The sequence below is a fragment of the Massilia sp. SYSU DXS3249 genome, from assembly GCF_053668055.1.
The window spans coordinates 1-53,907 of sequence record NZ_JBSIPX010000015.1 but is presented as its reverse complement, the minus strand read 5'-3'; the positions used below and the strand labels follow the sequence as shown (position 1 = coordinate 53,907).

Genomic DNA, 53,907 nt, shown 5'->3' with positions numbered 1-53,907 from the left:
ATGCCGAGGTAGCCGCAGCTGAGGGTGGCGGCCATGGCCAGGTAAGGATTGACGTCCACGCCCGGGACCCGGTTTTCGACGCGCCGGTTCTCGGGCGAGGAATTCGGGATGCGGATGCCGCAGGTACGATTGTCGTAGCCCCAGCGCACATTCGTCGGCGCCGACTGGAAGCGCGACAGGCGCCGGTAGGAATTCACGTGGGGCGCGAACATCAATAAGGCCGGCGGCACGTATTTCTCCAGCCCGCCGATGAAATGGAAGAACAGTTCGCTCGGCCCGCCATCGGCCCCCGTAAAAATGTTGCGGCCGGTCGCGGCGTCCACCACGCTCTGGTGCACGTGCATGGCGCTGCCCGGTTCGGTTTCCATCGGCTTGGCCATAAAAGTGGCGAAGATGCCGTGGCGCAGCGCCGTCTCGCGCACGGCGCGTTTAAAAAGGAAGACGCGGTCGGCCAGCTCGAGCGCGGCGCCGTGGGCGAAATTGATTTCCATCTGGCCGGCGCCGGCTTCATGGATCAGGGTCTCCACGCCCAGCTCGTGGGTCTGGCAAAAGCTCGACAGCTCCAGGAAAAAGGGGTCGAAATCGTTGACCGCGTCGATCGAGTAGGACTGCCGCCCCAGTTCCGTCATGCCGGTGCGGCCCAGCGGGGGCATCAGGGGCACGTGCGGATCGACATTGCGGGCCACCAGGTAAAACTCCATTTCCGGCGCCACCACCGGCTTCCAGCCGCGCCCGGCATACAGCTCGAGCACGCGCCGCAGCACGGCGCGCGGGGCCAGCTCGACCGGGCTGCCGTCGAAATTCTGGCAATCGTGGATGACCAGCGCCACGGATTCGGAAGCCCAGGGCACGACGCGGATCGTCGCCGGGTCGGGCACGCAGACCATGTCGGGGTCGGTCGCGCCGACATACGGCAGGTTGTCCGGCTGCTCGCCATTCACGGTATTCAGGAGCACGCTCTTCGGCAGGCGCATGTGCCCGCCGCCGAGGAACAGGTCTTTCGGCAGGATCTTGCCGCGCGCGATACCGGTCATGTCGGTGATGACGCACTCGACTTCGTGGATGTTGTGGTCGCGCAGAAAGTCGCGCATCGCATCGTTCATGCCGCTCTCCCGTCGGGACGGACCGGTCAATGTAGCACGTCGGCCATGCGGGGTGCGCGACCCTCAGCGCGACACCAAGTGCGACACTAAGCCACCTGGATCCAGGTCGTCTTCAGCTCCGTATATTTGTCGAAAGCATGCAGCGACTTGTCGCGGCCGTTGCCCGACTGTTTATAGCCGCCGAAGGGCACCGTGATGTCGTCGTTGTCGTACTGGTTCACGTGCACGGTGCCGGCGCGCAACGCGCGCGAAGTGCGGATGGCTTTACCGACGTCGGCCGTCCAGACGGCCGCCGCCAGACCGTAGGGGGTGGCGTTGGCCTGGCGCACGGCCTCGTCGAGGCTGATGAAGGAGAGCACCGACAGCACCGGCCCGAAGATTTCCTCGCGCGCGATGCGCATCGAAGCGTCAACGCCGTCGAACAGGGTCGGTTCGATGAACAGGCCGCCCGACTCGACGCGCGCCGCCGCGCCGCCCGCCAGCAGGCGTGCGCCCTCTTCCTTGCCCGACTCGATGTAGCCGAGCACGGTCTTCATCTGGACCGGGTCGACGATGGCGCCCATCACCGTGGCTTCATCGAGTGGATCGCCCGGCGCGAACTGCGGGATCATCTGTAAAGCCTTGTCGAGGAAGGCGTCCTTGATCGAGGCTTCCACGAACAGGCGAGACGGCGCGTTGCAGCTCTCGCCCTGGTTGAAGTAAATGGAGCCGATGGCTGCGGAGACTGCCGCATCCAGGTTGGGACAGTCGGCGCAGACGATGTTGGCCGACTTGCCGCCCAGCTCGGTCCAGGCGCGTTTCAGGTTCGATTGCCCGGCCATCTGCACGATCTGCTTGCCGGTGCGGGTCGAGCCCGTAAAGGCGATGCAGTCGACGTCCATGTGCAGCCCGAGCGCGCGCCCGGCTTCCTCGCCGAAACCGGGCACGACATTGAACACGCCCGGCGGCACGCCCGCTTCCAGTGCCAGCTCCGCGAGGCGCAGCGCGCTCAAGGGCGCTTTTTCCGACGGCTTCAGTACCAGGCTGTTGCCGGCGGCGAGCGCCGGGCCGATCTTCCAGGCCGCCATCAGCATCGGATAATTCCAGGGGATGATGGCCGCCACCACGCCGACCGGCTCGCGCGTGACCAGGGCCAGGCTGTCGTCGCCGGTGGGCGCCACCTGGTCATAAAGCTTGTCGATCGCCTCGCCGTACCAGCGGATGCAGTTCTGGGCCAGCCGTACGTCGACGCTGAGGCTATAGCGGATCGGCTTGCCCATGTCGAGCGTTTCCAGCAGCGCCAGCTCGTCGCGATGCTGCAACATCAGGTCGGCGAAGCGGACCAGGATTTTCTTGCGCTCGGCGGGCGGCTTGCCGGCCCAGCGCCGGTCTTCGAAGGCCGCGCGGGCGCTCTTCACCGCGGCGTCGACGTCCAGCGCGTCGCAGCGCGCGACCTCGGCCAGCTTGCGCCCGTCGAGCGGCGAGAGGCAGTCGAAGCGCGTCCCGGCGCGCGCGTCGATGCGCTCGCCATCGATGAAAGCGCGCCCGTCCATGGACAGTTCGGCAGCACGTTTGTGCCAGGTTGTTGTCGGCATGCCAGCGTTCCTCCTAAAGTAAAGAAAAACCCCACGAAAAACGGCGCAGACTGCATCTCAGGGCGAACTTCTGCCGCTATAATCGCCGATTTTCCGCCCGATAATTATTGCCCTGGAGCCGCCGCCACCATGAACACCACACTGATCACTTGCGTCGTGCTTTATCTGCTGGGCACGCTGGCGCTGGGCGTCTGGGCGGGCTCGCGCATCAAGAATACCAGCGACTTCGCTGTGGCAGGACGCAGCCTGCCGCTGGTCATGGTCATTACCACCACGTTTGCGACCTGGTTCGGCGCCGAGACCGTGATGGGCGTGCCCGCCAAGTTCGTGCAGGGCGGCCTGAACGCCGTCATCGAAGACCCCTTTGGCGCCGGCACCTGCCTGATCCTGGTCGGCCTGTTCTTCGCCAGCAAACTCTATAAACTGAACCTGCTCACCATCGGCGACTACTACCGCCAGCGCTACGGCAAGGGCATCGAAATCTTCTGCTCGGTCGCCATCATCCTCAGCTACCTCGGCTGGGTCGCGGCCCAGATCACGGCCCTCGGCCTCGTATTCTCGGTGCTGACCGGCGGCGCGATGCCGCTGGCCATGGGCATGGTAATCGGCACCCTGGCCGTGCTGATCTACGTGGTGGTCGGCGGCTTCCTGGCCGTCGCCCTGACCGACTTCATCCAGATGATCGTGCTGGTGATCGGCATGTCGATCATCGCCTTCTTCGCGGCGGACCTCGCAGGCGGCGCCGGCCGCGTGCTCGACATGGCGCAGAGCGCCGACCTGTGGCGCGTCTGGCCGGAGCCGACCTTCACCGACATCGCCTTCTTCATCGGCGCGGCCATCACCATGATGTTCGGCAGCATTCCGCAGCAGGACGTGTTCCAGCGCGTGATGTCGGCCAAGGACGCACCGACCGCGCGCACTGGCGCCGTGATCGGCGGCGCCAGCTACATCCTGTTCGCCTTCGTACCGATGTTCATCGTCGCCGCCGCCGTCGTCGTGATGGGAGAAAACGCCATGAACATCGCGCGCAACGACTACCAGCAACTGCTGCCGACCTTCGTGATGACGAAAATGCCTCTCGTCATGCAGATCCTGTTCTTCGGCGCCCTGCTCTCGGCCATCAAGAGCACCTCCTCGGCCACCCTGCTGGCGCCGTCCACCAGTTTTACGGAAAACATCCTGAAGAACCTGGTTCCGGGCCTGAGCGACAAGCAGCAGTTGCTCGCCATGCGCGTGACCATCGTCATCTTCGCCGTGCTGGTGCTGGCGTACGCGATCGCCATGCAGGGCACCTCGATCTACGAACTCGTGTCCTCCGCTTACCAGGTGACCCTGGTGGCCGCCTTCGTGCCGCTGGTGATGGGCCTGTACTGGCAGCGCGCCACCACCCAGGGCGCGATCGTCTCGATCGCCGCCGGCCTGTTCGTGTGGATCCTGTTCTTCCCGCAAATCTCCGATCTCGGCGAAGCCTTCCCGGGCCAGCTGGCCGGGCTGCTGGCGGCGTTTGCCGGCATGTTCGTCGGTTCGCTGGCGCCGCAGGTGCTCAAGAACCGGACCGAGCCGTCGAAGACGATTCCGGCGAGCGCTTGAGGTAGACAGCCTGCACCAGACGTAGGGTGGTCGGCTCCACCCGAACGTTTGCCGATCGGCGGCCTCAATGCCGCCCACGCGTTCAACCAGCAGAAGCGCAGTCGCGATTGTTCAGATGACGGTTGAACGCGTGGACGGCAAAGCCGTCCACCCTACGTTTCATCGCTTAGATCCACCCGCGCGCGTACAAATCTACCAGCGTCAAATCCAGGCAATCCCAGATCCGCTCGGCCATCTCGTCGATCTCGGCCTTGCTCATGACCAGCGGCGGCGCCACGATCATGCGGTCGCCCACCGCGCGCATGATGACGCCCTGCTCGAACATGTGCCCGCGGCACAGCATGCCGACCTGCAGCGCGCGATCGAAGGGAACGCAGTCGTGCGCGCTCGGCCCTTTTACTTTGACCAGGTTCAGCCCCGCCACCATGCCGCAGCTCTCGGCGTGCCCGACCAGCGGATGCGTGGCCAGGTCGTCGAAGACCGCCTTCAGGTGGGGCCCGGTTTCCAGCGCCACCTTTTCCACCAGCCGCTCCTCGCGCAGGATGCGCAGGTTTTCCAGCGCCGCCGCACAGGCGACCGGATGGCCGGAATAGGTGAAACCGTGGTTGAAGTCGCCGCCCTGCTCGACCAGCGCCTGCGCGACGCGCTTGCCGATCAGGACGCCGCCGAGCGGCACATAGCCCGAGGTGACGCCCTTGGCAAAGCTGATCAGGTCGGGTTTAAAGCCCATCAGCTCCGAGCCGAACCAGGTGCCGAGGCGCCCGAAGCCGCAGATGACCTCATCGGCCACCAGCAGGACGCCGTACTTGTCGCAGATGCGCTGCACTTCCGGCCAGTAGGTGCTCGGGGGGATGATCACGCCGCCCGCGCCCTGCACCGGTTCGCCGATGAAGGCGGCCACCTTGTCCGGCCCCACTGCCAGGATTTCCTCTTCCAGCCAGCCGGCCGCGACCAGCCCGAAGGCGCTCTCGCTCATGCCCTGCCCGGCCTCGGCATAGTTCGGCTGGCCGATGTGGCGGATGCCGGGGATCGGCAGTCCTCCCTGGGCATGCATGCCCGCCATGCCGCCCAGCGAGGCCCCGGCCATGGTGCTGCCGTGGTAAGCGTTGCGCCGGCTGATGATGACTTGCCGCTCGGGCTGGCCGAGGATGTCCCAGTAGCGCCGCACCATGCGCACCACGGTGTCGTTCGCTTCCGAGCCGGAACCGGTGAAGAACACGTGGCTGAAATTCGGCGGCGCCAGCGCCACCAGCTCGGCGGCCAGGCGCAGGGCCGGCACGTTGGTGGTGTTGAAGAAGCTGTTATAGAAAGGCAGCGTCTCCATCTGCCGGTACACGGCGTCCGACATCGACGTGCGCCCGTAGCCGACGTTGACGCACCACAGCCCCGACATGCCGTCGATGATCTGGTGGCCGTCCGAATCCCACAGGTAGACGCCCTGCCCGCGCACGATCACGCGCGCGCCCTTGTCGCGCAGCGCGGCGTGGTCGGTGAAGGGATGCAGGAAGTGGGCGGAATCGAGTTGTTGCAGGGCGCGCGTGTCGAACGTCTCCACGTTCGGAGCACGCGCGGAAGCCAGGCTGGCGGCAATCACCGCCGTATCGTCGGTTGCCATGATGGCACCTCGTTATCGTTGAAAACCCTAGTTTTAGTTGTGAAACTCGCTGCTGCTTGATGCTGCTTGATGCTTACACGTGCAATAAAAGGTGCTCGCGTTCCCACGGGCTGATCACGGTCATGAATTCCTGGTGCTCGAGTTCCTTGATCGCGGAATACACATCGATGAAACGGTCGCCCAGTACTTCGCGCAGGCGCGCTTCCCCGCGCAGGTGGTGCAGCGCTTCGGGCAGGCCCTGCGGCAGCGCGACCGGCATCTTGTAGGCGCTGCCCTCGACGATCGGGGTCGGCTCCAGCGCATCGACCATGCCCAGGTAGCCGCAGGCCAGCGTCACAGCCAGCGCCAGGTAAGGATTGGCGTCGGCACCGATGATGCGGTTCTCGATGCGGCGGTCCTGGGCGCCCGACACCGGCACGCGGAAGCCGACGGTGCGGTTGTCGATGCCCCATTGCAGGTTGATCGGGGCAGCCGACTGGCGCACGATGCGGCGGTAGGAATTCACGTAAGGGGCGACGATCGCCATCGCCGAGGGCATGTAGCGCTGCAGGCCGCCGATGTACTGGTGGAACAGGGCCGACTCCCCGCCTTCCCCGTTGCTGAAGATGTTGCGACCGGTCTCGGCATCGACCACGCTCTGGTGCACGTGCATCGCCGAGCCCGGCTCGCCCGCCATCGGCTTGGCCATGAAGGTGGCGTACATGTCGTGCTTGAGCGCCGCTTCGCGCAGGGTGCGCTTGAAATAGAAGACCTTGTCGGCCAGCCCCAGCGGGTCGCCGTGCTGGAAGTTGATTTCCATCTGGCCGGCGCCGATCTCGTGGATCAGGGTGTCGACGTCGAGGTTCATCATGTCGCAGTAATCGTAGATGTCCTCGAACAGCGGGTCGAACTCGTTGACGGCGTCGATGCTGTACACCTGGCGGCTGGTTTCGGCGCGGCCGCTGCGGCCGATCGGGGCGGCCAGCGGCAGGTCGGGGTCGATGTTCTTGGCTGTCAGGTAGAACTCGAGTTCGGGCGCGACCAGCGGCTTCCAGCCCTTGTCGGCGTACAGTTTCAGCACGCGGCGCAACACCGAGCGCGGGGCGAAGTCGACCAGGGTGCCGTCGGCAAAATAACAGTCGTGGATCACCTGCGCAGTCGGGTCGACCGCCCACGGCACCATCGTGATGGTGGTCGGGTCGGCCTTCAGGATCATGTCGCGGTCGGTGCTGGAAATGGCCTTGTCATAGGCCTCGTCGCCGATCGGCGAGTTGCCGGTGACGGTCATGCCGAGCACGGCTTCCGGCAGGCGCATGCCGCGCTCTTCGGTAAATTTCACGCGCGGCAGGATCTTGCCGCGGGCGACGCCGGTCAGGTCGGGGACCAGGCATTCGATTTCGGTGACGCGCTTGGCATTGAGCCACTCGTCCATGTCGGTGTAAGAAAAATTCTCGCGGATTGCCATGATTGCCTCAGTCAATGTTCATCTTAGCAAGGGCGCAACGCGGCGCCCTGCACGCATACAGGGGAGAACGAGGGAGGCAGCTACGGAACGGCGCCTGCCGCACCGTAGCGAACGAGGTGCTTGCAGGTGTTCATGTCAGTCCCAGTTTCTTGGCACGGTAGTCGCGGCAGGCCTGGCCGAAGGCGCCGAACATCTTCATCGAGTACGGGTTCTGCGTGATGCGCCACTCCGGATGCCATTGCAGCGCGAGCGTGAAACCGGGCGCCGCGCCGACCGAAAACGCCTCGACCAGGCCGTCTTCGGCAACCGCCTCGACCACCAGGCCGGGGGCCAGTTCGTTGACGCCCTGGCCGTGCAGGGAATTGACCGGTATCTCGTCGGCGCCGACGATTCCGTGCAGCATGCCGCCCGGGGTCAGCCTGATCTTGTGGGCGTCGCCGTATTGCTCGTCCATGCCGAGCTCGGGATTTTCGCGGTGGTCGAACTTGCCTTCCACCATCTGCACCGCCTGGTGCAGGCTGCCTCCCAGTGCCACGTTCATCTCCTGGAAACCGCGGCAGATCGCGATGATCGGAATGCCCCGCCCGACTGCCGCCCGGATCAGGGGCAAGGTCGTCTCGTCGCGCGCGGGGTCTTGCGGCAGCGAGGGGTCGAGCACTTCTTCGGAATAATAGCTGGGGTGGACGTTCGATGCCGAGCCGGTGAGCATGATCCCGTCGCACAGCTGCAGCATCGTCTCCAGGTCGAGGTCCTTGCCGAGCGAGGGCAGGATCATGGGCGCGCAGTCGGCGCCAAGGACGATGGCGTCGACATACTTGTGCTGGGCCGCGTGATACGGGTGTTCGCCAAAATCACGCGTGCATGCCGGGACGATTACGATGGGGCGCATGTTCATTACCTTGTCGTGAGCGCACTGAAGACCATCATACGAGCAATCTGGTCCGAGCGCGAGGGGCCATTAATCCAGATCAAACAACGCGCGGGTAACGCGCATGCCATGCGTCGATCTGCTAGCAAATCTGCGATTTCATAGCAAAAGCTTAATAGCAACTGCGGAAGGATGCCAACACGAATACGGCCGGCAACGGCCGAGGTGGTGGCAGCCGGGGCCACCCACCCGTCTCACGGCGCCGGAAACAGGAGCAGGAAGGTGTTGCTGCCGGGTTCGGAGCGCACTTCGGCCCGCCCTCCGTGCAGTTGCATGATTGCACTCACGATCGACAGGCCCAGGCCGGTAGACCGGGCGCCCTCACTGCGCGCCGTGTCGGCACGGTAGAAGCGCTCGAACAGGTGCGGCAGGTCGCGCTCGCCGATCGCCTCCCCCGTGTTCGTGACCGCCAGGGCGATCCAGCCCTCCCGCGCCGTTGCCGCCAGCCTGACCACGCTGCCGGGCGAGGCGTGCCGGATCGCATTCGATACGAGGTTGGCCAATGCCCTGCGCAGCAACTGGGCGTCGGCCTGGACTTCGCCCGCCCCCGCATGCGCCAAGCGCAGTCCGCGCTCTTCGGCCATGCCTTCGAAAAACTCCACCATGCGCGCAAATTCAGCCTCGACCGACAGGCGGGTGCGCTTGGGCACCACATCTTCCTGCTGGGCGCGCGCAAGGAAGAGCATGCTGTCGACCATGCCGGACAGGCGTTCCAGCTCCTCCACGTTCGACCCGAGCAAGTCCTGATACTCGCGCGGGCTGCGCGGATGCGCCAGCGCCACCTGCGTCTGCCCCAGCAGGTTGTTGAGCGGCGTGCGCAACTCGTGCGCCAGGTCGGCGGAAAAACCCGACAGCCGCGTGTAGCCGTCGTGCAGGCGCGCCAGCATGGCGTTCAGCGCTGCAACCAGGCCCTGCAATTCGGACGGCACGTCCCTGTCGTCGATTTGCCTGTCGAGCCTGCCTGGACGCACCAGCGCGGCATGCGCAGCGATCGTGCGCAGGGGACGCAGACCGCGGGCCAGCATCAGCGCTGCCAGCAGGCCGGCCAGCAGCGCGCCGACGCTGCACGCCAGCACAATCTGGCGGCGGTAGCGGTCGAACATGGCGGTGCGGTCGGCATACACCCGCGCCACCGTGATCTGCACCGGGCGCTCGCCCCCCAGGCGCACGCTGCCGGAAACGGCTTGCGCAGGATAGCCGGCACTGCTGGTCCATGCGGCGATGTCCGCGCGCGCGGGCGCCGGCGCGGCGGGCGGTACCGGATAACGCTCACCGAGCGCGTTAATGTCGAGCAATACCTGGCCGTCGGCATAGGCAATGCGGACCAGGGAATTTTCCTGGCCGCTCATGGTGTCGCGAAAGTATTGTGGACGCTGATGGACGAGCTGGGCGGCGCCAGGGTTGCCCAGCAACTGCTGCACCTGGCGCAGCTTCCCGAGCAGCGCAATGTCGTCGCGGCGCACGATCTCATCCACGAAGGAACGGTACAGATACCAGCCCAGGCCGGCGGCGCTGAGCGCCACGATCAGCACGAAAGCCAGGCTGACGCGCAGGGTCAGCGAATTCCTCATCCCCTGTCTTCCTGCGGCGAGGCTTCGCACACATAGCCCATGCCGCGCCGGGTATGGATCAGCTTTTGCTCGAAGGGATCGTCGAGTTTGCGGCGCAGGCGGCGGACGGCGGCGTCGATGACGTTGGTGTCGCTGTCGAAATTCATGTCCCACACCTGCGATGCGATCAACGAACGGGACAGCACCTGTCCCTCGCGCCGCGCCAGCAGGTGCAGCAGGTTGAACTCCTGCGCCGTCAACACGACCTGCCGCCCCTGGCGCCGCACCTTGCGGCCGATGACGTCGATCTCCATGTCGCCGATGCGCAGCAGCTCGTCTTCGCGCACGCGGCCACGCCGCAGCAGGGTACGAATCCGCGCCACCAGTTCGACAAAGGCGAAGGGCTTGACCAGGTAATCGTCGGCGCCCAGTTCGAGCCCCTTGACGCGGTCCTGGACGGCGTCGCGCGCGGTCAGGAACAGCACCGGCAGCTGGGCCGTGCCGGTGCGCGCGCGCAAGGCTTCCAGCACCTCCCACCCGTCCATGCGCGGCAGCATGACGTCGAGCACGACGAGGTCGACTTCTTCTTCGCTGGCGATGTGCAGCCCATCGCGGCCGTTGCGCGCCAGGCTGGCGGTGAAGCCGCACTCGCGCAAGCCACGCTGCAGATAGTCGCCGGTCTTCGGCTCGTCTTCGATGATGAGGATGTGCATGGCGCCCATTCTAAGCCGCGGGCATGCCCGCCAACATGACGGAATTGTCATCTGCGCGTCAGGCTGGCGTCGGGGCCGGCGGTGCAGACTAGGCGCCTCACTGTTACCGAAGGAAGACCATGCCCCGCAGCATCCTAGCCCTGTGCGCCCTCCTGCTGGCGCAACCGGCCCTGGCGGCCCTGCCGCGCAGCGACGGTCTGTCGCTCGACACTGCCAACAGCCTGGCAGGCGCCGCGATCGCAGCCTGCCGCGCCGAGGGCCGCGCCATCGTCGTCTCCATCGTCGACCGGGGCGGCAACCTGGTGGCCGTCCAGCGCGCCGACGGCGTAGGCCCGCACAACATCGAGGCCAGCCGGCGCAAGGCCTACACGGCGCTGTCGACCCGCAGCTCCACGCTCGAGCTGGCACGCCAGGCGGCCGCCACGCCCGACGCCCGCAACCTGGCCACGCTGCCGGAACTGCTGCTGCTCGGCGGCGGCGTGCCGCTGCGCGTCCAGGACGAGGTCGTCGGCGCCATCGGTGTTGCCGGCGGTGGCGGCGCGGCCAACGACCATGCCTGCGCCATCGCGGCACAAACCGCCCTTTCCGCATCTGCGCAAGCGCGCATCCACTGATCCATCAAGGAGCATTTTATGAACAGCATGACCCGTCCCCTCCTCGCACTGGCCCTGGCCGGCGCCTGCCTGCATGCCGCCGCCGCCGACAATCCGCTGAGCGTCCACATCCTCGACCTGCAAAGCGGCCAGCCCACCCCGGGCGTCGCCGTGACGCTCGAGCAGCGCGAGGGTCCGCAATGGCGCGAACTCGGCAGCGCCGTCACCGATGCGCAAGGCCGCGTGCGAGCGCTCTACCCGGCCGGCAAGCCGCTAGCCGCCGGCGCCTACCGGATCGTCTTCAAGACCGGCGAACACTATGCGAAGCTGCGCCAGCCGACCTTCTTCGACCGGATTCCCGTCGAATTCAAGGTCGAGAACACGGCCCAGCACTACCACATTCCCCTGCTGCTGAGCCCATTCGGCTACTCGACCTATCGGGGCAACTGATCCCATACAGACAGGGCGCAGCGGGGCTGCGAAAAAGGCTACCATGACGCCAGGCGCCAGCCCGGAGCCTTTCTGCTTCGCCCGTCGCGCAGGCACCCCATATGGAGAAATGTCATGGCCCGCGATCCGCTGCCGCATGTCGAGGACGCACCGCTGTTCATCGTGCCGCGCGTGCTCGAGCGCTTGCGGGCTTACCAGGCGGCGCCGAAGATAGAAGGTTTGCCGGCCGCAGACATCGACGGCCTGCTGGAACGGCTGCTGGGGGGAATCGAGCGCCATCCGACCAAGTTCTGGGTGATGAAGCAGTTCCAGCAGACGCTGGACGCGGTCGGGAGCGATGACGTGGTGGGGTGCAGGCAGGTGCGTGCCGAACTCGAGAAGCTGATGGATATGCTCGGGATCGCCAGTTCGGATGGCGTCCTGGGCGCCGAGTTCAGGTAGGGTGGACGGCTCTGCCGTCCACGCGTCGATAGTTGAAGTTCGCACAGTCGTATCCGGCGACACGGCGATTCAGTTGACGCTGTTCCTGGGACCAGGTGGCAAGATCAGCGAGCCGCATGACATATGGGTTCGCTATCGACGCGTGGACGGCGAAGCCGTCCACCCTACGGGTATGCCAATGAATATGGCCCTTGTTTCAGGCGTCCTCGTACTCGTAATACTTGCGCGCATCGCCGCGCACTTTGTCGGCCGGGTACTTGGCGCGGTTGAGCACCATCTTTTCCTCGACCGCCGCCATCAGGTCGACGTCGAGCTTGTCGGCCAGGCGCACCAGATAGACCAGCACGTCGGCCATCTCGTGGCGCACCTGCTCCAGTTTATCGGCGCCCAGCTCCTCGGCGCGGCCGGTCTGGAGCCACTGGAAGTGCTCCAGCAATTCGGCCGCCTCGACCGACAGCGCCGACGACAAATTCTTCGGCGTGTGGAACTGGTCCCAGTCGCGTTCGTCCACGAACTGGCGGACGATGGCGCGCAGCAGCGCCAGGTCGCCGTCTTCGTTCACTGCGCGGCGCCCTTGTCGCCGTAGCCGTCGAGCACGACCGCGAGCTTCGGCGCGATTTCCTCGAAGCTGCTGACCGTGATGCCGAGGTCGCGCAGGCGGCCGTCGTGCACCCCGTAGACCCAGCTGTGGATGGTCAGCGGCTGGCCGCGGTCCCAGGCGTCGCGCACGATCGTCGTGTGGGCGACATTGATGACCTGCTCGGCCACGTTGAGTTCCACCAGGCGGTTGGTGGCGGCCTGTCCCGCCACGTTGCCGAGGTATTTGCCGTGCTTGTCGCGCACGTCGCGCACGTGGCCCAGCCAGTTGTCGGCCAGTCCGACGCGGGCATTGGTCAGCGCCGCGTGCACGCCGCCGCAGCCATAATGGCCGCAGATGATGATGTGCTTGACCTTCAGGACATCGACCGCGAACTGCAACACGGAAAGGCAGTTCAGGTCCGAGTGCACGACCACGTTGGCGATATTGCGGTGAACAAACAGCTCGCCCGGCGCCATACCGACCAGTTCGTTGGCGGGCACGCGGCTGTCCGAGCAGCCGATCCACAGGTATTCCGGAGCTTGCTGGGAAGCGAGGTCTTTGAAGAAATTAGGATCCTCTTCGACCATGGAAGCCGCCCAGTCGCGGTTGCGTTCGAACAGGTCGGCGGCCGTCAGGCCGGTAGGGGTTTTCGCCATTTGATTCTCCTGCTGGGAAAGGCCAGTTACGCCTTTCGGTGGTTTTCTGTGAGGATTGCATATTGTAAACGCAACACCGCCTGCGATACGCGAAAAAAAACCGCCGGGGGCACATGCCACCCGGCGGTTCCTTAAAGACTTTTATTCGAAGAAGTCCTTGACCTTGTCCATCCAGCCCTTGCTCTGCGGGCTGTGCTTGGCGCCGCCTTCGCTGGTCGAACGCTCGAACTCGCGCAGCAGGTCCTTCTGCTTGTCGGTCAGCTTGACCGGCGTCTCGACATTCACGTGGCAGAACAGGTCGCCCGCATAACCGGAGCGCACGCCCTTGATGCCTTTGCCCTTCAGGCGGAAGGTTTTACCGGTCTGCGTGCCTTCCGGCACCGTGAACGAGACCTTGCCGGTGAGCGTAGGCACTTCGATCTCGCCGCCGAGGGCCGCCTTCGAGAACGAGATCGGCATTTCGCAATGCAGGTCGTCGCCTTCGCGCTGGAACACCTGGTGCGGCTTGATGTGGATTTCCACGTACAGGTCGCCCGACGGGCCGCCATTCGTGCCCGGCTCGCCGTTTCCGGTCGAGCGGATGCGCATGCCGTTGTCGATACCGGCCGGAATCTTGACTTCCAGCGTCTTGTTGCGCTTGATGCGTCCGGCGCCGCTGCAGGCTGCGCAGGGTTCCGGGATCATCTTGCCGCTGCCGTGGCACTTCGGGCAGGTCTGCTGGATGCTGAAGAAGCCCTGCTGCATACGCACCTGGCCGTGGCCGGCGCAGGTGGTGCAGGTGACCGGCTGGGTGCCCGGCTTGGCGCCGCTGCCGTGGCAGGTGTCGCACTTGTCCCAGCTCGGCACGCGGATGGTCGTGTCGAAGCCGTTGGCGGCCTGTTCCAGCGTGATCTCGAGGTTGTAGCGCAGGTCGGCGCCGCGGTACACCTGCGGTCCACCGCCGCGTCCGCCACGTCCGCCGCCGAAGATGTCGCCAAAGATGTCGCCGAAGGCGTCGCCGAAACCGCCGGCGCCGCCGCCGAAGCCGCCACCGCCCATGTTCGGGTCGACGCCGGCGTGACCGTAACGGTCATAGGCCTCGCGCTTCTCCGGATTGGTCAGCATCTCGTAGGCTTCCTTGACCTCCTTGAACTTCTCTTCCGCTTCCTTGTTGTCCGGGTTGCGGTCAGGGTGGTACTTCATCGCCAGTTTGCGATACGACTTCTTGATCTCTTCTTCCGAAGCACCCTTCGCGACCCCAAGGATCTCGTAAAAATCACGCTTTGCCATTTGGCACCTTGCTGTTATTTACTATACAAACTGTCTGAGCAAAAAAACCGAGCCGCGCAGTAAAGATTGCGTCGGCTCGGTTGTTCTACGGAGCGAAAATTACTTCGCGTCCTTCACTTCCTTGAAGTCGGCATCGACGACGTCGTCAGCCTGGGCCGACGCATCCGCGCCGCCGGCTTGCTGGCCGCCTTCGGCGCCCGGACCGCCAGCCTGCTGCGCCTGCATGTCGGCGTACATCTTCTCGCCCAGCTTTTGCGCAGCGGTCGACAGGGCGGCCGTCTTGTTGTCGATGTCGGCCTTGTCGCCCGACTTGATCGAGCCTTCGAGGTCGGTAATGGCCGTCTCGATCTTCTCTTTCTCGCCGGCTTCCAGCTTGTCGCCGTACTCGGTCAGCGACTTGCGGGTCGAGTGCACCAGAGCGTCTGCCTGGTTCCGCGCTTCCGCCAGTTCCTTGACCTTCTTGTCTTCCTCGGCGTTCAGCTCGGCGTCCTTCACCATCTTCTGGATTTCGTCCTCGGTCAGGCCCGAGTTCGCCTTGATGGTGATCTTGTTTTCCTTGCCGGTGGCCTTGTCTTTCGCGCCGACGTGCAGGATGCCGTTGGCGTCGATGTCGAAGGTCACTTCGATCTGCGGGGTGCCGCGTGGTGCCGGCGGGATGCCCTCGAGGTTGAATTCGCCCAGGCCCTTGTTGCCCGCTGCGATTTCACGCTCGCCCTGGTAGACCTTGATGGTCACGGCCGGCTGGTTGTCGTCGGCGGTCGAGAACACCTGCGAGAACTTGGTCGGGATCGTGGTGTTCTTGTGGATCATCTTGGTCATCACGCCGCCCAGGGTTTCGATACCCAGCGACAGCGGGGTCACGTCCAGCAGCAGCAAGTCCTTGCGCTCGCCCGACAGGACCGAGCCCTGGATCGCGGCGCCGACGGCGACGGCTTCGTCCGGGTTCACGTCCTTGCGTGGATCCTTGCCGAAGAACTCCTTGACCTTCTCCTGCACCTTCGGCATGCGGGTCATGCCGCCGACCAGGATGATGTCGTCGATGTCCGAGACCTTGACGCCGGCATCCTTGATGGCGATGCGGCATGGCTCGATCGTCTTGGCGATCAGTTCCTCGACCAGCGACTCCAGCTTGGCGCGGGTGATTTTCAGGTTCAGGTGGACCGGCGCGCCGTTCGCCATGGCGATGTACGGCTCGTTGATTTCGGTCTGCTGCGACGACGACAGTTCGATCTTCGCGCGCTCGGCCGAAGCCTTGATGCGCTGCAGGGCGATCGCGTCTTTCGACAGGTCGAGGCCGTTAATCTTCTTGAACTCGTCGATGATGTAGTCGATCACGCGCTGGTCGAAGTCTTCGCCGCCCAGGAAGGTGTCGCCGTTGGTCGACAGCACTTCGAACTGCTTCTCGCCATCGACGTCCGCGATCTCGATGATCGACACGTCGAAGGTGCCGCCGCCGAGGTCATACACGGCGATCTTGCGGTCGCCCTTGTCGGTCTTGTCCAGGCCGAAAGCCAGCGCGGCCGCGGTCGGCTCGTTGATGATGCGCTTGACGTCCAGGCCAGCGATGCGGCCGGCGTCCTTGGTTGCCTGGCGCTGCGAGTCGTTGAAGTAGGCCGGCACGGTGATGACCGCTTCCGTCACTTCTTCGCCGAGGTAGTCTTCGGCGGTCTTCTTCATCTTGCGCAGGATTTCAGCCGACACCTGCTGCGCGGCCAGCTTCTTGTCGCGCACGCCGATCCAGGCGTCGCCGTTGTCGGCCTTGACGATCTGGTACGGCATCAGGCCGATGTCCTTCTGGACTTCCTTCTCGTCGTACTTGCGGCCGATGAGGCGCTTGACGGCGAACAAGGTGTTCTTCGGGTTGGTGACGGCCTGGCGCTTGGCCGGCGCGCCAACCAGGATCTCGCCATCTTCCTGGTAAGCGATGATCGAAGGCGTGGTACGCGCGCCTTCCGCGTTTTCGATGACCTTAGGCTGGCCATTTTCCATGATCGCGACGCACGAGTTGGTGGTGCCCAGGTCGATACCGATGATTCTGCCCATGATTTTTTCCTTTAAATTGCTAAGTTTCGGATGTTTTGTAATATTGGGAAAAACTGCGTGCTTTCAAGGGTCTTTGCCGATCAGCACAGAATGTTTTTCTTATTTCGGCGCTGCTGCGGTGACGATGGCCGGACGCAGCAGGCGGTCGGCGATCATGTAACCCTTTTGCAGCACGCTCACCACGGTATTGGCTTCCTGGTCGGCCGGGACCACGGCCACGGCCTGGTGCTTGTTCGGGTCGAGCTTGTCGCCGGCTTGCGGCATCACTTCGACCAGGCGGTTCTTTTCGAAGGCGGAGGTCAATTGCTTGAGCGTCATTTCGACGCCTTCCTTGATCGACTCGACCGTCGGCGCCTCGACCTTCAGGGCCATTTCCAGGCTGTCGCGTACCGGCACCATAGCCTCGGCGAAGCTTTCGATGGCAAATTTATGCGCCTTGCTGACGTCTTCCTGGGCGCGGCGGCGGATGTTTTCGGCGTCGGCCTTGGCCCGCATGAAGGCATCGTGCATCTCAGCCAGCTTGGCTTCGGTCGCGCTCAGCTGTTCTTCGAGGCTCGGCTCGCCGGTCGCAGGTGCGGCCTGGGCGGCTTCGCCTTCTGGCTGGGGAATCACCTCTGGATTTTCTTGGTCTTGCATCGAAAAACTCCTGAAATCAAGTACTTGGCTGAATGATTGGACGGATACTGCTTGTCGTACAGCGCCCCATATGGGGTGATCTCCTACAACTTCAAGGGGTATTACCGTTCTGTCAGCGGAAAGTTTGACAACATTTGTTACAACACTTACCGATGAGGTGGTTCTTTCCGGAACGCGAAGTTTTATCCTGCTCCCAGGACGCGTGAAGTCGTCCGTAGAACAACATCCGAACCAGGGAGCATTACCATGAAATTACAATTGATCAGCAGCGCCGTCGTGGTCTACACCGCGCTGGCAACGGTTTGTATCTGTTACGCAGGGGTGTGATCGGGGTCGCCAAAACGTCGCATTTTAGCAGGTCGGGTGAGCTCGCCAAGGATGGGCCATAGCGTGCTGTTGACAGACTTGGTGCGCGCAGACCGGTTGAACGCGTGGGCGGGAGACCCGCCCACCCTACGGGTCAGATCATACCGGTAGGGTGGGCGGATTCCCCGCCCACGCGTCGATAGTTGGAATCAGCTACACCCTGGCGGTGCTGGCGATTCCGAGCAGATGGACCTCAGGCCCCCAGCCGCAGCGCATGCTCGCGCCCCAACTCCGCATCGCGCCGCTCGGCTTCGCGCTGCGACGGGCTCATGATGGTCGGCCAGCCGATCAAATGCTGTTCGGCGATTTCCGCCATGCCGACGATCCAGGTCGGCGACTCGTTCAGGCAGGGAATGTAATGGAATTCCTTGCCACCGGCCGCTTCGAAATCGTGCTTCACTTCCATCGAGATTTCTTCCAGGGTTTCCAGGCAGTCGCTGGTAAAGCCCGGGCAGATCACGTCGACCCGGCTGACGCCCTCGCGCGCGAGCTGCTGCACGGTCGGCGCCGTGTAGGGCTGCAGCCACTCGGCCTTGCCGAAACGCGACTGGAAGGTCACCACGTATTCGTCCGGCGACAGGCGCAGGCGCGCGGCCAGCAGGCGCGCTGTCTTCTGGCATTCGCAGTAATACGGGTCGCCCAGCATCAGGGTGCGCTTGGGCACGCCGTGGAAACTCATCACCAGTTTCTGGCCGCGGCCGTGCGCGTCCCAGTGCGCCAGCACGATGTCGTGCAGGGCGTCGATATAGCCCTCGTGGTCGTGGTAGTGCTTCACCAGGCGCAGCTCGGGCACGTTGCGCACGTTTTTATAGTGGGCGAAGACGGCGTCCCAGATCGAGGCGGTGGTGGTGCCGGAATATTGCGGATAGGCCGGCAGGATCGCGATGCGGTCGCAGTTGGCCGCCTTCAGTTCGTCCAGCACTTCGGGCAGCGAGGGCGAACCATAACGCATCGCCATGCGCACCTGCACGCCTTCGTGGCCGCGCTCTTCCAGCGCTTCGGCCAGCAGGCTGGCCTGCTTCTGGGTATGCACCTTCAGCGGCGAGCCCTCGCGGGTCCAGATCGTCTGGTATTTCTTTGCCGAGGCGCCCGAACGGAAGGGCAGGATGAAGAATTTCAGGATGAACCACCACACCAGGCGCGGGATCTCCACCACGCGCGGATCGGACAGGAATTGCTTCAGGTAACGCTTGACCGCCGCCCGGGTCGGCGCATCCGGCGTGCCGAGGTTGACGAGGACGATGGCGCTCTGGGCAATGCTACCGTGGGTGTGGGCTGGTTCTTTTCTAAAAGGCATGGGCAAACAGGAGGCGGCAAGGGCCTCCATTATATGTGTGCCGGATACGCCCTTGATCCGATATTTGCGATCGGCGAACTAAGCTGGCCGTTCGGCAATGCCCGCAGCGCGCTGGAACACGGCCGGTGTCGCGCGGCCGCCACGCCGGCCGCGCTGGCGAGCCTTCAACCCTGCATCAGGTCGTCACTTTCAGGCGCACGTCGATGTTGTTGCGGGTCGCATTCGAATACGGGCAGACGATGTGGGCCTTGTCGACCAGCTCCTGCAACTGCTGCTGTTCCATGCCCGGGCCGTGGATGGTCAGGTCGACTTCGATGCCGAAGCCGGTCGGGATCTGGCCGATACCGACCTCGCCGGTCACCGTCAGGTCTTCCGGCAGCTTGGCCTTCTGCTGGCCGGCGACGAATTTCAGCGCGCCCAAGAAGCAGGCCGAATAGCCGGCCGCGAACAGTTGTTCGGGATTGGTGCCGGTCGCGCCATTGCCGCCGAGCTCCTTCGGGGTGGTCAGTTTGACGTCCAGCACGCCGTTGTCGCTGCGCGAACTGCCTTCGCGGCCGCCTTGCGAGGTGGCTTTGGCGCGGTACAGGACTTTTTCGATGCTCATGCGAACCTCCTTGTGTTGGTGGATGCCGATTGTGGCAGATGCACAGGCGGCGCAGCGCTCGGTAGAGCGCTGCCGGCGCGCAGGCCGCCTCGCCCTTCTTCTGTATCCCTTGCCAACAAAATCGGGTACATTGACACCCGCCCAGCATGAGGGGCAGCCGCAATGACCCGACCGCGTCACTTACACCGTACGAGCCGATGCCAGCACACACCCCCTCTTCCGATACGGACCAGGCCGCCCATCAGATCCTGGCGTCCCTGGGGCTGCACGCCAGTGTCGAAGGGAACGTGTTCTCGCTGCTGCAGGACAGTATCCGGGATGTGATCTACGTCCTCGAAGTCAGCCGGCAAGGCGAGCAATACCGCTTCATCCACGTCAACCGCGCCTTCGAAGTCACGACGGGGCTGCCCCCGAGTGCCGTCGTCGGCAAATTCGTGCACGAAGTCATTCCGCCCGAATCGATCGAACTGGTCCGCTCCAAGTACCGCCGCGCCATCGAGACCGGCGAGAGCGTGCATTGGGACGAGGTGTCCAACTACCCCACCGGGACCAAGGTCGGCGAAGTGACGGTCACGGCGGTCTATGCAGCCGACGGCAGCTGCCCGGTCCTGGTCGGCACTGTGCACGACATCACCGAACGCTATCGCGCCCAGGAGCACCTGGCGGAACTCGAAGAACGCTCGCGCCTGGCACTGGAAGCGTCCGGCTCGGGCGCCTTCGACTGGCATGCCGCCACCAACCAGCTGCGGCTGTCGAAACACTGCAGCCAGCTGCTCGGCCATGTCGCTGAAAACGTGGAGCTCGACACCTCCAGGCTGGACCGCCTGGTGCATCCGGAAGACCTGGCCCTGGCCGACGCGACGCTGCGCCAGGTACGCTCCGGGGACCTGGCCGATTTTTCGCTTGAAGTGCGCGTGCGCCACCTCTACGGGCACTGGATCTGGCTGCGCTGCCATGGCCGCGCCTTCAAGGACGCCGAGGGCGCCGTCAGCCGGGTCTACGGGACGATCTCCGACATCACGCCGGCCAAGGAAGCCGAAGAGATGATGGCGCGCGCCTCGCTCGTGTTTGCCCACAGCAGCGATGCGATCGCCATCTCCGACGCGGCCGGGCGCATCATCATGGTCAACCCGGGTTTTACGCGCATGCGCGGCTACGAGGCCGATGAAGTCATCGGCCGCAGCGCCGGCTTCTACGACGTCGACATGGAACGCGAACATGCGCACGCGGCCATGAGCGCACAGGTCCTGGCGGTTGGCCATTGGAAGGGCGAAATCTGGAGCCGCCACAAGGATGGGCACCTGATCGCGGAAGACCGCTCGGTGACCGCGGTGACCTCGCCCACCGGCGAGGTACGCAACGTCATCGAGATCGCCAGCGACATCACGCGTGCCAAGAAGGACGAGGAACTGCTGTGGCGTCAGGCCAATTACGACAGCCTGACCGGCCTGCCCAACCGCCACCTGTTCCTCGACCGCCTGCGCCAGGCGATCAAGAGCAGCCACCGCGGCGAGCACCCGGCCTTCTCTCTGCTGTACATCGACCTCGACCAGTTCAAGGAAGTCAACGATACGCTGGGGCACAACGTCGGCGACCAGCTGCTGAAGGAAGCGGCCCACCGCCTGCTGCGCTGCACGCGCGACAGCGACACCGTGTCGCGCCTGGGCGGCGACGAATTCACCGTCCTGCTGGTCAACATGCACAACCTGGAAAACGAAGACCCGTACGTGATCGACCGGGTCGCCCAGTGCATCATGGACGCGATGTCGCAGCCCTTCCGCATCGACGGCGAGAACCTGCACCTGTCGGCCAGCATCGGCATCACCCACTTCCCGGGCGATGCGGGCGACGCCGACAGCCTCCTGAAACACGCTGACCAGGCGATGTACGAAGCCAAGCGCCTGGGCCGCAACCGCTATGCCTATTTTTCGCCCGCCATGCAGGACCGGGCCCAGGAACGGCGCCGCATGAGCGACGACCTGCGCCTGGCCATCGTCCGCGGCGAACTGCAGGTGCATTACCAGCCGATCGTCGACATGGAGACGGGACGGGTCGTGAAGGCCGAAGCGCTGGTGCGCTGGCGTCATGCGCAGCGCGGCTGGGTCAACCCGGTCGAATTCATTCCGCTGGCCGAGGACACCGGCCTGATTTTCGATATCGGCGAATGGGTCTTCCATACCGTCGTGACCGACGCCGTGCGCTGGATACGCGAACTCGGGCAGCCGCTCCAGGTCGGCATCAACGTCTCGCCGCTGCAGATCGCCAAGGGCGGCGACAGCATCGATCGCTGCATCGCCTTCCATGCCTCGCAAGATTTACCGGCCCACGCCATCGTCATCGAAGTCACCGAAGGCTCGCTGCTGGAACACGACCTGGAAGTCGAAAGCCGCCTGCGCCAACTGGCCGAGCACGGCTTCGCACTCTCGCTCGACGACTTCGGCACCGGCTATTCCTCGCTCTCCTACCTGCAGCAGTACCGCTTCGAATTCCTGAAGATCGACCGCGCGTTCGTGGACAACATGAAGACGGGCAGCCGCCAACTGGCCCTGTGCAAGACGATCATCGACATGGCGCACACGCTGGGCATGCGCGTCATCGCAGAGGGCATCAGCAACGAACAAGAGGCCGAACTGCTGCGCAGCGCCGGCTGCGATTACGGGCAGGGATACTTTTTCCACCATCCGAAGCCGGCGGAGCTGTTCGAGCAGCTGCTGCTGGCGCAGGGCGTGCATGGCCAGGCTTGAGCCTCCACATCATCTTTCAAGGAAACCCGCTCCTGTGAAGACCTCCTTCGCCCTGCTCTGCCTGACACTCCCGACGCTGGCCCTTGCCGCATCCTGCCTGCCCGTGGGCGAGCTGATCGAACGCGACCGGCAGTACGAGGAAGCACTGCGGGTGAGTAACGTCGCCTTCCTGCAAACCTGGCTGGCGGACGACTATGTCTGGGTGCATTCGCTGGCTTCCCAGATCGAAACCCGGACGACGCTGCTCGCCCGCCTGGCGCAGCCGGCCAGCGTCGCGAAGAGCCGCACCACCTCCGAGGTGCAAGGTCATGTGCTGGGCGACACCGTGGTGCTGCGGGGCCTGAGCTCGGTCGACCAGTTCAACGCCGACGGCAAGACCTGGCGCACGAACCGCTACCAGTTCATGCGCACTTATGTGAACGTCGGTGGTGCGTGCAAGCTGCTGGCGAACCAGACGATGAAGGTCTGGTCGAGCCAGCGGTGAAACATCGAAGCGTAGGGTGTGAGGGGGGCGCATAGCCTCCTGACTCCACCGTTTGGAGGCCGGTGCCCCCGTACCGCCTGGCCTCAGCACCAACCCGCTAGCGGTCGCTCGACCAATCAAGAAAATCGTCCAGCGTTTCCGGAGAGGACATTTGCAGCAGCGCCTCCGCCAGGCCATGCTGTCCCTTGGCGACCGCCAGCGCCGACAATGCGCAGGCCGTGAACGCCGCATCCCATGGGCGGTCCGACGCCTGTTTCACGAGATCGGGAAGCCGCGCCAGGGCCTGGCAATACGGCTTTTCGAGGTCGGCGGGAATGTCGACGCCGCTGCGCTGCCGGCAGATCTCGACCCATGCAGTGAAATGAAAATACACCTCGCCCGCGGTGTCCGGCGAAGAGGCCAGTGCCTGCACGACGTGGGGAACCGCTGCGAACGAGGCCGTGTAGACATCGCCCTGGTGGGCCAGGGCGCTCCACAGGCTGGGCCACGGCTCCTCGGCAGCGTCGTTGGGCAGGGTGTGCAATTGCTCCAGCAGCGCGGGAATCCCGGCGGCACTGCCGTAGGCACCTTCCAGTTCGGCCCAGCGTGGGCTGTGTAAGTCGAGCATGTCTCCCCCTTGCAGGTTTGCCGCCCGTCCCCTGGAATGCAGGCTCAGGAGGCCAGCAACTCGCGTGCGTGCTTGCGCGTCGTCTCGGTGATTTCGATACCGCCCAGCATGCGCGCCACTTCTTCCACCCGCGCCCGGTTGTTCAGCACCTCGATGCGCGAGACGGTGCGGCCCTCGTTCGTCGTTCCTTTCGCCACCTGGAAGTGCTGGTTGGCCTGGCTCGCCACCTGTGGCAGGTGGGTCACGCACAGCACTTGCCGCTGCTGGCCGAGGCGTTTCAGCAAACGCCCGACGACTTCGGCCACGCCGCCGCCGATGCCGCTGTCGACCTCGTCGAAGATCAGGGTCGGCGTGGTGGTGGCGTTCGAGGTGATGACGGAAATGGCGAGCGAGATGCGCGCCAGTTCGCCGCCCGAGGCGACCTTCGCCAGCGGACGCGGCGCGACGCCGACGTGGCCGGCCACCAGGAATTCGACCTGCTCCAGGCCGTGCGCGCCGGGCTCGCCCGGATTCAGGGCGACTTCGAAACGGCCGCCGCTCATGCTCAGTTCCTGCATCGCGTTCGTCACCTGCTCGCTCAGGGCGCGGGCGGCCGTGGCGCGGCGGTTGGACAAGCGCTCGGCGACCTTGCGGTAGGCCGCTTCGGCCTTCGCTTCCTGGCGTTTTAAACCTTCCATGTCGGAGGCGTCGGCCAGCTGGCGCAGCTTGGCGGCCAGGGTCGCGTGCTCTTCCGGCAGTTCCTCGGGCGCCACGAAATACTTGCGCGACGCGCTGTGCAGCGCTTCCATGCGGGCGTCGACTTCGCGCAGGCGGGCCGGGTCGAGCTCGACCTTGTCGATGTACTGGTTCAGCGCGTAGACCGCTTCCTGCAGCTGGATGCGGGCCGGTTCCATGCAGTCGAGCACTGCCTGCAGTTCGGCGTCGACGTCGACCAGTTTACCGAGCTTGGTGTTGAGCGAACTCAGTTGCGACAGGATCGGGAAGTCGGATTCGGAGATCGCGCTCAGGGCTTCCTGCGCGCCTTCGATCAGGCTGGCGGCGTGCGACAGGCGGCTGTGTTCGTTCGAGATTTCCGTCCACTCGCCCGGTTTCGGCGCCAGTTTATCGAGCTCGCCCACCTGCCACTCGAGGCGTTCGCGCTCGATCAGCACGTTCTTCGCATTCGTTTCGTATTCCTCGCGCTGGCGCGACAGCGCACGCCACGCGCGCCAGGCGATGGCCACTTCCTGGGCTTCCGCGGCCGCAGCGGGATCGCGCACGGCGATCTGGTTGTCGAGCAGCGCGCGCTGGGCGTCGGATTTCAACAGGCTCTGGTGCGCGTGCTGGCCGTGGATGTCGACCAGCATCTCGCCCAGCTCGCGCAACTGGCCGGCGGTGGCGGCGATGCCGTTGATGTAGGCCTTCGAGCGGCCTGCGTTGTCGATCACGCGGCGCAGCAGCGCCCCGCCCTCGTCCACGGCGAACTCGTTCTGCTCGATCCAGGCGGTAGCAAGCTCGGTGAGCGCGAAATCGGCCGTGATGTCGGCCTTGGCCGCGCCTTCGCGCACCATGCTGGCGTCGCCGCGCCCGCCCAGGGCCAGCTGCAAGGCATCGATCAGGATCGATTTACCGGCCCCGGTCTCGCCGGTGAAAACCGAGAATCCACGAGCGAATTCGAGTTCGATGGCGTCGACGATGACGAAGTCGCGGATGGTCAGTGTGCGCAGCATGAAGAAACAGGTCTCCCAGGGGGTGGATGTCTTATTTGAGTTTGCCGTCTGAAGACGGATATTCGTGCCAGTGCAGCTTTTCGCGCAGCGTGTGGTAGTAGCTCCAGCCTTCCGGATGCAGGAAGGTGATGGTGTTGGGCGAACGCGAGATGACGATTTCGTCGCCATGCTGCAGCGAGGCGAAGGTCTGCATATCGAAATTCACCGAGATGTCGCGTCCGCTGACGATTTCCACCACGATCTCGCTGGTGTCCGGAATCGCGATCGGCCGGTTCGACAGCGCGTGCGGGGCGATCGGCACGAGGACGATGCCCTGCAGGCTGGGGTGCAGCAGCGGGCCGCCGGCCGACAGCGCGTAGGCGGTGGAGCCGGTGGGCGTCGAGACGATCAGGCCGTCGGAACGCTGGTTGTACATGAAGTGGCCGTCCACCGTCACCTGCAGTTCGGCCATGCCGGCGCCGCTGCCGCGCGCCACGACGACGTCGTTGACGGCCACGCCGCAGTAGATCATCTCGCCATCGCGCATCACGCGCCCTTCCAGCAGCGTGCGCTTTTCCGCCCTGGCCTTGCCCTGCAGGATTTCGGCGAGCGCCGGCAGCATGCGATCGACCGGAATGTCGGTGATGAAGCCGAGCCGGCCGAGGTTGATGCCGATGAGCGGGATGTCGTACTTGGCGAGCTGGCGCGCGATGCCGAGCATGGTGCCGTCGCCGCCCATGACGATGACGAGCGCGGCCTGCTCGCCGATCTCGTTGGCCGTCATCGCCTCGATGCCGGCGATGCCGAGCGAGGCGGCGGTATCGGTCTCGAATACCACACGGTGGCCGGCCTGCTGCAGGAAGGCGAGGATGCTGGTGACGGGTTCTTCGATGCCGGCCGTGTTTTGCCGCACCACGAGCGCGATGGTCGATGGCGATTCGGGTGTCAGGGGCATAAGTCTCTCGGCGATGGATGGGCGGACACGCTGGAGATTAACCGATAATCCCCCCGCCTGCCACCCGGCCGCGCATCAATTACTGTACAAAATCACAGTATAGATGCGCGGGGTAGGATCCGGCAAGATCAGGCGAGCACGGCCAGTGCGGCGGCGGCGGCAATCGCCATCGCAATGCAGAGCAAGTGCAGGGTCATCAGCACGATCCAGCGCAATGCGGTGACGAGGCGGCTGCCGCCGTAGACCTTGCGCATTGCGGTCGGCAGGTAGAACACCAGCCACACCCCGAGCCCGAACCCGACGAGCGGGATAAAGTCCGGCACGAGCAGCCACAAGCTCAGCGCCAGGAAGGCAAAGGCGTTCGTGTGCAGCGCGAACAGCAGGTGCTCGCCATAACGCCGGCCCGAGCCAAGATAAAGCAGCTTGAGCAGGGCCGCGAAGACCGGCATCAGCGCGAAAATCGCATAGGGGGTGTAGCTCGACAGGGCGCGCAGCAGCGCGGTCTTCATCTCGTCCTTCGGCAGTTGGAGGAAACGCGCGACCTTCGTGCCCAGTGCCGGATGGACCGACGCCGCCAGTTTGATCGCCTTCGCGTCATCACCGTCGTCCAGGGTGACCAGGTCCTGGTTTCCGTTCTGCGGCAGGGCGCGGCGCCTCTCTTCGCTTGCCTGCTCCGCCGCACGCGGCGCCGCTGCAACGGTGGCGTCCCTGGTTTTGCCTGCCTTCTGCTCCACCGCTACTTCCGCATTGCGTGCGGGTGGCGTATCCGGCGTGCCATTGCCGAAACTGACCCCGCCCAGCTTAAAGATCGCAAAGAAAATGATGCTGAAGCTCAGGTACAGGCGCAGCGGTTCCACATAGCGTGCCCGCTTGCCCTCGATGTAGTCGCGCGTCAGCCGGCCGGGGCGGAACAGCAGCAGCGCCACCGATTTCCACAGCTTGCCCTCCAGGGCGACGTAGTGGGCGATGAACTCGTGCAGGAACTCGCGCGCGCTCGGCACGTGCAAGTGCGCCGGCTGGCCGCAGCCCTGGCAAAACTTGCCGGCAATGCTGGTGCCGCAATTGGGGCACAGGACGGCGGTGTGTGACAGGTCGTTTTTCACGGTGTCGTTCCGGAAAGATGGTCAATACAGCATGGTAACGAATCAATTGCAAAAAAGCATCACCAAGTGCACGCCATTCAATTGCGCGACCCTGCCCGGTTCGAGCGGTTAGGATTCATGCAAGAGTCAGCAGAGGAGAACGCTATGGTTACCGAAACTAAAGATCGCTTCATCAACACCGATGCGAAGATCGAAAACGACGGCGTCAAGCGCCAGCCGCACGAGCGCGACGAGTCGCCCGACGGCCAGGATACCGAGCCGCGCGGCATCATGAAGCAGGCCGCCGAAGACCTGGCGCAAGGCCTGGTCGACACCGACCTGCGCAACACGCCGGGCATCAGCGAAGCCGTCCATCCCCAGCCTGGCGCCACCGGCCAGGCCAACCCCCAACCCGACCGCCATCGTTCGATGCGCGATCACGACTCGGTCGAGCCCCTGCCGGGCAAGAACCGCTGAAAGGAATCACATGACGATCAAACGCAACGGCAGCGCCGTCTGGAGCGGCGGCCTGAAGGACGGCAAGGGCGCGGTCTCGACCGGTAGCGGCGCACTGAAGGAGCAACCCTACGGTTTCAATACCCGCTTCGAGGACAGCCCCGGCACCAACCCGGAAGAACTGATCGGCGCCGCCCATGCCGGCTGCTTCACGATGGCCTTGTCGGGCCAGCTCGGCAAAGCCGGGATGACCGCCCAGGAACTGCGCACCACGGCTACCGTGTCGATGGAAAAGGAAGGCGACGGCTTCTCGATCACCGCCGTCCACCTCGACCTGGTGGCAAAAATCCCCGGCGCCAGCCAGGAAGCCTTCGACCAGGCAGCCAACACGGCCAAGGAAAACTGCCCGGTGTCGAAGCTGTTGAACGCCAACATCACGCTCAGCTCGCGCCTCGAAAACTGAACCAGATTAGCCAGTAAAGTTTCTGGAGGGACGTAGGGTGGACGGCTTCGCCGTCCACGCGTTCAACGTACGTCCACAAACCACGAACGTCCTTCCGGCAAAGAATGCCGCGACCGCATAAAATTGCCGCTTTCCGTTTTATCCAGAAAGACACCCCATGCGCCTCCTGCACACCATGCTCCGCGTCGGCAACCTCGAGCGCTCGATTGATTTCTACACGAAGGTGCTCGGCATGAAATTGCTGCGCACCAGCGACAATCCCGAGTACAAGTACAAGCTGGCCTTCCTCGGCTACGGCAGCAACCCCGACCACGCCGAACTCGAGCTGACCTACAACTACGGCGTCGACAGCTACGACATGGGCACCGCCTACGGCCACATCGCCCTCTCGGCCGACGACATCTACGCCACCTGCGAGGCCGTGCGCAAGGCCGGCGGCAACATCACGCGCGAGCCGGGCCCGGTCAAGGGTGGCACCACCGTGATCGCCTTCGTCACCGATCCGGACGGCTACAAGATCGAGTTCATCCAGCGCAAAGACCACGAAATGGGCGGCGGCCTGAGCAGCTAAAGCTCGCCCGGCAGCGTCATGTGGATGCTGCTACAATCGTCGAGCCTGATTTTCAGGCAACACAAATACGTCTTCGGGGCGGGGTGAAATTCCCCACCGGCGGTATGACCGGCAACGGTCGAGCCCGCGAGCGCCTGTTTCGTTCCTGAAGCAGGGTCAGCAGATCTGGTGCGATGCCAGAGCCGACGGTCATAGTCCGGATGAAAGAAGATGTGCGCTGCCGTGCGCCCTTGCACGCCTGTCCTTGCGGCCGGTCGTGCGGGTGCGCGCGTTTCCGCTTGCCCTGATGCGTTTTTCGCCAACTACCGCGAGGAGCGTCTCACATGTTAGTCAACACCCATTCCCTCTATAGTCCTGACCTGGACGGCCGCATCGAAGCAGCACTGGCCGCGACCCGGGCGGGTATCCCCGTCATCCTGCTCGACGACTTCGACCGTGAAAACGAAGCCGACCTGATCGTCGCTGCCGACAAGCTGACCGTCGAAACCATGGCCCTGATGATCCGCGAGTGCAGCGGCATCGTCTGCCTGTGCCTGTCGGCCGAGCGCGTGCGCAGCCTGGAACTGCCGCCGATGGTGCTGGAAAACGGCAGCCGCTACGGCACCCCGTTCACGGTCTCGATCGAAGCGCGCGACGGCATCAGCACCGGCGTCTCGGCCCAGGACCGCGTCACCACCGTGCGCGCCGCCACTGCCGCGGACGCCAGGCCCGAACACCTGGTCAGCCCGGGCCATATGTTCCCCCTGCGCGCCACGCCGGGCGGGGTGCTGGCGCGCGCCGGCCATACCGAAGGTTCCGTCGATCTCGCCATCCTGGCGGGCCTGCAGCCGGCCGCCGTCCTGTGCGAACTGATGAACCCGGACGGCACGATGATGCGCGGCGAAGCCATCGAACGCTTCGCCGAGGAGCGCGGCTTCCCGATCCTGACGATTGCCGAGCTGATCGCCTGGCGCAAGCGCCAGTCCTGAGCATCCGGTACGAAAGAACGGCGCCCCGGCGCCGTTTTCCTTTTCAGAAAAACTAAGGTCTTGCCAACGGTCAACCATGCGTTGACGGCGGCCAAGCCAACTCATCTTTAAACGAACGAATCCGCGCCCCGGTTCTAGACTGAATCGTCAACTCATCCATGGAGGCGCGCCATGTCCACATCCCGTTTTTCCCTATCCTCGACCAGGCCGCGCCGCGCGGCAAGCACGGCGGCGCTCGCGCTGGCGGCACTGCTGACAGCATGCGGCGGTGGCGGCGGCGGTGGTGGCGGACACCCGGCCCCTCCTCCCCCTCCTCCTCCGCCCCCTCCGGTCGAGCTCGGCCCGCTCTACGATTTCACCGCGATCGGCCTGCCCGGCATCACCTACGGCGACGTCGACCGGCGCGGCATTTCCACCAGCGCACGCGTCACCGGTACCTCGCGCGACGCGGCCGGCAACGTGCGCGCCTTTTATTACGACGGCAAGCGCAACATCGACCTGGGCACCTTCGGCGGCCGCCATGCGCAGGCCTTCTCGATCAACCGCTGCGGGCAGATTTCCGGCTGGGCGCAGGCGCCCGGCGACCTGGCCCGCGCTTTCTACTACGACGGCGCCCTGCGCGATCTGGGCACCCTGGGCGGCACCGAATCCTTCGGCTTCGCGGTCAGCACCTGCGGAAAAGTGGCGGGCTGGTCGGCGACGGCGGGCGGCGAAACGCATGCCTTCTACCATGATGGCGCGACCATGCGCGACCTCGGCACCTTTGGCGGCAAGGGCTCGTATGCACTGGCCCTCAATTCGGTCGGACAGGTGGCCGGCTACGCCTACGGCCCCGACAACGCCTGGTTCCACGCTTTCCTCTACGACGCGCGCACCGGCGCACCGATCCAGGACCTCGGGTCGCTGGGCGAAAGTTCGCTGGCCCAGGACATCAACGATGCCGGCCAGGTCGTCGGTTACTCGCGCTCGGCCGACGGCGTGCTGCGCGCCTTCCGCTACGAGGCCGGCACCATGCACGACCTGGGCTTGCTGCCGGGTGCGCGCGGCGCCGAGGCGCGTGCGATCAATGGAGCCGGGCACACCGTCGGCTATGTCTATTACGCCGACGGCCGCCAGGTCGCCTTCCTCCACGACGGCACCACCATGCGCGCGCTCGGCGCCCTGGGCGGCAGCCGCTTCTCGGACGCGGTCGCCATCAACGGCACGGGCCTGGTGGTCGGGTCGTCGACGGACCCAGCGGCGGGCGCTGAGCGCGCGACCGTCTGGAGCAGCAGTTATGGCCCGGTCGACCTCAACGCGCGAGTGCCCGACCTGCCGAAAGGCGTGGTGCTGGTGAGCGCGCTGGCGGTGGCCGACGACGGCGGGATCGCGGTGCGCACCAACCAGGGCCTGGGCCTGCTGCGGCCGCGTAAATAAAGTAAAGGTAAATGAAAACGGCGCCGAAAAAAACGGCGCCGTTCTTTATTTGCATCCAGCGTTCAGGATGCAAATATCCTTTGCAAGGCCGAGCCCGCGTGCTTACTTCTGCAGCAGGTTATTCACCGGCATCAGATCCGCTTCGCGCAGCGAGCCGGAAGCGGCTTTCAGGCGCAGGCCATTCAGGATGGTGTTGTAGCGCGCGCGGGACAGGTCCGTGCGGGTCTGGTACAGCTGGCGCTGGGCGTTCAGCACGTCGATGTTGATGCGCACGCCGACCTGGTAGCCGAGCTTGTTCGATTCGAGCGCCGACTGGCTCGACACTTCCGCTGCCTGCAGCGCTTTTACCTGGGCCAGGCCGCTGTTCACGCCGAGGAAGGCCTGGCGTGCCTGCAGCGCTGCGTTGCGGCGCGTCGCTTCGAGGTCGTTGCGGGCGCGGTCTTCGAGGGCGATCGATTCGCGCACGCGGCTGGTCACGGCAAAGCCGTTAAAAATCGGCACCGACCACTGCACGCCGATCGAGTTGTTGCGGGCGTCGCCCGAGCTGGACAGGCGTCCGTTCGTGTCGCGGCGCGTCGAGGCGGCGACCAGGTCGAGCGTCGGCAGGTGGCCGGCGCGGTTGCGCTTGATGTCGCGCTTGGCCGATTCGAGCGACAGCTGCGACACCGTCACGCCGTAGTTCTGGGTCTCGGCCGAGGTCACCCACTGGTCGACCGCAGCCGGCTGCGGCGGCGCCAGCGTGATGCCCGACTGCAGCGGCGCCAGCGTGCCCGGTTCGGTGCCGATGATCGCCTGCAGCGCGCTGCGCTTGTTGTCCAGGTCGTTCACGGCGGCAAACTCCTGCGCCACCACCAGGTCGTACGCGGCCTGCGCCTCGTGGGTATCGGTGATGGTCTGGGTGCCGACCTCGAAGTTGCGCTTGGCCGAGGCCAGCTGCTCGGTCACGGCGCTCTTCTGGGCGCGGGTCGATTCCAGGGTGTCCTGGGCCGACAGCACGTCGAAATAGGCTTGCGCCACGCGGGTGATCAAGTCTTGCTGGGCCTGCGCGAACTGGGCTTCGGCAATCGCCTGCGCCAGCTTGCTCTGCTCATAGGTCTGCCAGCGGTCCCAGCGGAACAGCGGCTGGCTCAGGGCCAGCGTGTATTCGTTGGTGCGCAGGTTCGAGCCGGTCTGGCCGACGACGGTCGGCACGCCGCCCACGTTGACGGTTTCGCCTTCGTTGAACGGCGAAAAATCGCTGTCGTTCTTGACGATCGAGCCCGACAGGCCTACCGTCGGCAGCAACCCCGCCCGTCCCTGGGTAACACGTTCCCGCCCGGCGGCAAGCGTTGCGCGCGCGCTGGCAAAGGTGGCGTCGTTCGCCAGGGCCTGCTGGTATACCTGGATCAGGTCGATCGCGTGCGCATTGAGCGACACGAAGGCGCTGGCCAGCAGCACGGCGATGAGGGGTTTCTGCATTGCGGTCTCCGTCGGAGTCATCAAAAGTTAGTCAAGGACACAGGTCAATACTTCGGCATCGCCGGATCGACCTGCAAGGCCCAGGCGTGTATCCCGCCCGTCAAATTCGTTACGTTCTCGAACCCGTTGCGCTCGAGGAAAGCGGCGACCTGCATGCTGCGCGCGCCATGGTGGCAGATGCAGACAATCTCTTGCCCGTCGTCGATTTCACCGGCCCGGATCGGGATCAGGTGCATCGGGATCTGGGTCGAGCCCGCGATGTGGCAGGTCTCGAATTCCCAGTTCTCGCGCACGTCCAGCAGCAGCGGACGCGGCTGGGTTTCATCAGCCAGGCGTTCGGCCAGTTGGGGCGCGGTCATGTGCTGCATCGGCCGGCCTCAGAAGGTGAAGCGCGATGCAGCCGGGGCGCCCGACAGCGGCTTGACGTTGGTCTCGAACAGCTTGACCGTGTCGTAGCCCGTTTCCGAGACGCGCGTCACCAGCACGGCGCTCATGGCCGGCGAGCGGCCGACGATGGCGGCGATGCGGCCACCGACCTTGACCTGCTTCAGGAAAGCGTCCGGAATGCTTTCCAGGCCGCCCGAGATGACGATCACGTCGAAGGGACCGCCCTGCTCCCAGCCGGCGGCGCCATTGCCTTCGACCACGGTCACGTTGGCAATACCGGCGCGGGCGATGTTCTGCTCGGCCAGCGCCTTGATTTCCGGCGAGATCTCGACGGTGGTCACCTGGCGCGCCTGGTGCGCCATCAGCGCCGCCATGTAGCCCGAGCCCGCGCCGACTTCCAGCACGTTCTCGTGTTTTTTCAGGTTCAGTTCCTGCAGGATGCGCGCCTCGATCTTCGGGTTCATCATCGCTTCGCCACCCGGCAGCGGGATCTCGACGTCGGCGAAGGCCAGGTTCTGGTAGGCCGCCGGCACGAACGCTTCGCGCTTGACCACGTGCAGCAAATCGAGGACCTCCTGGTCCAGCACGTTCCATGGGCGGATCTGCTGCTCGATCATGTTAAAGCGGGCTTGTTCGATATTCATCTTAATACTCGGTGGAAAAGAAATAATCCGATATTTTATCGTTGAACTGCCTCAACACGCACATCTTATCGGGACGGCATCGAGATCGCGCGAAATTGCGACAGTCTGCAGTTTAAAGGGGGTGAACGCCCGAAAAATCGACTGCCGGGCTGCGGCGTATTTACGTGACGGCAGGGGCCGGGCCGGCAGCCGGAGGGAGCAGGCCGTGTAAAGCCATGTCGAGGAAGGCGTCAAGAAACGCTTGCGGCGCCAGCGAATCGCGCTCGCAGGGGCCGATCGAATGCTTCCAGGTTACGAGCATGAGCATGGGCGCAATCAGCACCTGGGTGACCTGGGCGACATTGATTGGTCGGAATTCGCCGCGCGCGATGCCGCGCTCGAGCATGCTGGAGATCATGCGCGTGCCGCGATTGATGACTTCGTCCTGGTAAAAGGCCGCCAGTTCCGGGAAATTGCCCGATTCGGCCGTGACGAGCTTGACGATGCCGGAGACCTTGGTGCCGCCGATGCGGTCCCACCAGCCCATGATCACGTTGCGCAGCAGCTCGGCGCTGTGACCGTCGAATTCGGCCACCGAGGACTCGGCGTCGCCGATCACGGGAACGATGCTGTTGCGCACCACCGCCTTGAACAGCTCTTCCTTGTTATCGAAGTAGAGATACAAGGTGCCCTTCGACACCCCGGCGCGGCGGGCGACGTCTTCGAGCCGGGTCGAGGCAAACCCACGCTCGACGAACAGGTCGATGGCCGCCGCGAGCAGTTCTTGCGGACGAGCATCCTTACGGCGCTCCCAGCGCGGCTTGGTGTCAACTGAGCATTCCATGCTTCCGTCCGACAACTTAATAATAAGTTATCAAATATAGACTTGGGCTCAAGGGTAGTCAAGCACTATGCATAGGATATGACGTAGCGTGGACGGCACTGCCGTCCACGCTACGCGGCCTAGCGCCCTTTGCCATTGCCGCAGCCATAAATCCGCCCTTCTGAACGCGGTTTGTAGAGCGAGCCTTCCGGAGCGATCGGCCGCTCCTCCGTCTGCTGGCGCGGCACCTGGAACACCGACATCACGTCGACCAGCCCCGGCACCAGCTTTTCTATCGCCACGTCGAGGCTGGCCATGGCGCCGACCTTGACGTCGCGGGTCGGCGTGGTAGCCGCGCGCAGGATGGCGTCGGCGACCTGGTGCGGGTCGATCTGGGGCGAGGGCAGTTTCGGCTCGTGCGGCAGGTAATTGCGCGCGTGCTGGGGCAGCGGCGTGTCCACCGCGGTCGGCTCGATCAGGGTGATCGACACCGGCGCCCCGTCGACATGCTCGATCTCGATGCGCAGCGCGTCCGTAAACCCTTTGACGGCGTGCTTGCTGGCCGAATACATGCCCTGCAGGGGAATGGCCAGCTCCGACGCCTCGCTGCCGACGTTGATCAGGGCGCCGCCCGTCATGCGCAGGTGCGGCAGCGCTGTGAGGCTACCGTGGACCATGCCCCAGAAATTGATGTCGAACAGGCGCCGGCTGTCCTCTTCCGTCACTTCGTCCAGGCGCCCATAGATAGTGCAGCCGGCGCAATTGACCCAGGTATCGATGCGGCCGAACCGGGCAATCGCCTGGCGCGCCACCTCCTCGACCTGCTCGCGGTGCGACACATCGGCCACCACGTGGATGGCCTCGTACCCGCTGCTCGCCAGGCTGCGCACAACGGCCTCGAGCACGTCGCCGCTGCGCGATACGAGCACCAGCTTCGCGCCACGGCGCGCCGCGTCCTGCGCGGTGGCAAGACCGATGCCGCTGGAGGCGCCGGTGAGGACGATGACTTGTCGATCGAGGGGTTTCAGGGACGCTGCCATGCGATGCTCCGTTCCGCCTGTTGTGGGGTTGCGTCAACCATAGCAGCAAGGGCAAGCTTGCAGCGCGCGCCTCTACGCCGGCGTTGGCCGCTGCAATCGATACCGCTATACTGCGCGGTCACCCTCCTCGTTTCACTTTCTCCATGAATTGCCGCGACAACTGCGGAGCCTGCTGCACCGCTCCCTCGATCACCAGTCCGCTACCCGGTATGCCGAATGGCAAGCCGGCCGGCGTGCGCTGCGTGCAGCTGGACGAGGCCAACCGCTGCCGCGTGTTCGGCAAGCCGGAGCGCCCGGCGTTTTGCGGCGGCCTGCAGCCGTCAACGGAGATGTGCGGGGACAGCCGCGAGCAGGCAATCGTCTGGCTGGATGAGCTGGAACGGGCGACGGCCCCGGCCTGATCAAGGCTCCTCGCCGGCACGCAAGCGCAGCTTTTTCTTCTTTTTCTCGACAGTGGCGGAAATTTCCTGGGCCGGTTTTGTTGCCGGCGGCGGCGCCACGGGCAGCGGAAAACCGAGGAACACCATGATCAGGAAGACCGGCAGCAGCAGGTAGAAAAGGGGGCGCCGCCAGTTGAGTTTGCGTTTCAGCATTGCCAACAGATGAGCGTTGCTGGCGTAATTACAAGTTCCTCTTGTAGCTATTTTTACAAACCAAAGGTAATTAAGCGGCCGTCCTGCGGCCCTGCACATGGGCAAACAGGGCGCCCAGGGTCATGTGCTCGTCCCAGATTTCCGCCAGGGCCACACCGTAGCGGGCACGCAGCCGGTCGTCCAGGTGATTGAACTCGAGGGCATCGCCGCCCCACTTCGACGGGTGCAGCGCCTTGTAAATGCCGAGCAGCTGGTCGTCGGGACGGAATTTCAGTTTGTCGGTGTCGCGGAAGGCGAAGGCTTCGGCGCAGACGGCGAGGAATTCGCGGATCTGCCGCTTCGATGCCCAGGGAAAGGCACGGCGCCACAGGCGGCCCTGGGAACTGCGGGTACGGAAGGGGTTGGCGATCTGCCCGAACGATAGGACCCACCAGGCAAGTGCCAGCAAGACCAGGAGTGCAAGAATACTCATCAATGTACGACAGAGTGACTCATGCAAACCAGTCTAGCACGCGAATCGCGGCATGGCACGGCCACTTTCGGTATCGTGCGCCGCGTCTGCGCGGGCCGCTTGGCAGATCGCCAATCGTTTCCATACAACAGCTGTCGGCAGCGGCTTCCCGGCTCAACGGTCAAGGCCGCTCTCATGGTAAGCTTCGACCCCGCGCAGTTGTTCCACATCGCACTCCCCTTTAACAAAGCACGTAATTCATGGATATCCTTCTCGCCGTCAAGGCGATCATCATGGGCCTGGTCGAGGGCTTTACCGAGTTTCTGCCGATTTCCTCGACTGGTCACCTGATCCTGGCGGGCAGCCTGCTCGACTTCACGGGCGAGAAAGTCAAAGTCTTCGCGATCGCGATCCAGGCCGGCGCCATGCTGGCGGTCATCTGGGAATTCCGCGAGCGCATCGCGCGCGTGCTCACCGGACTGTTTTCGGATCGCAAGCAGCAGAAATTCGCGTTGAATGTGGTCATTGGCTTCCTGCCGGCCGTCGTACTCGCCCTGATGTTCAGCAAGGCAATCACGGCTGAACTGTTCAAGCCGGTGCCCGTGGCCATGGCCTTCATCATCGGCGCCTTCGTCATCCTGTATGCGGAGCGCCGCCACAAGAATATGCCCGCCACCGCCCGCATCGAAACCGTGGACGACATGACGATGCTCGACGCCCTGAAGGTCGGCTGCGCCCAGGCCTTTGCCCTGATCCCGGGCACCAGCCGCTCGGGCGCCACTATCATCGGCGGCATGCTGTTCGGCCTGTCGCGCAAGGCCGCCACCGAATTCTCGTTTTTCCTTGCCATCCCGACCTTGCTCGGCGCCACTGCCTATTCCGTCATCAAGCAACGCGAACTGCTCTCCGCCGCCGACCTGCCGATGTTCGGCCTGGGCGGCCTGGCCGCCTTTGTGTCGGCTTTCCTGTGCGTGCGCTGGTTGCTGCGCTATATCAGCTCGCACGACTTCACGATCTTCGCCTGGTACCGTATTGTGTTCGGCGTGATCGTCCTCGTCACCGCGCATTACGGGCTGGTGAACTGGGCGGAATGAGGCCGACAACAATCCCATGACCAACGACATCGAAGAGCGCGCACTCCACCTGCTGCAGACCGTGTTCGGCTACCCCGCCTTCCGCGGGCAGCAGGCCGACATCGTCCATCACGTGGCCGGCGGCGGCGACGCGCTGGTGCTGATGCCGACCGGCGGCGGCAAGTCGCTGTGCTACCAGATTCCCGCGCTGCTGCGCGAAGGCGTCGGCGTCGTCATTTCCCCGCTGATCGCGCTGATGCAGGACCAGGTCGACGCGTTGGAGGAGGTCGGCGTGCGCGCCGCTTTTCTGAACTCGACCCAGACCTTCGAGGAAACCCTGCGCATCGAGCGCCTGGTGCGCACCGGAGAGATCGACCTCGTCTACGTGGCGCCGGAACGCCTGATGACCCAGCGCTGCCTCGACCTGTTCCAGGATTCGCGTATTTCGCTGTTCGCCATCGACGAGGCGCACTGCGTCTCGCAATGGGGCCATGATTTCCGCCCGGAATACATCCGCCTCTCGATCCTGCACGAGCGCTTCCCGGACGTGCCGCGCATCGCGCTCACCGCCACGGCCGACCAGCAGACCCGCGACGAGATCGCGCACCGCCTGCAGCTCGACGACGCGCGCAAGTTCGTCTCTTCCTTCGACCGTCCGAACATCCGCTATGCGATCGTCGAAAAGACCACCGGCCGCAAGCAGCTGCTCGATTTCATCACCACCGAGCATCCCGGCGACTCAGGCATCGTCTACTGCCTGTCGCGCAAAAAGGTCGAGGAAACGGCCGACTTCCTGAACGAACACGGCATCCGCGCCATGGCCTACCACGCCGGCATGGAGCACACGAAACGCGCCGACAACCAGGCCAAGTTCCTGCGCGAAGAAAACATCGTGATGGTGGCGACAATCGCCTTCGGCATGGGCATCGACAAGCCGGACGTGCGCTTCGTCTGCCACCTGGACCTGCCGAAAAGTATCGAAGGCTATTACCAGGAAACGGGGCGCGCCGGCCGCGACGGCATGCCGGCCAGTGCCTGGATGGCCTATGGTTTGCAGGACGTGGTGCTGCAGCGCCGGATGATCGACGAGTCCGAAGCCGACGAAACCTTCAAACGCGTGCTGGGCGTAAAGCTCGACGCCATGCTCGGCCTGTGCGAGACCCTGTCCTGCCGCCGCATGCGCCTGCTCGACTATTTCGGCGAGCGCTCCGGGCCTTGCGGCAACTGCGATACCTGCCTCATTCCGCCGGTCAGTTTCGACGCCACGGTGCCGGTGCAAAAACTGCTCTCGACCATCTACCGGGTCGACCAGCGTTTTGCCGCCGGCCACGTGATCGACGTGCTGCGCGGCGTGCAGACCGACCGCATCAGCCAGTGGCACCACGATTCCCTGTCCGTGTACGGCATCGGCAACGACCGCAGCGAGCAGGAATGGCGCGCCATCATCCGCCAGGTGATTGCGCTCGGGCTGGTGACGGTCGACCACGAAGCCTACAGCTCGCTGAAACTGACGGATGCCGCGCGCCCGGTATTAAAGGGCGGGCAGAAGGTGCAGCTGCGCCAGTACCAGAAGCCGGTGAAGCCGAAGCGTACTTTCGCCTCGTCCAAGGGGTATGAAGAGCTGGAACTGTCGAAATCGGAACAGGCCCTGTTCGAGCGCCTGCGCTCCTGGCGCATGGGCGCCGCGCGCACGCACGGCGTGCCGGCCTATGTCGTGTTCCAGGATGCGACCCTGCGCGAAATTGCGAAGGTCAAGCCGACCTCGCTCGACCAGCTGCGCGGCGTGACCGGCGTGGGCGAGAAGAAGCTGGTGTCGTATGGGGATGAGATTGTCGGGATTATCAGCGAGATGATGTGATACCCCGTGGGTGGACGGGAAATCCGTCCACCCCACGTACTTATTTTTTCGTAAACACCAAATCCCACACCCCGTGCCCCAGTTTGAGGCCACGGTTCTCGAACTTGGTCAACGGCCGGTACGCCGGCTGCGGCGCATACCCTTCGGCGGTATTGGCCAGTTGCTCCTCGGCGCCCAGCACCTCGAGCATCTGCACCGCGTAATCTTCCCAGTCCGTTGCAAGGTGGATGTAGCCGCCGGCGGCCAGCTTCTGGCACAGCAGTTTCACGAAGGGCGCCTGGATCAGGCGGCGCTTGTTGTGGCGTGCCTTGTGCCAGGGATCCGGGAAGAAGATGTGCACGCCGGCTAGCGAACCGTCCGGGATCATGTGGTTCAGCACCTCGAAGGCGTCGTGCTGGATCAGGCGCAGGTTCTGGATGTCCTGCTCGCCGATCTGTTTCAACAAGCTGCCCACGCCCGGCGTGTGCACTTCGACGCCGATAAAATTCTTCTCCGGCATCTGGCGCGCAATGTGGGCCGTGGTGTCGCCCATGCCGAAGCCGATCTCGAGGATGGTCGGCGCCTGGCGGCCGAAGGCGGCTGCGTAGTCCAGCATGTCCTTCTTGTACGCGACCAGGAATTGCGGCCCGAATTCCTCGAGCGCACGCGCCTGCCCCGTCGACAGGCGGCCGGCGCGGGTGACGAAACTGCGGATGCGATGTTCAGTAGGGTCGTACAGCATCGTACGGGCCGGGCCGTTGTTGGTCGTGTCTTCGGACATGGGGAATAAGAGTGAGGAAAGAACGGCGGACATTATAGCCTACCGCTTTTCGGCTGCCTGTTGCATCGCTGCATTGAAATGTGGTCAGAAAGACAATTGCGCGATAATTGGGCCTTGCCTGTTCACCCCTTTTGAAACCCGATGCATTCGACCAAACACCCGATCGCGATCGAAGACAACGTCGCCACCTTCCAGCTCACCTCCTTTCATTACGGCACACCCGGCAGCGGCAAGAAGGTGTACATCCAGGCCTCGCTGCACGCCGACGAGGTGCCGGCGATGCTGGTCGCGCACTTCCTGCGCCAGGAACTGGACCGGCTCGATGCCGAGGGACGCATCCGCGGCGAAATCATCCTGGTGCCGGCCGCCAATCCGATCGGCTTGTCGCAAACCATCCACGGCACGCCCTTCGGCCGCTACGACCTGTCGACCGGGGTGAATTTCAACCGCGCTTATAAACACGTTGCCGAGGACCTGAAGCAATCGCTCGCGGGCAAGCTCGGCCAGGACGCCGACGCGAATGTCGCCCTCATCCGCGAACACGCGCGCCAGTCGCTGGCCGAATGGGTGCCCTCGACCAGTGGGGGGCTGCTCAAGAAAACCCTGCTGTCGATGGCCATCGATGCCGACATCATGCTCGACCTGCATTGCGACAACGAAGCCGTCCTGCACATGTACGCGGGCGAGCCGCTGGCCGACGCCGTCCAGCCCCTGGCCACCCTGATGGGCGCGCACGCCGTGCTGCTGGCGCGCGAATCCGGCGGCGAACCTTTCGATGAAGCCTGCAGCCGCCTGTGGTGGGATTTATCGGAACACTTCGGCCCCGAGGTGGCGATCCCGCCGGCCTGCATCGCGATCACGGTCGAACTGCGTGGCGAGAACGACGTGCGCTACGACCTGGCCAGGCCCGACGCCGAGGCCCTGCTGCAATACCTGGCCCATGCCGGCGTGCTCGACATCGAACGGACACCCCTGCCCCGGCCGCTGTGCGCGCCGACGCCGCTGGAAGCGGTCGAGCCGCTGTCGGCGCCGCATTCCGGCGTGCTCGTGTTTTTGAAACAGCTGGGCGATCGGGTCGAGGCCGGAGAGACCGTGGCCGAGATCGTCAATCCGGTGACGGGCAAGGTGACGCCCGTGCTGCCCGAGCGCCCCGGCGTGCTGTTTGCCAGTACTGCGCACCGTCACCTGCTGCGCGGCATGCATGTGTGCAAGGTCGCGGGCGAGACGGCGTTTCGGGCCGGGAATCTGCTGAGCTCCTGAACTTCTGAGCGCCTGACAAAACCCACAGGGCAAGGCGCACCGTCGACGACAGTACGTTAGTACGGCGAGACGGTGCAACGCTGCCATGTGGGTTTTTCAGACGCTCAACGGGAGGCCAGGCGGGCGCGTACGCTTGCCGTAATTCCTACGGCCAGCGCCAGCACACCGGTGAGCGGCAGTACCCACGCCTGGCTTGATCGCAATTCCATCAGGGTCGCGCCCGTAATCGCGCACCAGAGCAGCGGCACGATCCACAGCAGCCAGCTTGCGCGCCACAGCAGCAAGGCGCCCAAAGTCATCCCCACGGTCGGGTCGGGCGCCAGGCCGAACAGTTCCGCCTGCGTCCACGGCCGCTCGCCCAGCGGCGCCAGCAGGGGAAACCCCAGCAGCGCCAGCAGCGCGATGCCGAAGGACAGCTTGCCGAGGGTGCCGACGGGCGTCGTCAGGCGCGGGGCGGGGCGTCGGCTGGCCAGCCACAGCAGCAACACGGCCTGCAGGGCGAACCCGATCGCGTAGTAGGGCGCGGCCGTGTTGATGGTTGCGTAGTGCTCCGCAAAATATCCCCAGGCCACGCTGAGCCAGGCCAGCGCCAGCAGCGCTGCCGCCAGGCGCCCTGCCCGGTCGCCGCCGCGCAGCAGGCACAGCAGCAGCGCGATGCCGGCCGCCAGCGCAAGCAGCTGCGCCGGCCAGAGGGCCAGGTTGTGCAGCTCGAACAGGCGGAAATAGGTCGTTTTCGAGAACATCAACAGGTCCGACAGAGAATAAGTCCACCATTCGCTCATGCCAGCCGCTCCACGTCGGCAATCATGCGCCGCCGCAGCGCCGCGTCCGGCATGGGGCCGCGCGCCGCCAGCATGTTCTCGCGCGCGTGAGCCGGGTTCGAGGTGGCGGGAATCGCGCAGGTGATGCTTGGGTCCGACACGATGAATTTGAGCAGCACCTGCGCCCAGCTGTTGCAGCCGATCTCGGCGGCCCAGCCCGGCAAGCGCTTGCCGGCCAGCGCTTGCGTCAGGTCGCCCTGGCGGAACGGCCGGTTGGCGATCACGGCAATGCGCCGCTCGCGCGCCAGCGGCAGGATGCGCTGCTCCACTTCGCGGTCGAGGATGTTGTAGCTGACCTGGACAAAGTCGATCGGCTGGCTCTGCATGATGCGGACGATGTCGCCATGGCGCCGTCCCTCGGAAGTGGTGATGCCGACGTAGCGCAGGCGCTTGGCCGCCTTCATCGCGAACAGCGTACGTAAATGCTCTTCCCAGGCCAGCAGGTTGTGCACCTGGAGCAGGTCGAACCTGGGGATGCGCCACAGCTTGCGCGAGGCTTCCGCCTGCTCAGGTCCACGCGCGCCGGAGCCGATCCAGACCTTGTCGGCCGAAAACAGGCTATTCGGATGGCGCAGGCGAGACAAGGCGTCGCCGATCACCTCCTGGGCCGAGCCGTACATGGGAGAAGAGTCGATCAGGCGGCCGCCGCCGGCGAAAAAGGCGCGCACGACCTCGGTGCAGGTGGCGCGCGCGGCCGGGTCATTGCCGACGTTGAAGGTGATCCAGCTGCCGAGGCCGACGACCGGGAGCTGCTCGCCCGAGGACGGGATCGGGCGCGTCAGCAGGGGCGCCTCCGCTGCGATGGCGCGTGCTGCCAAAGCCGAGCCGGCGGCAGCCAGCGAGGCTTGCAGCAACAGGCGGCGTTGACGTGAAAGCATCCCCATGGCGGACTCCGTTCGACTGGTAACGCGTCCATGTCAGCACAGTTCGGGTCGCGGTTCAAGCGTGCGCACGCTGAGGGAGAAGCATCGGTTACTTCAGCTTTACCTTTGCTCCTTCCAGGCGGGCCAGGGCTTCACGCTCGGCCAGCTCCGCCTGGCGCTGCTCGCGCGCATCTTTGCGGCGCATGTAGGCGACGTTGGCGATGCAGCTGACGAGAGCGGTCACGATGCCGGCCAGGACACTCCACTCGGCCAGGGTGAAGGACGTCAGGAGCGAACCGAGCGCGCCAAGGGTGCTCGTCATGTCGGGAAGGGTCGGTGTGCTCATGATTGTCCTTTCATTGCTGCATTACGCGGCATCGTTGTGTGTTGACATCGCTTAACAAAGTATAGTTATTCTATACATTCGAGGTCAAGTTTTTCTATACTTTCGTGCGCACCTTCCTTTACACTTGCGCAATGGAACTCAAAACGATGATTGCCAACTGGGTCAAAGACGCCAGGAAAGAAGCCGGCCTGTCCGGCGAAGCCCTCGGGAGCAAGCTGGCCTTCGAGCTGGGGACGGCGCGCGGCCATACCAAGGCGAATATCTCGCACTGGGAGACGGAGAAGCACAGTCCCAACCTGCAGCAACTGCTCGCCATCGCCAAGATCACCGGCAAGAGTTTGCCGCCGGCCATCATCGCCGGCCTGCAGGGTGCGGACCCGGCTGCCCTGATCCCGGGCGCGATGCGCGTGGTGATTTCCGATTCGAACGACGACGCCTTCGTGCAGGTGCCGATGGTGAAACTGCGCCTGTCGGCCGGCGTCACCGGGTTCCAGACCGAGCCCGAGCACCACGACGGCGGCACCGTCGGCATGCGCCGCGACTGGATCGAGCGCAAGCGGCTCAACCCGACCAACCTGATCGCCATCCTGGTCAAGGGAGAAAGCATGGAGCCGACGCTCTACGAAGACGACATCGTCGTCATCAACACCGCCGACAGGAAGCCGGTGGCCGGCGAAGTGTTCGCGGTGAACTTCAACGGCGAACCCGTCGTCAAGCGCATGCAGAAGGACGGCGGCCGCTGGTGGCTCGCTTCCGACAACCCCGACCAGCGCACCTATTACCGCCGCGCCTGCGAGGGCGAGGGCTGCCTCGTCATCGGGCGCGTGGTGCGCAAGGAAAGCGACCGGATCTGATGAAAGTCCACGTCACGGAATTCGCGCCGCACGGCTCGCCCATCGTGGTTGCCATCGTCGACTCGCCCTATACGCTGGACGGCGCAGCCGAAGCGGTATGGCGGCAGGTCGCGGCCTGGTTTCCGACGCGCCCCGTGATGCTGGTGTCGGTCGAGCCGAACGGTTTCCGGGCCTATGCGCCGTTCCAGACGGGGGAGTTGCTGGCGCTGCTGCAGCTGGAGACCCTGACGCTGCGCGAGATCGATTTGTCGCTGCCGCCGCCGGAAAAGGACGAAGCATTGCCGTTTTGAGGCGTTCAGCAGGAAGGATGTGTTCCTGGCGGCGACGCGTGGTGCGCCGTGGGACTGGAGCGGGTGAAGGGAATCGAACCCTCGTCGTAAGCTTGGGAAGCTTCTGCTCTACCATTGAGCTACACCCGCGACTCTGCACATTCTACGCGGTTTTGCCGGGCAGTGACAAGATTGCATCAATGGGGCATCGCCTGCCCCATCCGCCTCAGCAGACCAGTTTCTCGTCGATCACGGGCTTGAAGCCCTTCTTGTAGGCGACTTGCAGGATGTCGATGTCGTAGCGCCAGTTGGCTTCGACGATGACCGGGCCGTTCTCCAGGATGGCGACGTCCCAGCCGACCGTGTGCAGCCCCTCGATGGTGGTATGCGCGCGCTTGATCAGTTCCACCACTTGCGGCCAGTACGGCAGCTGCACGCCCATGATCGAGGCGCCCGATTGCGGGTGGACCGGCACGTCCTTCATGGCGGGCCAGGTTTTCGATTTCGAGCCGATCGAGGTGATCATCTTGCCGGTCTCGACGTCGACGCCGGCCACCAGGTTGCCGCTGGCGCCGTGCGAGAAATTGTCGACGTCGGATTCGCCGACGACGATACGCACGGCGCCCGCGATGACTTCGATCTGGCCGGCCTTGCGGATGGTGACGACGCGGATTGTCGACAGCCCCTTCGACTGGGTGATGTTCTTGATGACGTGGTGGTTGGCCAACTTGGGCTGGACGATCAGCGCGCGCGTAAAGGCGAGCGCCGCTTCGCAGTAGCGCGCCAGGTCCGCGAACGAACCGTAATTGTTGCCGCTCCAGCGCAGGCCGGATGGGGTCACGGTCAGCGAGAAGGTGCCCTTGCCGTGCGAGCCATTGCTCGGCTTCACAAAATATTCGCCCGGCACCAGCAGCTTTTCGAGGTCGGCGGCGGCCAGCACGTGGGGGATGGCGCTGCCGTTCGGCTCGGCTTTCGTGATCAGGGCGACAATGTTCGCGGTGGCGATCCCGTGGGCGCTGCAATGCTCGAAGAACTTGATCTTGTCGTCGGCCAGCAGGCGCGCCTCTTTCGAGGTGATGGCGGCGTAGCGCTTCTTGAGCGGCTCGTTGTCGAGGTAGTCGGACCAGGTGCGCTTCGGCACTTCGGCCAGGCTATACAGCGAGAAGAACTTGGCGCCCAGGCCCAGGTTGCGCCGCGCATGGATCGGGCCCCACAGCAGGTGCACGTCGGAGAGCCGCTTGATCGATGAAATCGCATACAACTCGGCACGCATGTACTGCGAAGCGACATCCAATACGTGTGACAGTTTCATCGTTCATCCCTTTTTGAACTGATTGATTGGCATTCAATGCGCTGCAGGTTTGTTATCGATGTGCCTGCAAGAGCGTCAGGGATGATATCCAATTATCAATTTTTGGCGCGCACGGGAAATTGAATCGCGAACATCTTGTTGCGCAAAAACCCGTGTTCACTTCGGTGCTTCGACCGTATACCCTTTCGCTTGCAAGGTGGCGATGACGCCTTTCGGGTTCAGGATTTCCTTGATGGGCACGACCGTAAACGTGCTGGCGTTGGTGGCGAGCGCCTTTTCGGCGGCCTCGACCCAGCGGGCGAGCGCCGTTTCCTGCGCGGTTTTCAGTTCGGGCTGGTTCTTGCCGAGCGAACCCGTGCTCAAGGCGTGGATACAGACGTTGGCACGGTCGCTGAAGCTGAGCTTGCGGATCTCGTCGAGGTCGCCGACCGCCCAGGCATTCGCATGCGCACGCATGGCCTCGACGTCGGTATCGAGGCTTTCGATGGTTTTCATCAGGCAGGGAGCATCGTCTAGCGCCGACTTCTTGAATTCGCGCGCCGCCTTGCCGGGGTCCTTGATGGCCACGTGATAGGTCGCATCCGTGAACTTGAGCTTGTACTTGTCCGCCAGCTTGCCGATCTTGATGCGCACGTCGTCGCCGCCCGAAAGCCCGGCCTGCTTCAGCGCGCGGCTGTACAGTTCCCCGGCCACGAAGGTGGGGCGCTCGCGTTCGATGCCGCTGTCGTTGCCAAAATATTTATCCCGCAAGGGCTGCCAGCGCGCGTATACCTCGGGCGGCAAGACGTCTTTCAGCTCGGCGCCGTCCGGGTTCTTCTTGATGCCGACCAGGAAGGGCACGGCAGCCAGGCCACTCCATCCGACGCCGATCGACACGCCCGGCGGTTTGAGGTATTCCTGCGAGCCCGCGATGATTTTTTCGACCCGCGTGGAGCGCCACTCCATCTGTGCCGGAAGCGGAGAATACGCGCCGAACACCCACATCACGTTGTCTCCCTTCGACACCTTCCACAAGCCCGGGCCCGGGCGGCTGCCGGACACGAGGATGGTTTGCGGGAGCGCTTCGCCGTTGTCGAGCGTCGGCGTCGCCGCTGGGGCCGGCGCTGCGGCAGGTGCAGGCGCCTCGGCCTGCGCCCACGCGGGCAGGCTCAGGAAAGACAGGGCCAGGGCAGGCAATATGCGCTTGAACATGGTGACATCCTCGTCGTGAAAGTAAGGCTTCTACGTTATTTCGGTGGCTCGACCGTATAACCCTTGGCCTGCAGGGTGGCAATCACCCCCTTCGGGTCCAGGATTTCCTTGATCTCGACGACGGTAAAAGTGCTGGCGTTGGTCGCCAATGCCTTTTCCGCGGCCACCACCCATTTGGCGGCGGCCTGGGCCTTGGCGGTGCGGATTTCGGGCTGGTTCTTCGCGAGCGAACTATTGGTCATGGCCTCGAAGCAGGTCTTGTCGCGGTCGCCGAAGTCCTGCTTGCGGATCTCGTCGAGCTCGCCGACCGCCCAGGCATTGGCGCGGGCGCGCATGAGGTTGACGTCGGTATCCAGGACCTCGATCGTCTTGGCGAGGCAGGCGGCGTCGTCCAGCGGCGACTTCTTGAATTCGCGCAGCATCTTGCCGGGGTCCTTGATCTCGATGCGATACCCGGCGTCGGTCACCTTGATCTTGTGTTTGTCGACCAGCTTGTCGATCGTCTTGCGCACGTCGGAACCGCCTGAGAGGCCGGCTTCCTTCATGGCGCGGCTGTGCAGCTCGGCCGCGGCAAAAGAGGGACGTTGACGCTCGATGTCCTTGTCGGTGCCAAAATACTTTTGCTTCATAGGCTGCCAGCGTGCGTAGACCTCCTGCGGCAGCACGTCCTTCAGCTCGGCACCGTCCGGATTCTTTTTATAACCGATCAGGAAGGGCAAGGCGCCCATGCCGCCCATCCAGCCCACGTTGATATGCACGGTCGGCGGCTTCAGGTATTCCTGTGAGCCGGCGATGACCTTGTCGACCGCACGCGAACGCCATTCCATTTTCGTGGGCAAGGGGCCATAGGTGCCGAACACCCACATCACGTTGTCCCCCTTCGACACCTTCCACAGACCGGGTCCCGGGCGGGCGCCGGACACGAGCACGACTTGCGGCGCGTCCTCGCCGGCGGCGGGCGCCGGGGCGGCGGTGGAGGGGTCCTCGGCCTGCGACCAGGCGGGCAGGCTCAGGAAACACAGGGCGGCAGCAGGCAGTACGCGCTTGAACATCGTGACGATCCTCTTCTGGTGTGTGCTGAAGAGTATTGTCTTTGCGCCTATAAATATAAGCAAGTAACCGAGTGTTACAAGAGGCATATGCATGGCTGGTGACCGTGCCCTACTCCGTCCGCTTGCGCGCCGCCCAGGGCCGCAGGACGAGGTATTTCGGCACTGCGGTGCGCGAGCTGCTGCTGGCGCTGATCAGTTGGCGGCGCTCGAGCAGGGCGATGGCGCGCTGCGCCGTCACGCGCGACAGGCCGGTCTCCAGCGCGATCGTCGCGTAACTGAGCTGCACGGCGCGGCCCTCGGCGGCGGCGATCCGGTGCCACAGGTAGAGGTAGACGACGAAGGCGGCCGGCGAATGTTCGTGGCCGACCAGATCCGGCATCAGGACGTCGAGCACATAGGGGTCGAGGGTGGTCACTGTATTCTTGAAGAGTATAGTCATGATGATTATAGTGGGGCCCGCGCCCGTGCGAGAATGCCGGGATTCAGACAGGAGACCCGCTTGATCACCCACATCAAATTCGTCAGCATCCCTACCCGCGACCAGGACGCGGCCCTCGCCTTCTACACCGAAAAACTCGGCTTTCGCGTCATCACCGACCAGCCTTTCGACGGCAAGCAGCGCTGGATCGAGCTGCGCGTCGGCGCGTCCGAGACGCGCTTCGTGCTGTTCACGCCGACCGGGCAGGAAGACCGCATCGGCAGCCCCTTCAACGGCTCGCTGGCCTGCGACGACGTCGAGGCGACCTGGCGCCAGCTGTCGAGCCGCGGCGTCGAGTTCGTGTCGCCACCGCAAAAGCAACCCTGGGGCACCTTCGCCATCATGAAAGATCCGGACGGTAACCAGTTCGTGCTGTCCTCTTCCTGATCGCTTGCCATTGCAACAATCCAGCCGCGATTCCGCGGCTTGTTGCGCTAAATATTTCCCTGCGTCCATCAAGATCCGGCAGCACCGGCCGTTATTCAGACTGATACCGCGCCCCTTGCGCACCGCATTCTTACCGGATCCGTCATGAAACTCGTCGCTGTCTTCGCCCTCGCCTGTGCTTCGCTGCTCTCCGCCTGCGGCACCGTGCGCCTGCCCCTGGCCCGCCCGGCCGTGCAGCCCGTCGTCGTTACCCTGAGCGCCACCGGCTACGGCGCCGTCAACACTGCCTCCTGCAACGGCCAGTGCGAGCGCGTCTCGCCGGCCCAGCGCAAGCTGCTGGCGATGCGCGCTTCCCGCCTGGACGCCTACCGCGCCATGGCCGAACAGGTCTACGGCATGCGCATCGAAGGCGGCAGCACGGTGGGCTCGCTGGCGCTGAAGGACGACAGTTTCAAGGTGTATATTGACGCCTTCATCCGTGGCGCGCGCGTGAGCAATGTCGCCCAGCGCGAAGACGGCACTGTCGAGACGACCGTGGAGATGGATTTCGATACCAATGCGGCCCAGTCCCAGGCCCGCTCGCCGCGCGCGCTGCCGGCAGCGGCGAACGCCCGCGCCATGGTGGGCAGTGCTGGTCCTGGCGCTGCCTACGGCGCGTCGTTCTACCATGCGCAGTAATTTCAAACTTGGCTTTGGCGTCGCGCTTGCGCTCTTCCTCGCGCTGTTCCAGCCGGCCCTTGCCGCGCCGATCGAGGCCGAAGGCGTCGCCGCCATCGCCGACGGCGGCCTGGCGCGCGCCCGCCAGCTGGCCATCAAGGATGCGCTCGAACAGCTCGGCCTGCGCAGCGGCGCACGCGTGGATGTCGCGGCCGGCGCCGGCAAGCGCGCTTCGCACGACAGCAGCCGCGTCCAGCCGGCCTACGACTTCGACCGCTATACCGTCGTGCGCGAGTGGCAATCCGGCCCGCAGTCCGGGCCGATACTGCACGTGCGCGTCGCCGTGCAGGAAGAGGAAGCGCGCCCCAGCGGCAGCGTCAACCTCGGCTACAAGAAAAAAATCGTCGTCACCCCCTTCCACGTGCGCCGCTCCCCGCAGCTCGACGACGTCGACGACATCGCCACCCGCCTGCCGCAGGAACTGCTGCGCCGCCTGACCGGCACCGGCAAATTCCTCGGCAAGAGCAGCCCCTACGTGATCTCTCCCGGCAGCAGCGGGCCGGGCGCGGACACGGCGGCCGTACGCCGCCTGGCATCGATGCACGAGAGCCAGTTCGTGATCTCGGGCGAGATCGTCGACGCCAGCCCCTTCGACAAGCCGACCCTGTACGGCCTGATCGACCGCAAGGCACGCCGCATCGAGATCGAATTCTTCGTACACGACGGCCTCACCGGCGCCCTGCTGGCGCGCCGCACCGCCAGCGTGGAGCAAGTCGGCAAGCAGCGCATCGGCCGCGACAAGCCCTTCGGCAGCGCCAGCTTCGCGGCCACGCCTTTTGGCGGCGCGATCATGCGCGCGCTCGACCAGGGCATCGCCGGCATCATGGCCGACCTGGCTCCCCTGCCCTTCATGGCGAAGGTGGTGCAGGTACAGGGCGAGCGGATTTTCATCGACGCCGGCAGCACCTCGTCGATGACGCCGGGCGACCAGCTGGTGGTCTATAAACTGGACGCGCGCCAGCCGGTGTACGGGAACGATCCGCTGGTGCCGCTGGGGACGGTGGAGTCGGCGCTCGGCACGGTGACCATCGTGCAGGTGCAGCCGGGGTTTTCGATCGGGACCATGACGCCGCCGGGAGCAGCGCGGCAGGTCAGCGCCGGGGACATGGTGCGTTTCGATGTCGCGGTGTCGCCGGCAGGACGCTGATCCCGTAGGGTGGGCGCCCCGGGCCCACGCGGAACGATGAATAGAGTCAGCCAACAATCCACCTAATTGCCAGCGCCGCGTTATCTTCTCAAGAGCGTCAACGCGGCGCGTCCATCGCGACAAAACAACGCCAACACCATGCAGGCGTTCGCGTGGGCACGGGGCGCCCACCCTACGTTCGCGGCTCTTCCGGCTGTCGCTCCAGTAAACGCATTGCCAGCTTCAAGCCCTCGACCATCACATTGAACGCTTGCCGCTTGGTTTCCTCGTCCGGCACCCGCAGGATGTAGGACGGGTGGTAGACCGTCACCACCCAGCGGTCCTCATGCCGGATCGCCTTGCCGATCGAATCCCCCAGCTTCACGCTGCCGCTGCCCAGCACTGATTTGAGCGCCGTTGCGCCCAGCGCCACGATCACCTTCGGCTTGACGGCCGCCAGCTCCTTCTCCAGCCAGTAGTGGCAAGCCTCGACCTCGCGCTGCGCCGGCGTCTTGTGCAGCCGCCGCTTGCCGCGCGGCTCCCACTTGAAGTGTTTGACGGCATTCGTGAGATAGATCTCGCGCCGTTCCAGCCCGGCGGCGTTGAAGACGCGATCGAGCAGCTGGCCGGCGGGCCCGATAAAGGCTTCGCCGGCCAGGTCTTCCTGGTCGCCCGGCTGCTCGCCCACCAGCATGATCTGCGCCTTTTTCGGGCCGGCGCCGGGGACGGCCTGGGTCGCGAACTGCCACAGCTCGCAGCGCCGGCATTCGTCCAGTTTCGAGGGCTGCTGGCGCTCGGGCTGGGCGTCGGCGGGAGCGATCGGGATCGTTGCACCCGACTTGCGTCCCACCGCCTGCGCCTGGCCCGTGCTGCGCGCGCCCAGCTCGGCGTTGCTGACCATGGCGGGGACGATCGCGCCTTCCGGCAGGTTTTTCCAGAAGCGCGACGGGATGTGGCTTTGCATCAGCTGGGCGTTGACGCGCGCCGGGTTGAAGATGCTGCGGTAGTAGGTCAGCCAGAGCGCCTCGCCCGCGTCGTCGAGGTCTGCCGCGCTCGACATCAGGGAACCGGTGTGGTGCAGGGTCGCGCCGTCCCACATGACGCTGGCATCGGGCGTGCCGATCATCCAGGTGACGCCGCCCATGCGGTTCTTGAAATGCTCGGCCACCTGGGGCAGCACGTCGTGGCGCGGCTCGAACCAGGCGGCGAATTGCGGCGGCCCGGCCTCGAGGGGACGCTCGCGGAATCGGATATAGGCATGCATGTCGTGCTCCTCGCGGCGCACCGCCTTGACCATCGCGTGCAGCTTGGCGCCGTCGGCATCGGCCGGCGACTGCACGTCGTGCTCGCCGTGCTGCCAGCGCCAGATGACCCGGTACAGGAAAGCCCAGCGGTCCGGAACGCGGCAGCAGGCGGCCTTTTCCAGCATCTCCATCAGCGCGCGCGGGACGGAGAGTCGATGCGGCGGTGCCGGTTGTAATGGGGACTCGGCAGGAGCATTATCGGCAGAAGGGATAGAAGCCGGCGCACCCGAGAACAGGTCGGTGTCCAGCACCCCGACCTGGTTCCAGGTGACGCGTTCCGGCGCCACCTCGTGCACGAGCAGGTCGCGCGCGGCGGCGCGCCATTCGGCAAAGCTGGAGACCACCAGCGGCTGGCCGGCGGCTACCTGCGCAGCTGCCGACGGCGCGCTCATGCCGCCTTCAGTTCGGGCCACAGGTTCATCTGCTCCTGCGGCGCGCCCAGGTGGCGCCGCAGCAGGTCGGAACTCGCGAGGCCCTGCGCCGGCTTGTAGTCGGCGGTGACGACGAAGGGCGCGATCTTTTTCATGCTGCAGCGCAGGCGGGACAGGTCTTCCCAGCGGACGCGGCGCAGCCGGCGCAGGTCGACGATGCGCTTGGCGTTGCGCAGGCCGATGCCGGGCACGCGCGCGATCATCTCGGCTTCGGCGCGGTTCAAGTCCATCGGGAAGTGCTCGCGGTTGGCTAAAGCCCAGGCCAGCTTGGGGTCGACGTCGAGCGCCAGGTTGCCCGACTTGGGCATCAATTCGCCCGCCGTAAAACCGTAGCCGCGCAGGAGGAAATCGGCCTGGTACAGGCGGTGCTCGCGCAGCAGCGGCGGTGGGGCGAGGGGCACGCTGTCCGGGCTTTGCGGGATCGGGCTGAAGGCCGAGTAGTACACGCGCTTGAGCTTATAGCTGCCGTACAGGGTCTCGGCCGTGTTCAGGATGGTCTGGTCGTCGCTGGCGTCGGCGCCGACGATCATCTGGGTGCTCTGCCCCGCGGGGGCGAAGGCGGGAGCCTTCGGCTCTTCCGCTTTCTCGTCCAGCTTGCGGCGGATCGAGCCCATCGCCAGTTTAATCGTGTGCACGTTCTTTTCGGGCGCGAGGCGGGTCACGCTGTCGTGCGTCGGCAGCTCGATGTTCACCGACAGGCGGTCGGCGTAGCGGCCCGCTTCGGCGATCAGCAGCGGATCGGCGTCCGGAATCGTTTTCAGGTGGATGTAGCCGCGGAAGTTGTGCACCTCGCGCAGTGTGCGCGCGACGGCGACCAGCTGCTCCATCGTGTAATCGCTCGACTGGATGATGCCGGAACTGAGGAACAGGCCATCGATGTAGTTGCGCAGGTAGAAATCGTGGGTCAGCTTGACCACTTCCTCGACCGAAAAACGCGCGCGCGGCACGTTCGAGGTACGGCGGTTGACGCAGTACTGGCAGTCATAGACGCAGAAGTTGGTGAGCAGGATTTTCAGCAGCGAGACGCAGCGGCCGTCGGGCGTGTAGCTGTGGCAAATGCCCATGCCGGTGGTGGCGCCAATGCCGCCGTCGCCCCCGTCGGAAGCACGTTTCGGGGCGCCGCTGCTGGCGCAGGAGGCGTCGTACTTGGCGGCGTCCGCCAGGATTTCGAGCTTGTCGGAAAGTTTCATCGGAGTGGCGAAACTGTATGGGTGTACAGTATATACCAGCTGCGATAGCGACGGCGCGTGGGTGGCGCACGGGAGCGGGACAAAGGCGGTTCATGACGTTGTAGGGTGGGCATTTATGCCCACGCGGTCGTGCTTTGGAAAACCGCCAAGAACACCGAAGACCGTTTGCGCAAATTGGCCAGAAAACACCACTTTTGCTCAACCGTTCCACCGCGTGGGCTCGAGAGTGTATAGCACAGACACATAGGTAACAGGTGTCTAGACACATAGGTAACACTGCCGGGTTAAATTTTAGCGGCTTTTGAGGTCGATTTGCGTCACCTCGCGGTCGCAGAAAATGACCTGGAAGATGCC

General features: G+C 64.7%; 55 protein-coding genes, 1 tRNA gene and 1 riboswitch (1 of these 57 only partly in view). Of the genes, 20 read left to right on the top strand and 36 right to left on the bottom strand.

What is annotated here, in order from left to right; genetic code table 11:
• Nucleotides 1–1,103 carry the 5' portion of a glutamine synthetase family protein gene (locus tag ACWCIA_RS17035; protein ID WP_454165148.1) on the bottom strand. Its footprint begins 235 nt before the window's first position, so only the first 1,103 of its 1,338 coding nucleotides appear in the window; the start codon lies at nucleotides 1,101–1,103; its stop codon lies off the left edge, out of view.
• 86 nt (nucleotides 1,104–1,189) lie between these two features.
• Nucleotides 1,190–2,677, bottom strand: coding sequence for an aldehyde dehydrogenase (locus ACWCIA_RS17030; RefSeq protein WP_454165147.1), 1,488 nt, complete (start codon nucleotides 2,675–2,677; stop codon nucleotides 1,190–1,192).
• A gap of 129 nt (nucleotides 2,678–2,806) precedes the next feature.
• Here ACWCIA_RS17030 and ACWCIA_RS17025 point away from each other — a divergent pair, with 129 nt between their 5' ends.
• A complete protein-coding gene (locus tag ACWCIA_RS17025) occupies nucleotides 2,807–4,267 on the top strand; it encodes a sodium:solute symporter family protein (protein ID WP_454165146.1) in 1,461 nt (486 codons plus the stop codon).
• A 166-nt stretch (nucleotides 4,268–4,433) separates the two neighbouring features.
• Here ACWCIA_RS17025 and ACWCIA_RS17020 read toward each other — a convergent pair whose 3' ends face one another.
• The 5 genes from ACWCIA_RS17020 to ACWCIA_RS17000 all read right to left on the bottom strand — a co-directional run bounded on the left by ACWCIA_RS17020 (nucleotide 4,434) and on the right by ACWCIA_RS17000 (nucleotide 10,517).
• Entirely contained in the window at nucleotides 4,434–5,882 is a 1,449-nt protein-coding gene (locus ACWCIA_RS17020; RefSeq protein ID WP_454165145.1) for an aspartate aminotransferase family protein, read from the bottom strand.
• Between the two features lie 73 nt (nucleotides 5,883–5,955).
• Nucleotides 5,956–7,326, bottom strand: coding sequence for a glutamine synthetase family protein (locus ACWCIA_RS17015; protein WP_454165144.1), 1,371 nt, complete (start codon nucleotides 7,324–7,326; stop codon nucleotides 5,956–5,958).
• A gap of 130 nt (nucleotides 7,327–7,456) precedes the next feature.
• Nucleotides 7,457–8,215, bottom strand: a complete 759-nt coding sequence (locus ACWCIA_RS17010; RefSeq protein ID WP_454165143.1) for a gamma-glutamyl-gamma-aminobutyrate hydrolase family protein — start codon at nucleotides 8,213–8,215, stop codon at nucleotides 7,457–7,459.
• A 233-nt stretch (nucleotides 8,216–8,448) separates the two neighbouring features.
• Entirely contained in the window at nucleotides 8,449–9,825 is a 1,377-nt protein-coding gene (locus tag ACWCIA_RS17005; protein WP_454165142.1) for a heavy metal sensor histidine kinase, read from the bottom strand.
• Nucleotides 9,822–10,517, bottom strand: a complete 696-nt coding sequence (locus tag ACWCIA_RS17000) for a heavy metal response regulator transcription factor (RefSeq protein WP_454165141.1) — start codon at nucleotides 10,515–10,517, stop codon at nucleotides 9,822–9,824. The genes ACWCIA_RS17005 and ACWCIA_RS17000 overlap by 4 nt, the downstream gene beginning before the upstream one ends.
• 119 nt (nucleotides 10,518–10,636) lie before the next feature.
• Between ACWCIA_RS17000 and ACWCIA_RS16995 the strand changes: the two genes are divergently transcribed.
• From ACWCIA_RS16995 to ACWCIA_RS16985, 3 genes are all read left to right on the top strand, one after another.
• Nucleotides 10,637–11,131, top strand: a complete 495-nt coding sequence (locus ACWCIA_RS16995; RefSeq protein WP_454165140.1) for a heme-binding protein — start codon at nucleotides 10,637–10,639, stop codon at nucleotides 11,129–11,131.
• A gap of 18 nt (nucleotides 11,132–11,149) precedes the next feature.
• Nucleotides 11,150–11,560, top strand: coding sequence for a hydroxyisourate hydrolase (gene uraH, locus ACWCIA_RS16990; protein ID WP_454165139.1), 411 nt, complete (start codon nucleotides 11,150–11,152; stop codon nucleotides 11,558–11,560).
• A gap of 114 nt (nucleotides 11,561–11,674) precedes the next feature.
• The gene (locus tag ACWCIA_RS16985; protein WP_454165138.1) at nucleotides 11,675–12,001 is read left to right on the top strand and encodes a DUF4844 domain-containing protein; all 327 of its coding nucleotides are present in this window, start codon (nucleotides 11,675–11,677) and stop codon (nucleotides 11,999–12,001) included.
• A 196-nt stretch (nucleotides 12,002–12,197) separates the two neighbouring features.
• On the opposite strand, the gene ACWCIA_RS16980 is transcribed toward ACWCIA_RS16985, so the two are convergent.
• The 7 genes from ACWCIA_RS16980 to ACWCIA_RS16950 form a co-directional block, all read right to left on the bottom strand.
• Nucleotides 12,198–12,563 carry a nucleotide pyrophosphohydrolase gene (locus tag ACWCIA_RS16980; RefSeq protein ID WP_454165137.1) on the bottom strand — a complete coding sequence of 122 codons (366 nt, stop codon included), beginning with the start codon at nucleotides 12,561–12,563 and terminating at the stop codon, nucleotides 12,198–12,200.
• A complete protein-coding gene (can, locus tag ACWCIA_RS16975) occupies nucleotides 12,560–13,237 on the bottom strand; it encodes a carbonate dehydratase (protein WP_454165136.1) in 678 nt (225 codons plus the stop codon). Before can ends, ACWCIA_RS16980 begins: the two co-directional genes overlap by 4 nt.
• A 141-nt stretch (nucleotides 13,238–13,378) precedes the next feature.
• Complete coding sequence (dnaJ, locus tag ACWCIA_RS16970; RefSeq protein ID WP_454165135.1) at nucleotides 13,379–14,506, bottom strand: molecular chaperone DnaJ; 1,128 nt, start codon at nucleotides 14,504–14,506, stop codon at nucleotides 13,379–13,381.
• A gap of 99 nt (nucleotides 14,507–14,605) precedes the next feature.
• On the bottom strand, nucleotides 14,606–16,549 hold the full coding sequence (gene dnaK, locus ACWCIA_RS16965; RefSeq protein WP_454165134.1) for a molecular chaperone DnaK: 1,944 nt from the start codon (nucleotides 16,547–16,549) through the stop codon (nucleotides 14,606–14,608).
• 99 nt (nucleotides 16,550–16,648) lie between these two features.
• Complete coding sequence (grpE, locus tag ACWCIA_RS16960; protein WP_454165133.1) at nucleotides 16,649–17,185, bottom strand: nucleotide exchange factor GrpE; 537 nt, start codon at nucleotides 17,183–17,185, stop codon at nucleotides 16,649–16,651.
• 559 nt (nucleotides 17,186–17,744) lie between these two features.
• On the bottom strand, nucleotides 17,745–18,848 hold the full coding sequence (hemH, locus tag ACWCIA_RS16955) for a ferrochelatase (protein WP_454165132.1): 1,104 nt from the start codon (nucleotides 18,846–18,848) through the stop codon (nucleotides 17,745–17,747).
• Nucleotides 18,849–19,023: 175 nt separating this feature from the next.
• Complete coding sequence (locus ACWCIA_RS16950; protein WP_454165131.1) at nucleotides 19,024–19,452, bottom strand: organic hydroperoxide resistance protein; 429 nt, start codon at nucleotides 19,450–19,452, stop codon at nucleotides 19,024–19,026.
• A 197-nt stretch (nucleotides 19,453–19,649) separates the two neighbouring features.
• Here ACWCIA_RS16950 and ACWCIA_RS16945 point away from each other — a divergent pair, with 197 nt between their 5' ends.
• Both ACWCIA_RS16945 and ACWCIA_RS16940 read left to right on the top strand, forming a co-directional pair.
• On the top strand, nucleotides 19,650–22,196 hold the full coding sequence (locus ACWCIA_RS16945) for a sensor domain-containing protein (protein ID WP_454165130.1): 2,547 nt from the start codon (nucleotides 19,650–19,652) through the stop codon (nucleotides 22,194–22,196).
• A 34-nt stretch (nucleotides 22,197–22,230) separates the two neighbouring features.
• Nucleotides 22,231–22,680: a nuclear transport factor 2 family protein gene (locus ACWCIA_RS16940; RefSeq protein WP_454165129.1), complete on the top strand. Its 450-nt coding sequence runs from the start codon at nucleotides 22,231–22,233 to the stop codon at nucleotides 22,678–22,680.
• Nucleotides 22,681–22,777: 97 nt separating this feature from the next.
• On the opposite strand, the gene ACWCIA_RS16935 is transcribed toward ACWCIA_RS16940, so the two are convergent.
• From ACWCIA_RS16935 to ACWCIA_RS16920, 4 genes are all read right to left on the bottom strand, one after another.
• Entirely contained in the window at nucleotides 22,778–23,287 is a 510-nt protein-coding gene (locus tag ACWCIA_RS16935; RefSeq protein ID WP_454165128.1) for a hypothetical protein, read from the bottom strand.
• Between the two features lie 44 nt (nucleotides 23,288–23,331).
• Nucleotides 23,332–24,996 carry a DNA repair protein RecN gene (gene recN, locus ACWCIA_RS16930; RefSeq protein ID WP_454165127.1) on the bottom strand — a complete coding sequence of 555 codons (1,665 nt, stop codon included), beginning with the start codon at nucleotides 24,994–24,996 and terminating at the stop codon, nucleotides 23,332–23,334.
• 31 nt (nucleotides 24,997–25,027) lie between these two features.
• A complete protein-coding gene (locus tag ACWCIA_RS16925) occupies nucleotides 25,028–25,930 on the bottom strand; it encodes an NAD kinase (protein WP_454165126.1) in 903 nt (300 codons plus the stop codon).
• Between the two features lie 128 nt (nucleotides 25,931–26,058).
• Complete coding sequence (locus ACWCIA_RS16920) at nucleotides 26,059–27,033, bottom strand: DUF3667 domain-containing protein (protein WP_454165125.1); 975 nt, start codon at nucleotides 27,031–27,033, stop codon at nucleotides 26,059–26,061.
• Nucleotides 27,034–27,177: 144 nt separating this feature from the next.
• Here ACWCIA_RS16920 and ACWCIA_RS16915 point away from each other — a divergent pair, with 144 nt between their 5' ends.
• The 5 genes from ACWCIA_RS16915 (at nucleotide 27,178) to ACWCIA_RS16895 (ending at nucleotide 30,886) form a co-directional block, all read left to right on the top strand.
• Nucleotides 27,178–27,489 (top strand): hypothetical protein, encoded by a 312-nt coding sequence (locus ACWCIA_RS16915; RefSeq protein ID WP_454165124.1) that lies wholly within the window; start codon nucleotides 27,178–27,180, stop codon nucleotides 27,487–27,489.
• 10 nt (nucleotides 27,490–27,499) lie between these two features.
• On the top strand, nucleotides 27,500–27,931 hold the full coding sequence (locus ACWCIA_RS16910; RefSeq protein WP_454165123.1) for an OsmC family protein: 432 nt from the start codon (nucleotides 27,500–27,502) through the stop codon (nucleotides 27,929–27,931).
• Nucleotides 27,932–28,088: 157 nt separating this feature from the next.
• A complete protein-coding gene (gloA, locus tag ACWCIA_RS16905) occupies nucleotides 28,089–28,502 on the top strand; it encodes a lactoylglutathione lyase (RefSeq protein ID WP_454165122.1) in 414 nt (137 codons plus the stop codon).
• Nucleotides 28,503–28,567: 65 nt separating this feature from the next.
• Nucleotides 28,568–28,718: riboswitch (FMN riboswitch) on the top strand.
• 107 nt (nucleotides 28,719–28,825) lie between these two features.
• Nucleotides 28,826–29,470, top strand: coding sequence for a 3,4-dihydroxy-2-butanone-4-phosphate synthase (ribB, locus tag ACWCIA_RS16900; protein ID WP_454165121.1), 645 nt, complete (start codon nucleotides 28,826–28,828; stop codon nucleotides 29,468–29,470).
• A 171-nt stretch (nucleotides 29,471–29,641) separates the two neighbouring features.
• Nucleotides 29,642–30,886, top strand: coding sequence for a hypothetical protein (locus ACWCIA_RS16895; RefSeq protein WP_454165120.1), 1,245 nt, complete (start codon nucleotides 29,642–29,644; stop codon nucleotides 30,884–30,886).
• A 102-nt stretch (nucleotides 30,887–30,988) separates the two neighbouring features.
• Here the strand turns inward: ACWCIA_RS16895 and ACWCIA_RS16890 are convergent, their stop codons facing one another.
• The 5 genes from ACWCIA_RS16890 to ACWCIA_RS16870 form a co-directional block, all read right to left on the bottom strand.
• Nucleotides 30,989–32,344 carry a TolC family outer membrane protein gene (locus ACWCIA_RS16890; protein ID WP_454165119.1) on the bottom strand — a complete coding sequence of 452 codons (1,356 nt, stop codon included), beginning with the start codon at nucleotides 32,342–32,344 and terminating at the stop codon, nucleotides 30,989–30,991.
• A gap of 44 nt (nucleotides 32,345–32,388) precedes the next feature.
• Nucleotides 32,389–32,712: a rhodanese-like domain-containing protein gene (locus ACWCIA_RS16885; RefSeq protein WP_454165118.1), complete on the bottom strand. Its 324-nt coding sequence runs from the start codon at nucleotides 32,710–32,712 to the stop codon at nucleotides 32,389–32,391.
• A gap of 9 nt (nucleotides 32,713–32,721) precedes the next feature.
• Nucleotides 32,722–33,375 carry a protein-L-isoaspartate O-methyltransferase family protein gene (locus ACWCIA_RS16880; RefSeq protein WP_454165117.1) on the bottom strand — a complete coding sequence of 218 codons (654 nt, stop codon included), beginning with the start codon at nucleotides 33,373–33,375 and terminating at the stop codon, nucleotides 32,722–32,724.
• Nucleotides 33,376–33,535: 160 nt separating this feature from the next.
• Complete coding sequence (locus ACWCIA_RS16875) at nucleotides 33,536–34,198, bottom strand: TetR/AcrR family transcriptional regulator (protein ID WP_454165116.1); 663 nt, start codon at nucleotides 34,196–34,198, stop codon at nucleotides 33,536–33,538.
• Between the two features lie 119 nt (nucleotides 34,199–34,317).
• Entirely contained in the window at nucleotides 34,318–35,217 is a 900-nt protein-coding gene (locus tag ACWCIA_RS16870) for an SDR family oxidoreductase (RefSeq protein ID WP_454165115.1), read from the bottom strand.
• A gap of 143 nt (nucleotides 35,218–35,360) precedes the next feature.
• On the opposite strand from ACWCIA_RS16870, the gene ACWCIA_RS16865 reads away from it, so the two are divergent.
• A complete protein-coding gene (locus tag ACWCIA_RS16865) occupies nucleotides 35,361–35,618 on the top strand; it encodes a YkgJ family cysteine cluster protein (protein WP_454165114.1) in 258 nt (85 codons plus the stop codon).
• Here the strand turns inward: ACWCIA_RS16865 and ACWCIA_RS16860 are convergent, their stop codons facing one another.
• Together ACWCIA_RS16860 and ACWCIA_RS16855 are read right to left on the bottom strand one after the other, a co-directional pair.
• The gene (locus ACWCIA_RS16860; protein WP_454165113.1) at nucleotides 35,619–35,810 is read right to left on the bottom strand and encodes a hypothetical protein; all 192 of its coding nucleotides are present in this window, start codon (nucleotides 35,808–35,810) and stop codon (nucleotides 35,619–35,621) included. It lies immediately after the preceding gene.
• Between the two features lie 70 nt (nucleotides 35,811–35,880).
• Nucleotides 35,881–36,282: a hypothetical protein gene (locus tag ACWCIA_RS16855; protein WP_454165112.1), complete on the bottom strand. Its 402-nt coding sequence runs from the start codon at nucleotides 36,280–36,282 to the stop codon at nucleotides 35,881–35,883.
• A 239-nt stretch (nucleotides 36,283–36,521) separates the two neighbouring features.
• Between ACWCIA_RS16855 and ACWCIA_RS16850 the strand changes: the two genes are divergently transcribed.
• Together ACWCIA_RS16850 and recQ are read left to right on the top strand one after the other, a co-directional pair.
• Nucleotides 36,522–37,355: an undecaprenyl-diphosphate phosphatase gene (locus tag ACWCIA_RS16850; protein ID WP_454165111.1), complete on the top strand. Its 834-nt coding sequence runs from the start codon at nucleotides 36,522–36,524 to the stop codon at nucleotides 37,353–37,355.
• A gap of 16 nt (nucleotides 37,356–37,371) precedes the next feature.
• Nucleotides 37,372–39,192: a DNA helicase RecQ gene (gene recQ, locus ACWCIA_RS16845; RefSeq protein WP_454165110.1), complete on the top strand. Its 1,821-nt coding sequence runs from the start codon at nucleotides 37,372–37,374 to the stop codon at nucleotides 39,190–39,192.
• Nucleotides 39,193–39,232: 40 nt separating this feature from the next.
• Here the strand turns inward: recQ and trmB are convergent, their stop codons facing one another.
• Nucleotides 39,233–39,913, bottom strand: a complete 681-nt coding sequence (trmB, locus tag ACWCIA_RS16840) for a tRNA (guanosine(46)-N7)-methyltransferase TrmB (RefSeq protein WP_454165260.1) — start codon at nucleotides 39,911–39,913, stop codon at nucleotides 39,233–39,235.
• A gap of 180 nt (nucleotides 39,914–40,093) precedes the next feature.
• Here trmB and ACWCIA_RS16835 point away from each other — a divergent pair, with 180 nt between their 5' ends.
• Nucleotides 40,094–41,212 (top strand): succinylglutamate desuccinylase/aspartoacylase family protein, encoded by a 1,119-nt coding sequence (locus tag ACWCIA_RS16835; protein ID WP_454165109.1) that lies wholly within the window; start codon nucleotides 40,094–40,096, stop codon nucleotides 41,210–41,212.
• Between the two features lie 104 nt (nucleotides 41,213–41,316).
• On the opposite strand, the gene ACWCIA_RS16830 is transcribed toward ACWCIA_RS16835, so the two are convergent.
• The 3 genes from ACWCIA_RS16830 to ACWCIA_RS16820 form a co-directional block, all read right to left on the bottom strand.
• Nucleotides 41,317–41,994 carry a DUF6064 family protein gene (locus ACWCIA_RS16830; protein WP_454165108.1) on the bottom strand — a complete coding sequence of 226 codons (678 nt, stop codon included), beginning with the start codon at nucleotides 41,992–41,994 and terminating at the stop codon, nucleotides 41,317–41,319.
• Nucleotides 41,991–42,911: an aldo/keto reductase gene (locus ACWCIA_RS16825; RefSeq protein ID WP_454165107.1), complete on the bottom strand. Its 921-nt coding sequence runs from the start codon at nucleotides 42,909–42,911 to the stop codon at nucleotides 41,991–41,993. The genes ACWCIA_RS16830 and ACWCIA_RS16825 overlap by 4 nt, the downstream gene beginning before the upstream one ends.
• Nucleotides 42,912–43,005: 94 nt before the next feature.
• Entirely contained in the window at nucleotides 43,006–43,242 is a 237-nt protein-coding gene (locus tag ACWCIA_RS16820; RefSeq protein WP_454165106.1) for a hypothetical protein, read from the bottom strand.
• 146 nt (nucleotides 43,243–43,388) lie between these two features.
• Here ACWCIA_RS16820 and ACWCIA_RS16815 point away from each other — a divergent pair, with 146 nt between their 5' ends.
• Nucleotides 43,389–44,096: a S24 family peptidase gene (locus tag ACWCIA_RS16815; protein WP_454165105.1), complete on the top strand. Its 708-nt coding sequence runs from the start codon at nucleotides 43,389–43,391 to the stop codon at nucleotides 44,094–44,096.
• The gene (locus ACWCIA_RS16810) at nucleotides 44,096–44,386 is read left to right on the top strand and encodes a hypothetical protein (RefSeq protein ID WP_454165104.1); all 291 of its coding nucleotides are present in this window, start codon (nucleotides 44,096–44,098) and stop codon (nucleotides 44,384–44,386) included. The genes ACWCIA_RS16815 and ACWCIA_RS16810 overlap by 1 nt, the downstream gene beginning before the upstream one ends.
• 55 nt (nucleotides 44,387–44,441) lie before the next feature.
• Here ACWCIA_RS16810 and ACWCIA_RS16805 read toward each other — a convergent pair.
• From ACWCIA_RS16805 to ACWCIA_RS16785, 5 genes are all read right to left on the bottom strand, one after another.
• Nucleotides 44,442–44,515 (bottom strand) — tRNA-Gly (locus tag ACWCIA_RS16805).
• Between the two features lie 76 nt (nucleotides 44,516–44,591).
• Nucleotides 44,592–45,677, bottom strand: coding sequence for a sugar-transfer associated ATP-grasp domain-containing protein (locus ACWCIA_RS16800; RefSeq protein WP_454165103.1), 1,086 nt, complete (start codon nucleotides 45,675–45,677; stop codon nucleotides 44,592–44,594).
• 156 nt (nucleotides 45,678–45,833) lie between these two features.
• Nucleotides 45,834–46,868, bottom strand: coding sequence for a TraB/GumN family protein (locus ACWCIA_RS16795; RefSeq protein ID WP_454165102.1), 1,035 nt, complete (start codon nucleotides 46,866–46,868; stop codon nucleotides 45,834–45,836).
• Nucleotides 46,869–46,903: 35 nt separating this feature from the next.
• A complete protein-coding gene (locus ACWCIA_RS16790) occupies nucleotides 46,904–47,920 on the bottom strand; it encodes a TraB/GumN family protein (RefSeq protein WP_454165100.1) in 1,017 nt (338 codons plus the stop codon).
• A 109-nt stretch (nucleotides 47,921–48,029) separates the two neighbouring features.
• Complete coding sequence (locus tag ACWCIA_RS16785; RefSeq protein ID WP_454165098.1) at nucleotides 48,030–48,335, bottom strand: helix-turn-helix domain-containing protein; 306 nt, start codon at nucleotides 48,333–48,335, stop codon at nucleotides 48,030–48,032.
• Nucleotides 48,336–48,419: 84 nt separating this feature from the next.
• Between ACWCIA_RS16785 and ACWCIA_RS16780 the strand changes: the two genes are divergently transcribed.
• The 3 genes from ACWCIA_RS16780 (at nucleotide 48,420) to ACWCIA_RS16770 (ending at nucleotide 50,649) form a co-directional block, all read left to right on the top strand.
• Nucleotides 48,420–48,785 (top strand): VOC family protein, encoded by a 366-nt coding sequence (locus ACWCIA_RS16780; RefSeq protein WP_454165096.1) that lies wholly within the window; start codon nucleotides 48,420–48,422, stop codon nucleotides 48,783–48,785.
• A gap of 144 nt (nucleotides 48,786–48,929) precedes the next feature.
• A complete protein-coding gene (locus ACWCIA_RS16775; RefSeq protein ID WP_454165095.1) occupies nucleotides 48,930–49,463 on the top strand; it encodes an LPP20 family lipoprotein in 534 nt (177 codons plus the stop codon).
• Nucleotides 49,453–50,649, top strand: a complete 1,197-nt coding sequence (locus ACWCIA_RS16770; protein ID WP_454165094.1) for a flagella assembly protein FlgT middle domain-containing protein — start codon at nucleotides 49,453–49,455, stop codon at nucleotides 50,647–50,649. The genes ACWCIA_RS16775 and ACWCIA_RS16770 overlap by 11 nt, the downstream gene beginning before the upstream one ends.
• A gap of 172 nt (nucleotides 50,650–50,821) precedes the next feature.
• On the opposite strand, the gene ACWCIA_RS16765 is transcribed toward ACWCIA_RS16770, so the two are convergent.
• Nucleotides 50,822–52,324: a UdgX family uracil-DNA binding protein gene (locus ACWCIA_RS16765; RefSeq protein ID WP_454165258.1), complete on the bottom strand. Its 1,503-nt coding sequence runs from the start codon at nucleotides 52,322–52,324 to the stop codon at nucleotides 50,822–50,824.
• Nucleotides 52,321–53,553, bottom strand: a complete 1,233-nt coding sequence (locus ACWCIA_RS16760) for a putative DNA modification/repair radical SAM protein (protein WP_454165092.1) — start codon at nucleotides 53,551–53,553, stop codon at nucleotides 52,321–52,323. Before ACWCIA_RS16760 ends, ACWCIA_RS16765 begins: the two co-directional genes overlap by 4 nt.
• Nucleotides 53,554–53,907: the final 354 nt, after the last annotated feature.

What these genes read in the sequence shown, in the direction of transcription:
- ACWCIA_RS17030 (WP_454165147.1), bottom strand. Translation starts at nt 2,677, where the DNA reads ATGCCGACAACAACCTGGCACAAACGTGCTGCCGAACTGTCCATGGAC.
- ACWCIA_RS17025 (WP_454165146.1), top strand. Translation starts at nt 2,807, where the DNA reads ATGAACACCACACTGATCACTTGCGTCGTGCTTTATCTGCTGGGCACG.
- ACWCIA_RS17020 (WP_454165145.1), bottom strand. Translation starts at nt 5,882, where the DNA reads ATGGCAACCGACGATACGGCGGTGATTGCCGCCAGCCTGGCTTCCGCG.
- ACWCIA_RS17015 (WP_454165144.1), bottom strand. Translation starts at nt 7,326, where the DNA reads ATGGCAATCCGCGAGAATTTTTCTTACACCGACATGGACGAGTGGCTC.
- ACWCIA_RS17010 (WP_454165143.1), bottom strand. Translation starts at nt 8,215, where the DNA reads ATGCGCCCCATCGTAATCGTCCCGGCATGCACGCGTGATTTTGGCGAA.
- ACWCIA_RS17005 (WP_454165142.1), bottom strand. Translation starts at nt 9,825, where the DNA reads ATGAGGAATTCGCTGACCCTGCGCGTCAGCCTGGCTTTCGTGCTGATC.
- ACWCIA_RS17000 (WP_454165141.1), bottom strand. Translation starts at nt 10,517, where the DNA reads ATGCACATCCTCATCATCGAAGACGAGCCGAAGACCGGCGACTATCTG.
- ACWCIA_RS16995 (WP_454165140.1), top strand. Translation starts at nt 10,637, where the DNA reads ATGCCCCGCAGCATCCTAGCCCTGTGCGCCCTCCTGCTGGCGCAACCG.
- uraH (WP_454165139.1), top strand. Translation starts at nt 11,150, where the DNA reads ATGAACAGCATGACCCGTCCCCTCCTCGCACTGGCCCTGGCCGGCGCC.
- ACWCIA_RS16985 (WP_454165138.1), top strand. Translation starts at nt 11,675, where the DNA reads ATGGCCCGCGATCCGCTGCCGCATGTCGAGGACGCACCGCTGTTCATC.
- can (WP_454165136.1), bottom strand. Translation starts at nt 13,237, where the DNA reads ATGGCGAAAACCCCTACCGGCCTGACGGCCGCCGACCTGTTCGAACGC.
- dnaJ (WP_454165135.1), bottom strand. Translation starts at nt 14,506, where the DNA reads ATGGCAAAGCGTGATTTTTACGAGATCCTTGGGGTCGCGAAGGGTGCT.
- dnaK (WP_454165134.1), bottom strand. Translation starts at nt 16,549, where the DNA reads ATGGGCAGAATCATCGGTATCGACCTGGGCACCACCAACTCGTGCGTC.
- grpE (WP_454165133.1), bottom strand. Translation starts at nt 17,185, where the DNA reads ATGCAAGACCAAGAAAATCCAGAGGTGATTCCCCAGCCAGAAGGCGAA.
- hemH (WP_454165132.1), bottom strand. Translation starts at nt 18,848, where the DNA reads ATGCCTTTTAGAAAAGAACCAGCCCACACCCACGGTAGCATTGCCCAG.
- ACWCIA_RS16950 (WP_454165131.1), bottom strand. Translation starts at nt 19,452, where the DNA reads ATGAGCATCGAAAAAGTCCTGTACCGCGCCAAAGCCACCTCGCAAGGC.
- ACWCIA_RS16945 (WP_454165130.1), top strand. Translation starts at nt 19,650, where the DNA reads ATGCCAGCACACACCCCCTCTTCCGATACGGACCAGGCCGCCCATCAG.
- ACWCIA_RS16935 (WP_454165128.1), bottom strand. Translation starts at nt 23,287, where the DNA reads ATGCTCGACTTACACAGCCCACGCTGGGCCGAACTGGAAGGTGCCTAC.
- recN (WP_454165127.1), bottom strand. Translation starts at nt 24,996, where the DNA reads ATGCTGCGCACACTGACCATCCGCGACTTCGTCATCGTCGACGCCATC.
- ACWCIA_RS16925 (WP_454165126.1), bottom strand. Translation starts at nt 25,930, where the DNA reads ATGCCCCTGACACCCGAATCGCCATCGACCATCGCGCTCGTGGTGCGG.
- ACWCIA_RS16915 (WP_454165124.1), top strand. Translation starts at nt 27,178, where the DNA reads ATGGTTACCGAAACTAAAGATCGCTTCATCAACACCGATGCGAAGATC.
- ACWCIA_RS16910 (WP_454165123.1), top strand. Translation starts at nt 27,500, where the DNA reads ATGACGATCAAACGCAACGGCAGCGCCGTCTGGAGCGGCGGCCTGAAG.
- gloA (WP_454165122.1), top strand. Translation starts at nt 28,089, where the DNA reads ATGCGCCTCCTGCACACCATGCTCCGCGTCGGCAACCTCGAGCGCTCG.
- ribB (WP_454165121.1), top strand. Translation starts at nt 28,826, where the DNA reads ATGTTAGTCAACACCCATTCCCTCTATAGTCCTGACCTGGACGGCCGC.
- ACWCIA_RS16895 (WP_454165120.1), top strand. Translation starts at nt 29,642, where the DNA reads ATGTCCACATCCCGTTTTTCCCTATCCTCGACCAGGCCGCGCCGCGCG.
- ACWCIA_RS16890 (WP_454165119.1), bottom strand. Translation starts at nt 32,344, where the DNA reads ATGCAGAAACCCCTCATCGCCGTGCTGCTGGCCAGCGCCTTCGTGTCG.
- ACWCIA_RS16885 (WP_454165118.1), bottom strand. Translation starts at nt 32,712, where the DNA reads ATGCAGCACATGACCGCGCCCCAACTGGCCGAACGCCTGGCTGATGAA.
- ACWCIA_RS16880 (WP_454165117.1), bottom strand. Translation starts at nt 33,375, where the DNA reads ATGAATATCGAACAAGCCCGCTTTAACATGATCGAGCAGCAGATCCGC.
- ACWCIA_RS16875 (WP_454165116.1), bottom strand. Translation starts at nt 34,198, where the DNA reads ATGGAATGCTCAGTTGACACCAAGCCGCGCTGGGAGCGCCGTAAGGAT.
- ACWCIA_RS16870 (WP_454165115.1), bottom strand. Translation starts at nt 35,217, where the DNA reads ATGGCAGCGTCCCTGAAACCCCTCGATCGACAAGTCATCGTCCTCACC.
- ACWCIA_RS16865 (WP_454165114.1), top strand. Translation starts at nt 35,361, where the DNA reads ATGAATTGCCGCGACAACTGCGGAGCCTGCTGCACCGCTCCCTCGATC.
- ACWCIA_RS16860 (WP_454165113.1), bottom strand. Translation starts at nt 35,810, where the DNA reads ATGCTGAAACGCAAACTCAACTGGCGGCGCCCCCTTTTCTACCTGCTG.
- ACWCIA_RS16855 (WP_454165112.1), bottom strand. Translation starts at nt 36,282, where the DNA reads ATGAGTATTCTTGCACTCCTGGTCTTGCTGGCACTTGCCTGGTGGGTC.
- ACWCIA_RS16850 (WP_454165111.1), top strand. Translation starts at nt 36,522, where the DNA reads ATGGATATCCTTCTCGCCGTCAAGGCGATCATCATGGGCCTGGTCGAG.
- recQ (WP_454165110.1), top strand. Translation starts at nt 37,372, where the DNA reads ATGACCAACGACATCGAAGAGCGCGCACTCCACCTGCTGCAGACCGTG.
- trmB (WP_454165260.1), bottom strand. Translation starts at nt 39,913, where the DNA reads ATGCTGTACGACCCTACTGAACATCGCATCCGCAGTTTCGTCACCCGC.
- ACWCIA_RS16835 (WP_454165109.1), top strand. Translation starts at nt 40,094, where the DNA reads ATGCATTCGACCAAACACCCGATCGCGATCGAAGACAACGTCGCCACC.
- ACWCIA_RS16830 (WP_454165108.1), bottom strand. Translation starts at nt 41,994, where the DNA reads ATGAGCGAATGGTGGACTTATTCTCTGTCGGACCTGTTGATGTTCTCG.
- ACWCIA_RS16825 (WP_454165107.1), bottom strand. Translation starts at nt 42,911, where the DNA reads ATGCTTTCACGTCAACGCCGCCTGTTGCTGCAAGCCTCGCTGGCTGCC.
- ACWCIA_RS16820 (WP_454165106.1), bottom strand. Translation starts at nt 43,242, where the DNA reads ATGAGCACACCGACCCTTCCCGACATGACGAGCACCCTTGGCGCGCTC.
- ACWCIA_RS16815 (WP_454165105.1), top strand. Translation starts at nt 43,389, where the DNA reads ATGATTGCCAACTGGGTCAAAGACGCCAGGAAAGAAGCCGGCCTGTCC.
- ACWCIA_RS16810 (WP_454165104.1), top strand. Translation starts at nt 44,096, where the DNA reads ATGAAAGTCCACGTCACGGAATTCGCGCCGCACGGCTCGCCCATCGTG.
- ACWCIA_RS16800 (WP_454165103.1), bottom strand. Translation starts at nt 45,677, where the DNA reads ATGAAACTGTCACACGTATTGGATGTCGCTTCGCAGTACATGCGTGCC.
- ACWCIA_RS16795 (WP_454165102.1), bottom strand. Translation starts at nt 46,868, where the DNA reads ATGTTCAAGCGCATATTGCCTGCCCTGGCCCTGTCTTTCCTGAGCCTG.
- ACWCIA_RS16790 (WP_454165100.1), bottom strand. Translation starts at nt 47,920, where the DNA reads ATGTTCAAGCGCGTACTGCCTGCTGCCGCCCTGTGTTTCCTGAGCCTG.
- ACWCIA_RS16775 (WP_454165095.1), top strand. Translation starts at nt 48,930, where the DNA reads ATGAAACTCGTCGCTGTCTTCGCCCTCGCCTGTGCTTCGCTGCTCTCC.
- ACWCIA_RS16770 (WP_454165094.1), top strand. Translation starts at nt 49,453, where the DNA reads ATGCGCAGTAATTTCAAACTTGGCTTTGGCGTCGCGCTTGCGCTCTTC.
- ACWCIA_RS16765 (WP_454165258.1), bottom strand. Translation starts at nt 52,324, where the DNA reads ATGAGCGCGCCGTCGGCAGCTGCGCAGGTAGCCGCCGGCCAGCCGCTG.
- ACWCIA_RS16760 (WP_454165092.1), bottom strand. Translation starts at nt 53,553, where the DNA reads ATGAAACTTTCCGACAAGCTCGAAATCCTGGCGGACGCCGCCAAGTAC.